This is a genomic window from Pseudobacteroides cellulosolvens ATCC 35603 = DSM 2933, assembly GCF_001262605.1.
In the GTDB taxonomy this organism is placed as follows: domain Bacteria; phylum Bacillota; class Clostridia; order Acetivibrionales; family DSM-2933; genus Pseudobacteroides; species Pseudobacteroides cellulosolvens.
The window spans coordinates 1758530-1816200 of record NZ_LGTC01000001.1; the positions used below are offsets into that span (position 1 = coordinate 1758530).

A 57671-nucleotide genomic window follows, 5' to 3' on the forward strand; every position below is an offset into this window, starting at 1 on the left:
TGAAAATAAGCACCATAATAGAGATTAGAAGAATCGAAAGCATAATCTGTCACCTCAAACTTTTCTGCAGCCTATATATTAAAGAATTACTAATGCCTTATTAGTTTGGTAAAATTAATATATAAACATAATATTCAGAAAAAGTTCAAAATGTCACATAATGTGTTAACCATAATTCATTGCAAAGCCGCTTACGAATTTGTATCCTTGGTTGTTGTCGTATGAAAGAACAAAATCAAGACATAATTTTGTCAACCTTGATGGTTGTCGTGAATAATTATGGTGTAGAAGCATCATTACTATTCACATAAAAAAAGACTGCCTGCCGGACAGTCTTTTTAAATAGCAATTTATATTTCACACGAGCTGTTCTTAACCAGCTCCGATATATTTGAGAATATGGAAGGCTTACAGTCTTTGCAAACAGAAACCTCTTTAACATCATACAACTTCTGTACCTGTTTAATAATCTGCTCAAGCCTTTCATCGTTTTTTACCAGAAGGTACATACGGCTGTCTTCACTGTTTCCTATCTGTCCGCAAAGAATACCTTCAAGGTTGAAAGCCCTTCTTGCAAAAAGCCCGGTAATATGGGACATAACTCCAGGGTGATTTTTAACTATTAACTCAATAACACAGTATTGGCTATTCATTACAATTCTCCTCCTATCATTTCATAATTGGCTTTTCCAGGAGGAACGATAGGAACAACATTCTCCTCCGGTCTTACAGGGACATCAATAACACATGGCCCTGGTTCACTTATACACTTTCTTATTATTTCAATAGGATTTTCATCCTTGTCAACACGAACACCTTTAATACCAAAACCTTTTGCTATTGCTGCAAAGTCAGGGCTTGAATCAAATTTGGAAGCAATATAATGCTTATTGTATATCATTTCCTGCTGCTGCCTTACAAGACCCAAGTGTCCGTTATTCATAATGATTACCTTTAAATCAGACTGCAGGTCTGCTAAAGTAGCAAATTCCTGAATGTTCATCAGTATTGAACCATCACCGCTGATACAAACAACCTTTTTATCCGGATTTGCCATAGCCGCTCCAATAGCAGTAGGTAACCCAAACCCCATAGTACCAAGTCCGCCGGATGTAAGAAATGTTCTTGGCTTTCTCACAGGATAGCCCTGTGCGGTCCACATCTGGTGCTGACCAACATCAGTAGCAACAATATCATCATCAGAAAGAATATTTCCCAATTCCTTTATTATAGTAAGCGGGTGGAAAAGGTCTGTTTCAGGCGGCATAACAAAAGGATGCTTTTTCTTCAAATCATTGAATTTACCAATCCATTCAATACGGTCATTTTTATTTATGGAAGGAGCAAGCTTATGGAGTATGGGCTTAAGCCCTCCAACAATATTAATATCAGCTCTCTTCACTTTGTTTATTTCAGCATTGTCTATATCAAAATGTATTATTGTTGCATTAGGACAAAACGTATCTACTTTACCGGTCGCCCTGTCATCAAACCTTACACCAAGAGCTATGATTAGATCCGCTTCATGCAACAGATAATTTGTATACCTTGCACCATGCATCCCCAACATACCTAAATATAGTGGGTTTTCAGGCGAAATCGCCCCAAGTCCCATTAATGTACATGCAACAGGAATGCTGTTTTTTTCTGCAATCTCAGTAATAATACCGGATGCATCAGCATTTATTACGCCTCCTCCAATATACAAAACAGGTCTCTTTGACTCATTGATCATCTGTGCTGCATCTTCAATTGTCTTTAATGTTTCAATATCTTCAATCTCTTCCTCTTTAGGTTTAAAAATATCAGGAAGCTCGTATATACCTACAGCTTGCAGCTGCACATCCTTTGGTATATCAACAACCACAGGCCCTGGTCTGCCGCTTACAGCGATCCTGAAGGCTTCGGGAATAACCTCAAAAAGCTCCATAACATCCCTCACAAGAAAGTTATGCTTTGTTATCGGAAGTGTCAATCCATAAGTATCTACCTCCTGAAAAGCATCTGTTCCAACAAGGCTGTATGAAACCTGCCCCGTAATACATACAATGGGTATGGAATCCAGCTTGGCATCCGCTATAGCCGTAAGGGCATTGGTTGCACCAGGCCCGGATGTAGCAAAACATACGGCAGCTTTTCCGGTTGTTCTTGAAATACCTTGTGCAAAGAACCCCGCTGCTTGTTCATGTCTTACCAGGATATGCCTGATGGAGCTTTCATATAATGCATCATACATTGGAAGATTTGCACCACCCGGTATTCCCGCGATTACGTCTATGCCCTGATGCTCTAAAAGTTTAATCAGGAGCTGAGCCCCGTTGATTGTTTCAGTAAATTTTTTGGTATCAGCCATCTTATCCTCCAATCATTATAGATCAATTAATCGAGTATAATAATATTTATTCAATCATAGCAGCCTGCCGCTTGTACTGATCAGCAAGTACTATGTACGCCATAGCTTCCACCACTGGCACTATTCTAGGGCATATACAAGGGTCATGTCTTCCCTTTGTGACGATCTCAGTCTCATCACCTTTTTTATCAACAGTTTTTTGTGGAACAGATATGGAAGAAGTGGGTTTAACCGCAATTCTGAAAATAATTTCCTGGCCCGTGCTAATTCCACCTAATATGCCTCCTGCGTTATTGCTGGTAAATCCATCCTTATCCATCCAGTCATTATGCTCACTGCCTAGCATAGAGACACATTCAAATCCCTTACCGAACTCAATGCCTTTTACTGCTCCCAATGAGAGCATTGCCTTTGCCAGCTCTGCATCAAGCTTATCAAATACCGGTTCACCAAGACCTGCTTTAACACCTGTTATCCGGCACTCAATTATACCGCCGCAGCTGTCACCCATCTCAGCCAATTCTTCTATCCTTTTGGTCATAAGTGCAGCTGCTTCAGAGTCACAAGCCCTCACAACATTATTCTCTATTACACTTTCATCAAAAGTCTTACATTTATAGCCTGCTGCTTCAAGGGTATATGCTACAACCTTAACACCCTTTTCTTTCATCATCTTTTTAGCTACAGCACCAGCAGCAACCCTTGCTGCTGTTTCCCTTCCTGAGGCTCTGCCGCTCCCACGGTAATCCCTGATGCCATACTTTTTGTCATATGTGACATCCGCATGACCAGGCCTGTAGAGATTCTTAATACTGTCATACGCCTCAGGCCTTGCATCCTTATTGTATAGCACTATAAATAAAGGTGTGCCTGTTGCCTTTCCTTCAAAAATACCTGCCATTATGGAAACCTTATCTTCCTCTTGCCTTGGAGTAGTTACAGAGGATTGTCCCGGCTTCCTTCTATCCATGTCCTGCTGAATTTCCAATTCAGAAATCTCAAGCCCCGGTGTGACACCGTCTATGACCACCCCTACAGCTCCACCATGTGATTCTCCAAAGGTAGTAATCCTGAATGCTTGCCCAAAGCTATTTCCAGCCATAATCAATCTCCTATCTCTTTATATTTATCTCTGTGTAGGTTTAAAGAACAACTAAAATTTTTAGTTGTTCTTTAAACCTATTACTACATAAAATATTATCAGCTTACATTTTTATATTACTTTATAATAACATAAAAATTAGCTGTTGCGAATCATCTTTTTCACAAAATCAATGCTGCATGATTTTCTCATCGAATAATCTTCCAATTGATCCTCCCCTAATTTTCCAAGGTCAAAATACTTTGAATCCGGGTGTGCAAAATATAAACCGCATACGCTGGCTACAGGATCCATCATAAAGCTTTCAGTCAATTCGACATTTATATTTTTCTTTACATCCAATAATTCAAATAACTGCCCCTTTTCAGAATGATCCTTCAATGAAGGGTAACCGAAGGCAGGTCTTATCCCCCTATACTTACCCTTAAAAAGTTCTGTATAACCAAATTTTTCTGAAGGTGAATATCCCCATAATTCTTTTCTTACCTTTTCATGGATCATTTCTGTCAAAGCCTCAGCCAGTCTGTCTGCCAATACTTTGAGCATTATGGCATTATACTCGTCACCCTGCTTTTTAAGCTCATCATGCTTTTTAGCAACTCCAAGACCCGAGGTTACTGCAAATGCACCTATATAGTCCTTTATGCCTGATTCCTTTGAAGCGATAAAGTCACTCAATGAAAGATACACACCTGATTTACTTTCCTGCTGCCTCATAAAATTAAACTTAGCTGCCTTCTTAGTCCTTGACTCATCCTCATAGACCTCTACATCATCTCCTACTGTGTTTGCAGGATAAAGACCTATTACTGCCTTAGCCTCAAGCCAGCTTTCCTTTTCTATTCTTTCTAAAAGAATATTAGCATCGTTATAAAGCTTTTTAGCCTCTTCTCCATATTTGGGGTGCTCCATAATTTCAGGATAAGTATGATTCATATCCCAGGCCACAAAGAAATATGTCCAGTCAATATACTTTCTTATATCCGACACCTTAATTTCATCAAAAACCTTGGTCCCTAAAAATTCCGGTTTCTTAATATCATCCGGATTTACAGCCGGTTTATAAGCCTTTTCCCTAGCTTCGCCAATAGAAACCAGCTTCCTTGGTATTGCACCGTAGTTATTGCGTATCTCTTCATACTCTGACTTAATGCTCTTTAAGTAGTCTTCCCTCTCATTTTGATTCATAAGCTTCTTACAAATCTCAACACCTTTTGCAGCATCAAGGGAATGTATTACCCCATGAGAATAATTCGGGTCTAACTTTACTGCTGTGTGGATTTTGGAAGTAGTTGCCCCGCCTACTACAAGAGGTATTGTAAAGCCATGCTTTTCCATTTCAGCTGCTATATGGCACATTTCTTCGAGAGAAGGTGTTATAAGGCCGCTTAAGCCAATAATGTCCACATTCTCTTCCTTTGCTTTTTTCAGGATGTCTTCAGCCTGAACCATAACACCCATATCTATAACCTCAAAATTATTGCAGGCTAAAACCACTCCAACAATGTTCTTACCTATATCATGTACATCTCCCTTAACTGTGGCCAAAAGAATCTTTCCGGCATTTTTCTGCTTGCTGCTGCTTTTTTCATTTTCTATATATGGAAGCAAGTAACCAACCGCCTTTTTCATAACCCTGGCACTCTTTACTACTTGAGGAAGGAACATTTTTCCCTCCCCAAATAGCTCTCCAACAGTTTTCATTCCATCCATCAGAGGGCCTTCTATAACATCGATAGGTTTTTCAAGCTTATTTCTAGCTTCTTCAACATCCTCTTCAATATAGTCTGTAATCCCCTTTATTAATGAATATGAGAGTCTTTCTCCAAATGGCTTTTCTCTCCACAGCACCTTTTTAATTGAGGTATTGTCTTCTTTTTCCTTAATGTTTGTCGCATAGTTAAGCAGTATTTCAGCTGCATCCTCTTTTCTGTTTAAGACAACATCCTCTACCTTTTCTAAAAGCTCAGGATCAATGTTGTCATATACCTGTATCATACCGGGGTTTAAGATACCCATATCAAGACCTGCCTTAATGGCATGGTAGAGAAATACTGAATGCATAGCCTCTCTTATTATGTTATTTCCCCTGAATGAGAAGGATATATTGCTTATTCCCCCGCTGACCTTTGCATATGGAAGGTTTTCCTTTATCCATCCTGTTGCATTTATAAAATCCACCGCATAATTATTGTGCTCCTGTATACCTGTACCGATGGCAAGAACATTTGGATCGAAAATTATATCCTCGGGAGAGAATTTCACTTTATTTACCAAAATGTCATATGCCCTTTTACATATATTGATCCTTCTTTCAAAAGTATCTGCCTGGCCTTCTTCATCGAAAGCCATAACTACTACTGCTGCGTTATATTTTTTTATAAGGCCTGCCTGTCTTTTAAATTCCTCTTCCCCAGCCTTTAAGCTTATGGAATTGACAATTGGCTTACCCTGGATAGCCTTTAATCCTGTTTCAAGAACCTCCCACTTTGATGAGTCGATCATAACAGGAACCCTGGCTATCTGAGGTTCACTTGAAAGAAGCTTTAAAAAGAAGTCCATTTCCTTCTTTGCGTCAAGCATTCCATCATCCAGGTTAACATCAATAACCTGTGCACCGTTTTCAACCTGCTCCCTTGCAATCGACAATGCTTCCTCATACTTTTTCTCACGGATTAGCCTTGCAAACTTGAGAGAACCCGCAACATTTGTTCTCTCCCCTATATTTATAAAATTGTTTTCCCTATTTACCTTAACTATCTCAAGCCCGCTGAAGATTGTTTCCTTGACAAGCTCAGGTGCAGGCTTGGGTTTTATATCCTTTACCGCCTTATATATAGCACCTATATGTGCAGGAGTAGTACCGCAGCAGCCTCCGATTATATTCACCCTGCAATCTTGGAGCATTTCCTTTACAAATTCAGCCATATGCTGGGGAAGCTCATCGTATCCTCCCAGGCTGTTAGGTAAGCCAGCGTTTGGATGCACACTTACATAGAGGTCCTGCAATTTGGAAAGCTGTTTCACAAAAGGGACAAGCTCCCTAGCACCAAAGGAACAGTTAAGCCCGAAACTTATGACATCCTGACCCTTTAATGAACTTAAAAACCCTTCCAAAGTCATACCCGAAAGAATTCTCCCGCTTTTATCAGCGATTGTTCCCGATATCATAATGGGAGTCCTCTTTCCTATGATGTTTGCAACATTATCTGCCGCAAATAAAGCTGCTTTAGCATTTAGTGCATCAAAAATCGTTTCAAAAAGAAGAAGGTCTACTCCTCCTTCTATTAGTCCTCTTATTTGTTCTTCATAAGCCTCAACCAGCTCATCAAAGGTTATGTTTCTTAATCCCGGATTTTCCACATCAGGAGATAATGAAGCCGTTTTGTTTGTAGGCCCTATGGAACCTGCCACAAATCTTGGCTTTGATGAGTCTTTTAAAGTATATTCATCAGCGGCTTCTCTAGCAAGCCTTGCCCCGATCACGTTTTGCTCATAAACAAGTCCTTCCATATCGTAATCGGCTTGTGAGATCCTGTTTGCATTAAATGTATTTGTCTCAATAATATCCGCACCAGCTTCAAGATAATCCAAGTGTATTTTTTTAATTATTTCGGGTCTGACCAAAGTCAACATTTCATTGTTACCCTTTTGTGGTTTTGATATGCCTGCAAAGCGTTCACCTGTATAGTCAGAGGCTTCAAGCTTCAATGTCTGAATGCAGGTTCCCATCGCCCCATCCAAAACTAAAATTTTTTCTTTTAGCAACTCTTTTATATCCTTCTTCATTTATCCGCCTCCTAAGTTCAATGATAATATACTTATTTTAACATTAAATTAAGTTAGAATCAATGGGTGTACGTGTAAAATCACGAAGTGATTATGCAACCTTGGCTATTGTCAGTAGAAATTGTAGTGTAGAATACAGCACGTTTTCCTAGACATAAAAAAACACCGGCAATTACCAGTGTTTTTTATAATTTTTGTTAATAAATATGATCTAGTAGTAAAGGATAAGAATAACATCCGATTATCATCCTCCAAAACCCCGTTAATACGTTAGGATTTTGCACTTGAGAATACGAAGTTATTTCTAAGTCATTACTTAGCATTAAGCAGTTCCATAATTTTGGGAGAACATCTTTTTCCTCCACAGGGACCTGAACCTGCACCAGTGGCTTTCTTGACTTTTTCAAGGGTATCGGCACCCTCTGTTATAACTTTCTTTATAGTAGCCCTAGAAATTACCTTACACAAACAAACCTTTGTCAATTTATCCATTACTTCCTGGTTAATATCTGCCATTGCCAATTCCTCCGTTAGTTTATATGAATATTCACATTTTTGTATAATCAAGCTTCTTCATATCTCTTTGCAACTATCTGCCAATTTACCACACTCCACCAAGCATCAACATAATCTGCACGTCTGTTATTGTATTTAAGATAGTATGCATGTTCCCATACATCAAGTCCTAAGAGAGGCTTAAGACCGTCAGACAATGGAGTGTCCTGGTTTGCGGTCGATACCACTGAGAGTTTTCCATTATTGTCCTTAACAAGCCATGCCCAACCACTACCAAACCTTTGCATAGCCGCTTTTGCAAAAAGCTCTTTAAAGCTGTCCAAGCTTCCGAAAGCTTCATCAAGTTTTTCCCGAAGTTCTCCTTCCGGATCGCTTCCATGACTTTGGCCCATTGTATTCCAAAACAGAGTATGATTGTAATGTCCTCCGCCATTATTCCTTACCGCCCAATACACATCCTGCGGAAGTGAGTCGAGAGATGTAAGCAGTTCATGGAGTGTTTTTTCCTGAAGTTCAGGATAATTTTCCAAAGCCGCATTGAGGTTATTAACATATGCAGCGTGGTGTTTTGTATGATGTATTGTCATAGTTTCCTTGTCAACATATGGCTCTAAGGCATCGTATGAATATGGTAATTCCGGTAATGTATGTTTCATAATTATCTCCTCCTTCTGATCAAGGATATATATTAAAGAATTCCTATCTCTTTAGTAGAATTTTTATTTTAATACTATATATATAACCTTTATATTTACTTCTAATCATTTTTTTTGCACAACAGATTATTTTTTTATTAGGAATGGCTAAGAAATAATATCCATTCTCTTATAATATACATTTGCAAATGTTAGTTCTTTACAACATATAGACTAATATTTTTTAGTAAATTACAAACAATATCTATATGTTTTGCAATAATCATTTTATATTTTTAATTATTACAAAACATTTTCCTAGACATAAAAAAAATAGACCGGGTGGTTATAATTTTGAAAAAGTATATTAAATTATTTATTAAAATTTTTAGCATCTTAGCTATAGTAGGATTTTTATTTCTAAGCTTAGGGAAATCATTAAATATATCAAATACAAATGATCAAAATGCTAAAACAGATGATACTGATGTCTCCCAGAACATTAACACAACCTTGGTATCTGGACCAGAAAACAATCTTCCCTGGGACTTTGAGATGGAATTCATCAAATCCAAAGAGTTGAATAATACACCTGTTTTAATGGGTGCATACAGGACAGTACTCCGTGATCCCTTACCTGGTGAAGAATTCAATGTTCATCTGGCAGCGAGAATGCTTTGCGGCATTGTTTTGGAGCCTGGACAGATATTTTCTCAAAATGGCACCGTAGGCCCCTATACTGAAGAAAGAGGCTTTCAAAAGGGACCCACATATATCGGTTCAAAACTTACAACAACAATAGGCGGTGGAGTGTGTAAAATCGCATCAACCCTTTATAATGTTAGTGTATTGAGTAATCTTAAGATTGTTGAAAGGCATAACCACAGCATGCCTGTACCTTATGTTCCATACGGGCAGGATGCCACAGTTTCTTATGGTGCAAAAGATTTTAAATTTAAGAATGATACCGAAGGTAATGTAATGATTTGGGCACAGGGAGTCGATAATATACTATATATGGGATTCTACGGAACCAAAGAGCCTCCTTCTATCAGATGGAATCACGAGGTTCTGAAAAAAACTGCAGCTCAAAAAGTATACAAGGTAAATCCTACATTACCTAAAGGATATGAAAAAGTTCTTATTGATGGTATGGATGGTGCTATGATAAAGTCGTCCCTTACCATTGAACATGTTGATGGCACAACGATAAATAAGGAAATGGGTATAAGCAACTATTCACCTTTTCCAACACTAATTGAAAAAGGTCCGTGATATGATTTTTATCATAAATCAACCTCTCAATAGGACATTTCAAAAAACTGAACTTATTGATATTCCTCATGAATATTAAATTGTGTATTTTTTGAAATGTCCTTAATCGCAGACCTTTATTCTTTCACCCTTCACTAAATATTTCATTAGTTGTGAACCTGTATCATTTTCCAGTTTTCTTATAACGGATTCTAAAATCCTTACATTTTCGTCGTTCATATATTTAATTTTGACACCAACCTCATGTGACAGTTCTTTATCCATTATTCTGACTATTTCTGCGTCAAAACTTATAATAGAGTTAGGACCTGCATTTAAAGAAAAGTTCAATCCATAACTGTTATTAATATCCTCAAGATTTTTCTTTGGAATAATTCCATAGAGTCCTCCAAGGCTCAAATCCTTAACATAAAGCTTAATGTCTTTTTTAACAGTAAAATTATACTCATTATAAACTGATATTTTCGAACACATATCAACATTAAACCTTTTGGTTTCTCTTTTGTTGTCATGTTTTGCAAATTTATCCACATATATTCTTATATAAGTTGGATAAACAAGGCTAATATTGTTTATATTGCTCTCAATTATATACTCACAATCTATACTTTTAATTTTGCAGCATATAGGATCTCCCAATTGAACATTATAGTTTTTAAATTCTTTTGGATAAGCAATATAAAGATATTTCCCTTCTGTCTCCTGCACAAGGCTTAAAACCGAATCTGGAAATATTTCATGTTTTATACTCACTATCGCACCAGTCTTAAAAGGTAAATCATCTTCCTTTTTCTTAAACAGCCTACTCATTTTAACATTAAAACTACTATACATAAAGCCCCCCATTGACCAAACAAAGTCAATATCAAGTTCCACCCAAAAAAATATTCCTTGATTTTTATATATATGATAAAGTGTTTTTTCATTCACTACTCAATTATAATTTTAGCAAAGAGTAATGTTATGGTCAATAAGCTTTCTTTGTTCAGTTTTGTCCAAATTGTACAGTTTTTTAAGTTAATATATCATACTTGCCGTAAATTTTATACATTGTCCAAAGCCATATATTAAGCCTTTTTCACAACCTATCTACTTTCCAAAAATCCCTTCGAGGAAAAAAATACTTTAAAAACCAATTAATTTGTACTATAATATATAATACATTCATACAAAAGAAAACATATCCACAAATTAAGTTTCATATGGATATTAGTTAAAAGTGTTACTAACCTTACATTTGGCAGTGGAATTGCCATAACTTTTGTGTTATTCCCAATATACAAATGTAAAGGATTTTCACTTTTAAATAAGTTAAAATCAATGTGTATTGATTTTAATATAATAATCTTCATATTGCTCATCGCTGAATTTAGATGCTTCTTTTTAGTGATCAATCTGGGATTATTACCAATACTTAGTATTATGGAGGTTTTCGAGTGAATAACGATATTAACAGTACCAGCAGCAATAGCTCCAATCCATTAGATACAAAAGGCACTAACTATTTATCCAGATTTATAAGCAATGAAAACATGTCAAATTTAAGTTGTCCCGATATCCTTGAAGATATCCTAAAAAATGCAGAAGAAGAAATAGCATTTACAAATAAAAACACAAAAGATTGGGACAATTATTTAAGTGCTTTGAATGATTTTACATCTTCAATTTTTAATAACATTCACAAGTTAAAAGCTACCGGTATCAGTGCCTTAAAAAAGTGGCTCGATCCGATGTTCAAAGCAGCTCCTCATATAAATGTAATAAACTATAAAGGCATGCTGCAAGAGAAAGTTGATAAGCTTTCGGACTTTTCCCGAAAAATTTACAGGGAAGATATTGATCCGGCAGTTTTATTTGTATTTGTAAAAAAGCACAAATTCATTGTACCTATACCTGCTTTTATTATTATCGGTACAATAGCGGCATTCAATATGGTACCAAATGAAGAAACAATCGCTATAAATACTTCTTCAGAGTGTAAATCTGTTGTATATAATTCAGAAAACGAGGTAGGCCCTCTAAGTGAAAACAAAAAAGCATCACTAGATAGCCAAATTTTGTCAAACTATAATTTTTATAGTTATTATGACATATATTCTACAAACAATACAAAAAATAAGGTTAAAGATAAAAATATTTTAAACAACATATTGTCTGCTTCAGGAAGCAGTAAAAACTCCAAGGTCTCAAGTACTGTCACAAACAAACAAGCTTCGTCAAAAACAGCAGGCAAAAGCATCCTTTCAAGGTCAGCAGTACATAGAGAAAATATGGATGATATTATAAAAAACAGTAAAGCCAAAAGGCAAATGGTGGCAACAGCTTATGACCTGTCTGTAAAAAGCTGCGGAAAAAGCCCATCCCATCCTGCTTACGGCATTACAAAAACCGGCACCAGGGTTACAATAGGCAGAACTATTGCCGTTGATCCCACTGTTATTCCTTTAAGAAGCAAGTTATACATAGAATTTCCTGATGCATATAAAAATTTAAACGGTGTTTATATTGCCGAAGATACAGGAAGCAAAATAAAAGGAAATAAAATAGACATATTCTTTGGAGAGGACGTTCCAGGAGACCGTACAATCAACAGCCTTGCAAGAAAATTTGGGATTCAGGTTGTTAATGTTTACATTTTAAACAATGATTAAAGACTATTCAAAATAATTAGACATAATTTAAATATTATATAAAAAGTTATCTTTTTCTATTTCTTATTATCATTTTATCGTTTATAATGTATTTATGTTAAATCAAATTAATCTATTGCAAAGGTAATAGATTAATTTATTTTAATGTGTATAGATAAAGATATCTATAGATATAAATTTAAAAATGGGGGTAATTTATGAAGTTATCAAGAGTTTTTTTAATTTTAATGAGCCTTTTAGTCGTTTTTAATCTGGCAGCATGTTCTTCCTCAAAGTTTTCCGATTCTGTTGCCAATATAGGAGAGGAAAAGGTTACATCAATTGAGTACAAGTTCTTTCTAGGATTGGTAAAGATGGATATGGAAGCTACAGGCGGAATTACTGAAAAGAGTACCGACGCTGATAAGAAAAAATTCTGGGATGGTAAGGAAGGTAACGAACCACGCAAAACAGTAGCAATAAACAAGGCAATTGAAAAGCTTCAAGAGCTCAAGATACTTTTAATGAATGCAAAGAAAGAAAAGTATAAATTGGAAAAAGCCAATCTCGATGAAATAAAAGCAACCATTGACAAGCTTATTGAGTCAGAAGGCAAAGGTAAAAGAGAAGATGCAGACAAGGTTGTAAAGGAAAAGTTCGGTATAACAATCGACCAGTACGAAGCAATCTATAAGGATTACTTCCTTGCTTATAACAGATATGCTACAGATATCGTAAAGGGTATAACCATTAAGGAAGAAGACATCAAAGCTCGTTACGAAAAGAATATACCTATCTATAATACTGAAAAAAGAACAGTTAAGCATATTCTTGTTTTAACAATAGACCAGGCTACACAAAAAGAGTTCGAAGGTGACAAACTTAAAGAAAAGGAAAAGCTTGCTAACGATATATTAAGCAAGGCTAAAGCAGGAGAAGACTTTGAAGCTTTGGTAAAGCAGTATTCGGAAGATCCCGGTTCAAAGGATAAAGGCGGACAATATTCCTTTGGAAAAGGTGACATGGTTGAGGAATTCGAAAACTTTGCTTTTAAAGAAGGCATAAAAGAAGGCGAAATTGGAATGGTTAAAAGTTCTTATGGGTATCACATAATAAAGTTCATTAGAAACGGTTCCGAATTTGAAGTAGAAAAGGATAAGATTAAATCAGAACTTCAATCCGAAGCTATGAAAGCCAAGCTTGATAAGTGGAAAACTGAAAAGGAATTCACTCTCACAAAAGATCAAGCAGCTATGGATAAAGTTGAATTTTAAATGATATAATAAAAAAATGGAACTACACACAGGTAGTTCCATTTTTTTAATACTTTGTACTGCAAAAAGAAAGGATATGTATTTATGAAAATGTTTGATTCACATGTTCACAGTTTATTTTCCGGTGACAGCGAAATGGATTTAAATATTGCCTGTAATACCTCAATTGAAAAAGGTTTAGCCGGAATTGCATTTACAGATCACCTTGATATAGACTATCCAAATTTTGATGTCAATTTCCTGATTGATTTTGAAAAGTACTCAAATATGATGGATGAATTAAAATCCCAATTCTTTTCCCGTCTACAGGTATTAAAAGGTATTGAGGTAGGCATACAACCCCATGTAACTGAAAAAACCGATGAGGTGATAAAAAAATATGACTTTGATTTTGTAATTGCATCAATTCATGTCATAGGAGGTATTGATCCATATTATGGAGAGTATTTCAAGGGCAATCCCGATAAAAAGACTGCATTTTCAAGGTACCTGTCAGAGATTCTTTATAGTGTTGAAAACTTCGATAATTTTGATGTAATAGGCCATATAGGATACATACGAAGATATTGTAATTATGATGATAAATCCTTAAAATATGACGATTATTGCGATGTATTGGACAGTATACTTAAGGGTGTCATTAAAAAAGGAAAAGGAATCGAAGTAAACACTTCAGGTTATCGTACTTTAGGAACACCAATACCTGACCTGGATATAATTAAAAGATACAGGGAGCTTGGCGGTGAAATAATCACAACCGGCTCTGATGCCCATGCCCCAGAGCATATTGCCTATAATTTCAGCACAATAAAAAAAGCCTTATCTGATATAGGCTTTAATTATATTGCTCATTTTGAAAACAGAAAACCATTATTCGAAAAAATCACATAGTGTTCTTTTATAATTTTTTATTTTATAATTCTTCTATTCTATAACCCCTCCACCTACAACTATATCTCCATCATAAAATACTACCGATTGTCCAGGGGTTATAGCTCTTTGGGGAGTGTCAAACAAAACCTTGACTCTTCCTTCTCCAATAGGGCTGATTACTGCAGGAGCTTCCTTTGCAGAATACCGTATCTTTGCATTTACTCTCATTTCCCCATCAAGACCTTCTATGGAAATAAAGTTTAAATCAAATGCAGTAAGTGTATCTCTAAATACCTGGTTTTCATCGCCTAATATAACCTGGTTTTTGGAAACATCAATACCAACAACAAACATGGGTTTTCCAAATGCTATTCCCAGGCCCTTCCTTTGGCCTACAGTATAATGTACTATACCCTTGTGTTTTCCTAAGACATTACCGTCCAAATCAACAAAGTTACCGGGCTTTATTTTAGTCCCATTCTTTTCCTCAATAAACCTGCCGTAATCATTGTCCTCTACAAAGCATATCTCCTGGCTGTCAGGCTTTGACGCTACAGCTAACCCAATATCCTTTGCCATTTCCCTAACCTGATCCTTGGTATATTCACCTATAGGCATCAGTGTATGGGCAAGCTGATCCTGTGTCATTGTGTAGAGAGCATAGGTTTGGTCCTTTGCTGCTGTTGCCGATTTTTTAAGAAGATATCTTTTTCTATCGGCATCATATTCTATTTTGGCATAGTGGCCTGTTGCTATATAGTCTATTCCCATTGATTTGGCTTTATCAAGCATCTCTTCAAATTTTACATATCTATTACAGGCTATACATGGATTAGGAGTACGACCGCTTATGTATTCACTTACAAAATAATCAATAACCTTTTTTTCAAAAACACTTTTGAAGTTCATAACATAGTACGGTATTCCAAGCTTATTTGCAACCCACCTTGCATCATCAACTGCAGACAAGGAGCAACAGCCACCCTCACTCTTTTGCCTGTCTTCATCCATATCAGGCCAAATCTGCATGGTAACTCCTATTACGTCATAACCCTTTTCCAAAAGGCAAGCGGCTGCTACAGAACTGTCAACACCGCCGCTCATACCCAACATTACCTTTTTCTTATCCATTTTAACTTAAGCTGCCTTTCTCACTTTTTCAACACTGAGTATTTATTCATCATCGTCTTCGTCATACCCATGATCATGGTGAACATCATCACAACGCCTTCCGCAGGCAGCAGCACAATCACATTCACCAAGGAGCCCATTTTTTCTCTTGTAGTCTTCAATAGCTGCCCTTATAGCTTCCTCCGCAAGGTTCGAACAGTGCATCTTTGCTGACGGAAGTCCGTCCAATGCCTCTGCAACAGCCTTATTCGTAATCTTGAGTGCCTCTTCAACAGTTTTTCCAACTACAAGCTCAGTAGACATACTGCTGGTTGCAACAGCTGCTCCACAGCCAAAGGTCTTGAATTTGGCGTCCACAATGATGTCGTTCTCTATCTTAAGATACATTTTCATTATGTCTCCGCATTTAGCATTACCAACTTCTCCAACTCCATCAGCATTTTCAATTTCCCCTACATTTCTAGGGTTCATAAAATGATCCATAACTTTTTCACTATACATTTTTATTACCTCTCTTCACATTTTCATATAACGGTGACATTTCTCTGAGTCTTTCTACAATAACAGGAAGTACTTCCAAAAGCTTATTAACATCCTCATCTGTATTTTCATCACCGAATGTAAGTCTTAATGATCCATGAGCTATTTCATGGGGTAAGCCGATTGCCAAGAGAACATGTGACGGATCTAATGACCCTGATGTACAAGCCGATCCGCTTGAAGCTGCAATTCCTTTCATATCAAGCATCAATAATAGGGATTCACCCTCAATAAATTGGAATGATAAATTCACATTACCCGGAAGTCTCTTTTCTCTATGCCCATTCAACTTTACAAACGGTATTTTTTTCGTTATCTCATCAATAGTTCTATCCCTTAACGCCATAATTTTTTTGTTGTACTCGTCCAAATTGGCAGTTGCCAACTCTATCGCTTTCCCAAATCCCACTATAGCAGGAATGTTTTCAGTACTTGCTCTCCTGCCTCTTTCCTGTGCACCTCCATGTATAAAGGAAACGAGTTTTACTCCCTTTCTTACGTATAGTGCACCTACTCCCTTAGGTCCATAGAATTTATGGGCTGACATTGACATAAGATCAATATTCATATCTTTAACATTTATAGCAATATTGCCTATGGCTTGAACAGCATCAGTATGAAAGTATATGCCCTTTTCCTTTGCAATAGCTCCAATTTCTGCAATAGGCTGAATAGTTCCTATCTCGTTATTTGCAAACATAATTGTTATTAGTATTGTATTAGGCTTAATTGCATCTGCAACTTGCTGAGGTGTTACAAGGCCATTCTCATCAACAGGCAGGTAAGTTACTTCAAAGCCGTCATTTTCAAGATACTGGCATGTATGAAGAACAGCATGGTGTTCTATGTTAGTTGTAATAATATGATTGCCCTTTGATTTGTTTGCATAAGCTACGCCTTTAATGGCCCAGTTGTCGGCCTCAGTCCCCGAACCTGTAAAGAATATTTCTCTTGCCTGAGCTCCTATGGCATCTGAAACCTTTTCCCTTGACTCTTCTATAGCCTTCTTACTCTCTCTTCCAATTGTATATATGGAAGAAGCGTTACCGAATTTTTCTGTAAAAAACGGAAGCATCGCTTCAACCACCTGAGGTTTAACATAAGTAGTCGCTGCATGATCCATATATATTAGTTTTTCTCCCATAGCACTTTCTCCTTAACTGTTATTGTTTATCTTTTCCCAAAATAAATGTTTATTAAACATATTGTAATCTTGATTTGCAATTTTTCACTTTATCAAATAAAGTACATTATATCGTCATTCTTGTTCAATCTGTGGTATTCATTAATGAGGTCCTGAAGTGAAATGGAATCAACTACCTGATTTACTCCATTCATCATCTTTTCCCATATCATTTTTGTAACACAGAAACCATACCTGTCACATGAAGAATCATTATCCTCACTTACACAGCTTACGGGTGCAAGAGAACCTTCTAATGCCCTTAAAACCGACCCCACCGATATTTTATCGGGAGAATCCGAAAGTATGTATCCCCCCTGTGCTCCCCTGACACTTTTTACAAGGCCAGCTTTCCGAAGGGATGCAAACAACTGCTCAAGATAATTTTCTGATAATTCCTGTCTCTCAGCTATACTTTTAAGAGAAATGTTACCTTCAGAGCTATGGAGTGCTAAATCAAGCATAGCCTTAACCCCATATCTTCCCTTTGTTGATAGCTTCATATTTCGCCCTCCAATTCCAAGTAAATTACTTGGATTTCTTGTAATTAGATTAGCACTTTGGATATAATTAGTCAATATATTTTTCAAATAATTTTTATACCTTAACTCCCTATTCTTCGCTATTCTTTTTTATACTGTTAAAATCTTTTCTTAGAATGAACCAATATAACAGAGCAACAACAGCATATATTGTAAGACTTTGAACCATATAAAGATGTATAAAAATTATGTTTATAAATAATAATACAAATCCAGCTAACAAAACCCAGGCAACAACTCTTTTCATCTTATATTCTCCTCCTTTTAAATTTTTTATTTATATAATAATGTAATCAATATTTAAGTACGACCCAAATCATTCCTTTTTTCTGTTTTTCCATCTGTCTAGCCATTCCTTGATCCTGGCTTCATATCCATTAGTTGTAGGCTCATAGTATACTGTGCCCTTCATTTCCTTAGGCAGATATTGCTGGTCTACAATATTGCCCTGATAGTCATGTGCATACTTGTACCCCTGCCCATATCCCAAATCCTTCATACCACCAGCCGGAGCATTTCTTAGATGCATGGGAACCTCACCTGTACGTTTGGTTGAAACATCACTTAATGCTTTCCCAATAGCTTTGTAGCTGGAATTTGACTTGGGGCTTGTGGCTACCATTACTGCAGCATGTGCCAGAATAATTCGTGCTTCAGGCATACCTATCATCCTTACTGCCTCTGCAGCCGCTACAGCCACCTGCAGAGCAGTAGGATTAGCCATTCCAACATCCTCTGATGCACATATTATTATTCTTCTTGCTAAAAAAACAGGGTCCTCTCCTGCATATATGGCCCTTGCAAGATAAAATACGGTAGCATCAGCGTCACTGCCTCTCATTGACTTGATAAACGCACTAATATTATCATAATGGCTTTCACCCGATTTATCGAATGTAATATGCTTTTTTTGCACACACTCTTCAATTGTAGCCAAACTGATATGAATTATTCCATTTTCGTCGAGTTCAGAAGTAAGAACAGCCAATTCTATGGCATTTAAAGCGGTTCTTGCATCACCGTTGCTTATTTGTGCCAAGTAATTAAGTGCATCTTCGTCCAATGTCACATCTAAGTTACCCAAGCCCCTCTCTTTATCCTTTAATGCATTTTGTATAATATTCTTAAGGTTTTCTTCCCCGAGAGGCTTTAGCATAAAAACCGAGGATCTGGAAATAAGAGCCTTATTAACCTCAAAAAAGGGGTTTTCAGTAGTTGCACCGATAAGAACGATGGTACCGTTTTCCACATATGGAAGTAAAGCGTCCTGCTGTGATTTATTAAATCTATGTATCTCGTCTACAAATAAAACAGTCTTTCCGGAAGGGTTTATTATGGGATTTTGTGTATCCTGGGCAATTCTCTTAATATCTGCAACGCCTGAAGTTACAGCATTTAGCTTCTCAAACCTGGACTTAGTTGTAGAAGCGATAATTCTCGCAAGAGAAGTTTTCCCAGTACCCGGAGGTCCGTACAGTATGATTGAAGATATTCTGTCCGCCTTAATCATCCTATAAAGAAGCTTTCCCTGTCCAACTATTTCCTCCTGCCCAAAAAACTCGTCAATTGTTCTTGGACACATCCTGTATGCAAGGGGTTCCTTTTTATCTCTTGAATTTTCTTTAGTATCTGCTTTTGAATTTTCCATTGACATATTTCCCCTCTCATTAAGGAAGTAATATTGAGTATTCCTTAATTCTTCTTAAAAATCCCCATATACGTTAACAAGACTCAGGACACTCCTCCCTGAGTCTTGAAATTTACTTTTATGGATATATTTTAATATAATGGATATTTGCCGCAAAGAGTATTAACTCTATTAACAACCTTCTCCTTTGAATTTTCAAAGTCTGTCAGAGTCATATGAATAAGTTCTGCAATCTCTTTCATATCCTCTTCCTTCATGCCCCTTGAAGTAACAGCAGGAGTACCTATTCTTATACCGCTTGTTATGAAAGGACTTTGTGTATCAAATGGTATACCGTTTTTATTTACTGTTATAAATACCTCATCAAGCATAAACTGTGCTTCCTTACCTGTAACATTTATATTCCTTAAATCTAAGAGCATAAGGTGATTGTCTGTTCCGCCTGAAACGATGTTAAGTCCTTTATTCATAAGGCTTTCTGCAAGAACCTTTGCATTTTTAACAACCTGATTCTGATAAGTCTTGAATTCCTCTGTCATTGCCTCTTTAAAGCTAACAGCCTTAGCAGCTATAACATGCATTAAAGGACCACCCTGAAGGCCTGGGAAAACTGCCTTGTCAATCATTTTTGCATATTCTTCCTTACAAAGGATCATACCTCCGCGAGGTCCCCTTAAAGTTTTATGAGTAGTAGTTGTAACAAAGTGTGCATATGGAACTGGATTCGGATGTATACCTGCAGCTATAAGCCCTGCTATATGAGCCATATCCACCATGAGGTATGCTCCAACTTCATCGGCGATTTCCCTGAATGCCTTAAAATCCAATTCTCTTGGATATGCACTAGCTCCTGAAACAATCAATTTAGGTTTGTTTTCCTTAGCAAGTTTTCTTAATTCTTCATAATCTATTCTAAAGTTGTCGTTTCTTACTCCATAAGGTACTATTTTGTAGTATTTACCTGATATATTAACAGGGCTTCCATGGCTCAAATGTCCTCCATGTGCAAGATTCATACCCAGCACAGTATCACCGGGCTCTAAAACTGCAAAGAAAACTGCCATGTTTGCTTGTGCTCCTGAATGAGGCTGCACGTTTGCGTGCTCTGCTCCGAATATTTCTTTAGCCCTATTGATTGCCAGCTTCTCAACTTCATCAACAAATTCACAGCCGCCGTAATATCTTTTTCCTGGATATCCTTCTGCATATTTATTGGTAAGCGGTGTTCCCATAGCCTGCATAACCGCACTGCTAACAAAATTCTCAGATGCAATAAGCTCTATCTTGTTCCTTTGGCGACCAACCTCGTCATTAATTGCCTTTGCAACTTCAGAGTCAATTTTTAAAACTTCATCAATATTGTACATAAAAATCCTCCTAAACATTTATAAGAACATATTTTATTTTCAAAAGATGCTATGATTTTAAAGCATTAAAAAAAGCCAAACCAGCATGATTTGACCTCTGAAATCAAGTATTTATTATACTTTTAACTCTGTCCTTTTGCCTGAGAGATTATATTCCCACATTATCTGTGGCGAACTTGCCCCTTCGGCGCCTTGACGGTCTCTCCAGAGGTGCGTCCTGTTATAGTCTTTTTACCTGAAAGTGCAGCTTCTTCGGTGTACCTCACTTATAACACTTTATATTAAAGTGCTCATCCTGTGGTGGTATCTCTCCCATAACACTCATCCGCTAATATTTAGTTAATTATTGCATTAAACCCCATAAAATGATTTTTTATTTGTTTAATGATCTTTAAACACTAACCACCATTAATTATAATAACAATTATAAAGCATGTCAATTAAATGACAAAATTTTTTTATCAGGCAAAAGCAAACAAGTTGCTATTAATAATTTAACCCATTTAGGAACTCTTTTATTTTTCAAAATAATTTCAATTACCAAATACTTCTAATATATATACTCTCCATATGGTAAATATTTCCGGCATATACTTTTTGAAAGTAAAAAGCTGCTACACTAATTTATTAGTGCAACAGCCCATGAAATATTAAGTTTTAAATAAAGCTCGCCGAAAATACATCTTTTACAATTAATTATTCATTATCCTTTACAGTTGAGAAATAGGTATCAAAATCCTTTACCATTCCACCGAATTGCAATAATACTTGCCTCAACTGGGTATATTCCCATTTTGAAATCTTATGGGCATATTTTTCTATATACCCCCTTATTGCAGGCAGTGCTCTTCTATCTCCATAAACGCCTAAAGCATTTGCTTCAATAAACTTATATTCGCTTTCTTTAAAGTATTTTTTTAAAATATTGTAATAATAATCAGATTTGTTATTTGCTCCGATCCTTGCGAGACTAACCAGCAGGAACCTGTAAATCTGTCCTTTTTTATCACTGCTGTCTATAGTACTAATAATCCTTTCAACAGCCGGCTCACCAATTGCTTGTACCGCATTCATAACTGTAGTCAATGTGTTTGCATCAGTCTTTTGGTTTTCCATTTGTGATATTATCTTAAATAAAGGATCTATTAATTTTTCGTTTGCAATTATCTCTGCTGCATGAATTATAGCTTTTTGCCCATATTTAATACATTTTTGCTCATCGAGTTCAATAGCATTCAGCATTGAAACCAAGTCATCCAAAAACTTGTCCCCATTATCCTTTAAATGCTTTGCAAGACCATTAGGTATAATGCTGGAGTTTTCTACTTCAAAAGCGGTAATTAAATCTATTATATCGGATATGGCATTTAATGAAGCAAAATATTCAAGAGGTGTCATTCCACCTATTTCATCACAACTGATATTCTCCCAGGCATTCATAACATCATAGGATTGAATAACAGCATCAGACACTAATTTTGTATATGCTTCATCATAAGTATTATTTTTTATTGAAGCTTGAAGATACTCCTGATTTTCCTCCTGAAATTTTTTCGCGTGTTTCTTTAATTCACCGGACAAACTCTCAGATACAAATTTATGTTTCTTGTTAGTAACTATCATTCCTACACCCCATTAATAAAGTTTAGTAATTCCAAATTAATTTTTATTATAACATATATGTACTAAAAGTGCTATTAGTCTATAAATAGAATGGAGAATAAGAATAACCGATTTTAGTTATCTTTAATTTATCACTGAGGAAATGGCTTAATATTTTTAAATTCTACCATATCAAGATTTACTTCCAATTTATCTGAATCAAACATAGCAATTAAAGTTTTAAATTCTTTTTTGTCCCAGTTACCATTTAATGAGATATTTCCATTCACTATCTGTGCAACAACCATAGGTGATATGATAATCTTATTGTCCATATATACCGCTATTGGTTTTCCAATAAGCCTGCCTGTTGCATCACTAAACCTTCTGGCTCCTTCATCCTTTAAACTAATGCTAATAGTCTTACTCCCACTTACCTGGTCATATCCTTCTACAGCATCTTTAATATCATTATTGCTGATAACTATTTTACCAGTAGGAAGAAATCCGCCATTTTTATCTCTTTTGCTTTCATCAACCTCCTGAAATGTTAATTCACCTGTTTTTATAATTTCTCTTATGCTGTTTTCCAGATTGTTATCCTTCTCAATACCTGTGCAGAGTGCTTTTATGCTTAAAATTTCCTTATCCTTGTCATAATTCATTTCATTCTCTGCTAATCCTATGCTCTCAAACCTCTCTTTGAGAATGCTTATTGTCTGGTTAATTAGGTCCTCTTTTGGTATTACTTGATCCTTCCCCTTTATTAAAAGCTTAAATTCAATTCCGCCTTTTGCTTTTATGTTTTCTAATATTTCTGCATTTGTCATATATTCCTGCGATAAAGGAGCAGACATATTGTCATTATTATTGAAAAAATCTCCTATTTGTACTCTATAGTTAAACGACAATATCGTAATTAGACAAATCACAATAACGGCAACTGCAGGTCTTAGTATTTTAGTATGTCCGTTTATTTTACCTGAGATTTTATAAAACCATTTTTTCTTACTTATGTATTTATTTTTATCTAATTTATCTTCAATTTTTTTATATACATCAACTTTAACTTTTTCATCTCTGGTCAAGCACCTACCTGTCAGTACCTGTGAGCTATAATAAGCCCTACATTCCTCACATGACTCTAAATGTTTTTCTATTGCAGTATAACTATCTGTAGAGATATTTCCTTCAAGAAAATTATTTAAGTCCTCAAATGAATATTGGCATTTCATACTAGCCACCCCTCTTTCTTAGCTCTTCATAAATTTTCTGGCGGGCTCTGTTTACCCTTATTTTTGCATTTACTGATGAAATTCCTAATATATTACCTATCTCTTCATATGTAAAGCCCTGAACGCATTTGAGAACTAGGGACACTCTATAATCCTGCTTTAAACCGCATATTATTTTATTCACTTCTTCATAAAGCTCTTTTGATTCATAATTTAGTTCAAGTGAACTGTCATGTTTAGCATAGCAAATATTAAAATCACCACAATACTCTATGAAACTACTTTTTTTCTTCCTTTTGTAAAAATCTTTAAAAGAATTAACAGCAATTTTATGCATCCACGTTGATAAACTCCATTTAACATTGTATCTATTAATATAGTTGTATACCCTAATAAACACATCCTGTAAGATTTCTTCAGCATCTTCCCTGCAGAATGTCAAACCTAAAAGAAACCTATATAGCCTGTCTTGATACTTGTTAACAATAATAGAAAAGGAATCCATATCCCCATCCATCACATTTTTTACAAGCAGCTTTTCTTCTTCCAAATAGCAATCACACCCTTCTATAACTAATTATACTTTAATTTTATTCCGGAATAATTGTAACTCATATGTTAATACATATTCAAAAACAAAATGGTTACAGTAAAATTTCATTTATTTTTAATATTTTAACTAATCCTTATGATATTATAGAAAAATTACCTGAATAATGTATTTTTTGAAATGCCCTTAATAAAATACTAGAGGATACTTTTTAATAAGGAAACACTATGACAACAATTATATTCATTATAACGGTTCTTTTATTTATATTATTGCTTTTTTACAAACCAATCAGAATAAAATACACAAAGCCTCTTGCATTGCCACTGTTTTGCATCATATTTATATTGGCTATTGTGATTTACCCAAAAACTTCTGTCTCATCAGCTTTAAAAGGTATAAACATATGCTTAAACATAGTATTTCCTTCACTATTTCCTTTTTTAGCAGCATCGGAACTTTTGAACAGAACAAGCTTTATCAAGGCAGCAGGAATTCTTTTAGAACCAATCATGCGACCGCTTTTTAATGTGCCTGGCTGCGGTTCTTTCGCCGTTGCTATGGGCATAACAAGCGGCTATCCTGTAGGTGCAAAGATAACTGTAGACCTTAGAAATTCAGGTCAAATCTCAAAACTAGAAGGTGAAAGACTTTTAGCATTTACAAATAATTCAGGCCCACTGTTTATCGTGGGTGCAGTTGCTACAGGCATGTATGCCATGCCGCGACTGGGCTTTTTTCTACTTTTATGCCACATCCTGTCGGGGATAACCGTCGGGCTTTTATTCAAGTATTACTCTTTTGGGGAAATAAAATCAGCAAAATATTATCAAAAAAGCACAAACAAAAAGTCCATGAATTTAAAAAATAATCTGGACCGTTTTAAAACCGAACTATTTAAAAATAAGAATTCCCATGGATCTTTAGGAATATTATTTGGAGATGCAATAAGAAACTCTGTTATGATTTTATTATCAATTGGCGGGTTTATAACATTTTTCTCTGTTCTTATCAATTTACTTATAGAAACAGGTATTATAAATATAGTTTCAATCCCTCTAACTTATATACTATCTTTTGTAGGATTGACCAAAGAAGCAGTGTATTCTTTGGTATGCGGCTTTTTTGAGATAACCACGGGATCAAATATGATGGCCAATACAGAAAACATCCCTTTTTCTTTAAAGCTTGCCTTATCCAGTATGATAATAGGATGGGCAGGCCTGTCTGTTCACTCACAGGTATTAGGAATAGTATCCCAATCCGATCTAAGCATAAAACCTTATCTTGCAGGAAAATCGCTTCACGGCCTTATTGCCGCCATATATACTTTTATAATATATAAATTGGCCGGAAGCTTTTTGAATTTTGAAAACGAAGTTATTGCTTCATTTGAAAGAATACTGCAATTAAACTGGCTTGACTCATTTCTGTATTCCTTCAGGACTATGATTTGTGTAATTATTTGTATTATTTTTATATCCAGCCTGTTGAAACTCCTGCATTTCATTTATACATTACGAAAAGAAACCTAAATACCCTTAGTATATTTTAGTCATTACTTATCATATATTTTTTTTAACTCGTCTCCAAGTCTTTCGAGCTCTTTAAAGGAGCCATCGATTAAATTTAATATTCCATTCTGATTCTCTATTGAAGCTAATACTTCCTGTGTTGATGCGGCACTCTGCTCGGATATGCTGGCAACAGACTCGATCCTGTTATACATCATTCCGAACCCGCTTCTTACGCTGTCAAAACTCATCCCCGCATTAAAAATTTCCTTCTGTGAATTTTCTGCATCTTTTCTATAGGACTCAAAATACCCTTTTATATCTTCAATTATCTTATTACCTTCACCAACTGCTTGAAATCCCTTTTCAGCTTCGGTATAAGCAGTTGAAATCTTTCCGCTCATATTTTCAAGTTTAGAGGCTATCTCTTTTGCTGCATTATCACTCTGTATGGCTAGTTTCCTTATCTCATCGGCTACAACAGCAAAGCCCCGACCGCTTTCACCTGCCCTTGCAGCCTCAATAGCAGCATTTAACGCAAGAAGATTTGTTTGATCCGCTATACCGCTTATCAATTCCAAAAATCCAGTAATATCCTTCATACTGTCCCTTAGTATACTTACTGCTGATAAAGATTCTGATACGGCAGAATTCAAAGTATGCATTTTTGAATACATCATCTCTATTTTAGAAATTCCGCTTTCAACTCTTGCAAGCATACCGTCTGAGATGCTGTTTATGTTTTGGGATGCTGCACCTGCTTGATTTACATTTTCAGAAACATCCACCGCTTTATACATTATTTTGCTTATATCATCTGCTTGCTGCTGTATTCCTTTTGCCATTTCATGCATAGCTCTCTCAATATTATTACCGGCTTCTATCAAGCTATGTATACCATCCTTTGAGTTATTTATTTTGCCGAATAGTTCCTTAATGCTGCTTTCCATAATGACTGGAGTGTCTCTCATTTCATTTACAGAAGCTTTTGATTCATCTTCTTTTACCGCTGCATTTCTCCCCATTCTGGACAGAAGGTATAGTACTGCAGCGATAAGATTAAAAAACAGTAATACAGCTAGAAATTTACCAAAGTTACTGCCAGTCAGGTTTTTGGAAACAAAAATATACTCCAACACCAAAAACATATTAGCAGCTACTATATTAATTAGGACGTTTTTATTTGCAAAAAATGCAAATTTATCTGCCTTTTTTTCCCTTTTTCTGCTTTCTATCATGACAGCACCTCCATGGTATTAACCATCTAAAACATTATCGTCAAATTTTTTAAAAGTATTAATAAAATATATATATTTTGAAAAATTCCTCAGACATAAATAAAAGCAGGCCATATTTGTAACCTGCTTATATCTTCTTACTCAAAGCTAGATTAAAAGTTATTAATCACACATTTATTTTAAACTTTGAAATAGCTTGCACAAGGCTGTCACTGCCTTCTTTAACACTTTCAGCGGCTTCAGCCACTGTATTTGATTTCATAAGCACAGTACCAATATTTCTAGCTATGTTTGTTGTTCCTTCTGCCCCCTGGTTTGTGGCTGCGGTAACTTCATCAATAGCCTTCATCATGCTCTGAACTGAGGATAAAAGCTCTTCTGAGGTGGCACTAAAATCCGTAAGCATATCGCTAACACTGAAGGCATCGTTGTTATATTGAACAGCAGCCTCCATCATTGAATCATAGTCTTCCTTGACATTTTCAGATACAAAGGCCAATAACCTTCCGGAACTTGCAGATAAGTTTAAAACCGATTTTTTAACCACATCAATCATTGCTTGTATTTCAACCACTGTATTTTTAGAGTCTTCAGCCAACTTTCTGATCTCTTCTGCCACCACTGCAAAGCCTTTTCCCGTCTCTCCTGCTCTCGCTGCTTCAATTGCGGCGTTAAGAGCTAAAAGATTTGTTTGAGCAGATATTTCCAGAATTGCATCGGATAATACGGTGATTTTTTCAACAGAGTTGGATTCATCAATTGCTCGTTTAAGCAAATCCTTTTCCTTTTGTAAAATCTCTATTGCATTTTCCTGAGATGCAGAAAAATTAACTTTGAGTTTTTCTGCTCTTTTTCTAATTTCATTAGATATTAATGTGCCGTCTTGAGCTTTATTTGTTATCTGACTAATAGAGTTTTCAATCTCCTGTGAAGTTGCATTCATTTCCTGTGTAGAAGCTGCTGTTTGCTCCATTCCTGCCGATATTTCCTGTGTTGTTCCTGCTACTTCTTCTATTCTTTCCTTAAGTAAATTAATTTCATCGTTAACCTTCATAACAGTCTCAGCTGAATTCTTTGACTTAGTCACCACCTCAGCCAACATGCTTCCTAGTTCACGAACCATATTATCCAGAGATTTTAGTATCATACCGCTCTCATCCTTCAAGGACAAGTATTTTTTGGGTATTTGCACAGTAAAATCTCCCTTTGATACTACATCAATCAATTGTGCAGAAACCTCTATGGGCTTTGAAATCCTTTTTCCTATAAAATACGACATTATGAAAATCAACAAACCAGTTAGAATTCCCATAAATGCTATTATCATGATTCTTGATTTCACCTGCTTTTTTAGCAAGGCAGATTCATTATTGATTAATGTATTAATATCATCAATGTAATTGCCAGTACCAAGGACCCATCCAAATGGCTTAAATTCCATGGAATAAGCTCTTTTAGGCAACGGAACATTCTCACCTTTTTTAGGAAAGTAATAGTCTGTAAAGCCTCCTCCATCCTTTTGAGCTTTCTCTATTATTTCCTTTATAAAATACTTACCTTTTGAATCCTGAAGATTCATTCTGTTTTTCCCTTCAGATTCGCTGCCATATAATACAACATTTGTTCCTTCAACAGTATCCACCCAGAAATAGCCATCGTTACCATACCTTATTTCCCTAACAATTTGTTCAGCTGATTTCTTTGCTTCGTTAATACTTTTTCCCTCTTTTTGAGCAACATCAAGGTGTTTGTCAAGCATACTTATAACATTCTGGACCTGGGTCTTAACAATTTGATCATAATCCTTCTTCATATTTTTTTCCAGTTGTCCCAAAAAGGCTTTTTGACCCATATACATTGATATAGCAGATATGGTTCCAAATATCAATATTATGGTCAGTGTAGTAAAAACACTAAATATAATAATCCTGCTGCTTATCTTTTTCAAATTAACACCCTCTTATCACATATTAGGAATGGCTAGTAAATAACTTACGATTCTCATCGTCCACCCCCCGTTAAATCGTCGGAATTTTGTCCTCTAAAATTAGGAAGTTATTTCTAAAGCATTCCTTAGTCGCTGACGGAAAAGAATAGTGAATGGCTTTTTATGTAATATTTTTGTCACCTAGCAATATGTTATGGATGTATAAAGAATTGTCTTCGTCGTTAGATGATTTTTCAAATCTCACACCATATTCACAAACACCCTCATCTAATTGAGAATACATGCTCCACATAATGTCGCATTTTACAAAATAGCTCCCTATAACTTTAACAAATGGTCTTGGCAGTTCTAAATACAAGCTGTCACAAGGATAGTAATTATTACACTTAATCATAGCACCGCTTCCTGAAATGTTCACAAGACTCGCTTTTTCCCAATCAGATTCATTATCAGATATTAAAATTGGATAATCAAACATACTATACCTTATATTCTTTCGTCTTTCACCCATATTTTATCACCCACAATTCATATTTTTTACCAATTGTTTAGTCTGTTATTATTTTCGTATAATTCATTAAATTACTTAACGATTTATATAAATTTTTATGGATTAATTTTATGAAATGTCAAAATAAGATTAAAGCTTTAAAAAAAGACATTAAAAAAGTATAAAAATTTAACCTGTTAATTAATTGGTAAAATAATTAACAGGTCATTATCAATCGTTTTTATAGATAACGCAATGTCCATTTTAACATTGATAACATTACGGTATGTTTTCAAATTGTTTCTCCTGATGGTTCTTGCCTGCACCTTCAGCTAAAAATTGGTTGTACTTAAAAAAATTGTCGTAACCACTTATCTTTTCTGTACCCTTTTTCAATCTTAAGAGAACGTCTTTGTCATTTTGGGTTAGCCTTACATACTTACTTTTTTTAGGTTTAATCATTTTCACACCTGCTTTTAATTATACTTTTATTCATTTCTTAATTGCCGTGTCTCACAAATTAAGTTATTTTTTGATCAGTACTAAAAGGAATTAATATCAAATCTCACCTCCAATCAGTAATTAATGCACATGTATTTAATATTATATAAAATTGAATACATATGTATTACTTTATAAAAGCAAAAAACTAACTGCTTTTATAGTATGTGAAGTTAAGAAAATTTCTATTATTATTTTGTTATATCTATATTAAAAGTGTTATTAAGATTACATTTTTTAAAGGAAAGTTTTATGAAGCGTAATATATTTTTTGAAGTGCCCTTAATGAAATGCATGGTATTAGCAATATTTTAATTATCCCTTATTTACTTTCCTGAAAATTCTTCAGAACACTTTCAATTACACTGGAACTATAGCCCCTATGTCTTAAAAAATAATACACCTTTTTGACAATCTTGTCGTCATTAAGATCATATTTGCCGAATTTTTTTCTAACCAGACCTTCTGCAACAGCACTTTCATCTATATCCATTTTATCTAAAACTTCACAAATGATAGAGTCTGATATACCTTTATTCTTGAGCTCAAACTTTAGCATTTTTAAAGATTTAGGCTTTAGTTTACACCTGTCATGTATAAACTTACTGGCATACAGCAAATCATTGATATACCCCATTGCTTTCATTTCTTCTATGGCTTTTAAAACCGTGTCCTCATCAAAGCCTTCATCATTAAGACGATTTAATATTTCCTTCTCGCTTCTTAATTTCAGTGATACAAACCTAATTGCAACGGACTTGGCATTTCTATAATTTATTTGATGATTTATATAATCAAATTCTTCTTTTGTTATCTCAGTCTTCTCATAAAGGTTTGACCTCAAATATTCCTCTTCAGAAATCACCAAAGAATATTTTCCGTCAATATTCAATACAACATTGTCTTTATTTTTTTTAACATCAGTTATAATCATCAGCTTACCTGTATAGGAATGATTAAAAAACTATAAAATTAATATTTAATCATTCTCTACTTCTCCTTAGACGTCTTTATAAACTATTAATATGTAAAAATGGGACTTACGTTAGGGTAAGCCCCATTAATCACTTTTCATGAAATTCAGTTTAAATTCCATAATAATGTAAAGATTTATACATCATCTTCAAACATTTCATCATCAGTTTCTATATGATTTTCTACATTTTTGCTCACTGTTATGCTTAAGCTTTCTCTTATCTTTGCTTCTATTTCATTTAAAAGTTCCTTGTTTTCCTTCAGGAACTGCTTAGCATTTTCCCTGCCCTGTCCTATTCTTTGTCCATTGTAAGAAAACCAGGCTCCGCTCTTGTTAACAATATCCAAGTTAACTCCAACATCAAGAATATTACCTTCTTTTGATATACCTTCTCCATAAACTATGTCAAACTCAGCTTCCTTAAATGGCGGTGCAACCTTATTCTTAACAACCTTTACCCTGGTTCTGTTTCCTACCATCTCACTGCCTTGTTTTATAGTTTCAATTTTCCTTACATCCAATCTGACCGACGCATAGAATTTTAAAGCTCTACCGCCAGGGGTTGTTTCCGGGTTTCCAAACATTATACCAACTTTTTCTCTCAACTGGTTTATAAAAATCGCCGTAGTCTTGGACTTGCTTATAACACCAGCAAGCTTTCTAAGTGCCTGAGACATAAGTCTTGCCTGCAATCCTACATGGGCATCTCCCATCTCACCGTCAATTTCGGCTTTTGGAACCAACGCAGCAACAGAGTCAATAACTATAACATCAATAGCTCCGCTTCTTACAAGTGCTTCAGCTATTTCCAAAGCTTGTTCACCTGTATCTGGCTGGGATACAATAAGATTATCTATATCAACACCTAATTTTTTTGCATAAACCGGGTCCAGGGCATGTTCAGCGTCTATAAAAGCAGCTTCTCCGCCAGCTTTTTGTGCCTCTGCAACAATATGAAGTGCAACAGTTGTTTTACCAGATGACTCAGGTCCATATACCTCAACAATTCTTCCACGTGGAACTCCACCAACACCTAAAGCTATATCGAGTCCCAATGCACCCGTCGGTATAACTTCCACACTCAAATGGGAATTCTCACCCAATTTCATAACAGCACCCTTGCCGAACTGCTTTTCTATCTGACCCAATGCCATCTCCAAAGCTTTTTTCTTATCCATTAATTATTCCTCCTTGCAGAACATGTCGAACATCCGTTCTGATTTTATTATATACCATTATTTAAAATGAGTCAACAAATATTGTTTTTTATGTCTAGAAAATTATGGTGTATGCTGGACAACATTTTCTCTCAACAACTTCTTTGATATCTTTCAAGCTAGTATTTAAAAACCTTCTTAGCCTTTATTTTGATAGAATTTACAGCATTCTGTGCCTCATCAATCTTCAACATTAATGCTGCTGTAAAATAAATTATTGCTCCAATAATTACATAAATAGCCAGGATTACGAACTGAATAATCTTGGAATAGTTAGAAAACTCTATAACGCTATTAACTGCATAAAGAACTGCACCCATTAGAAGTGCTGAAGGAATAACCTTTAATATAAAGAGTATTATTTTATCAATGTATATTCCTTTCATCTTTCTGTTTAAAGTCAGCATCAACAAAATTGCATTTACGGTACTTGCAACTGAATAAGCAAGTGCCATTCCCGCAACCCCCATTGATGTGTGCCTTAAAACATAGCTTAACACGATGTTTAACAAAATAGTTGAAATTCCTATAAAAAGAGGTGTCTTGGCATCATTATCCGCATAAAAAGCCCTGTTTAAAATGGTTACCACAGATTGTGTTATTAGTGCTATGGAAAAAAACATCAGAATATTACCCGCATTCATTGCTGCAAAATCGCTGAACTTTTTGGACAGCTTAAATATAGAAATAACAGGGTCCTTCAACACCACAAAGGCGATTGCAGATGGTACCGTCAGAAACAGAACCGTTTTTAACCCCTTTAATAGTGTGTTCTTGTACTGAGCTATTTCTCCTATTGCCAAATTTGCCGATAACATAGGCAGCATGGCTATTCCCATACCCTGAGCAAAAACGCCATATGGCATCTGCCATATCCTATCTGCTGTCTGAAATGCAGTAACATTACCTGTACCAAAAAAGGGAACAAAGAAAGTTGTTATTATGATATTAATCTGAACAATTGAAGATGAAGCCAAAGATGGTACTGCCAAAGCAAACATCTTTTTAAAGCCGACATGCTTCCAGAAAAATGACAACTTGTAAAATTTAAAATTTTTGAATCCAAAGGCAAACTGGTATAAAAAGTATATTATAGAACTTGCCATCACTCCAACTGCCACAGCTTCTACGCCAAACCTTGAAAGCAAAAGTATGCTTAGTGCACTGCCTATATTATAAATTGAAGGTCCATATGCAGCGGCTGCAAACTTGTTGTATGAGTTTAAAATTCCATTTGTAATGCCTGCAAGCATCAAAAATGCTACTGAAGGAAAAAGTATTCTTGTAAGCCTTACTGCTAACCCTAATGACTTTAAGTTCATATTGAAAACATCATTGGAAAAACTTACGATCTGTGGGGCAAATATAACACCTAAAGCACAGGTAAAAATCATGGCTATAAATACTATATTTAAGAAAGTGCTTACCGCCTTCCAGCCTTCCTCTTCTTCATCCCTCGCAAGGTAGCCAGATAAAACCGGAATCAATGCTGCGGCTATTGCACCTCCCACCAGCAGATCGTACATCAGCCCTGTAATTCTGAAGGCTATAACATATGCATCTCCAACCTCATTGGTTCCAAGAATATTAGGAATAAGAATCTCCCTTAAGAACCCGGTTATCCTGCTTAATACAATAGACATCATAACTATGAGGGCAGTTTTGGTTAATTTTTTCTTTTGTACAGGACTCAACTCAATATCCTCCCAAACTGTATAAAAAGTAATAATAATAATTATTCATTATTTCACTTATAGTTTTTCAAAATGTACCGCCTTATCATATCAAGTGCATTTAAAACAGTGTTATTCCTGATTCTGTTCCTATCTCCCCAAAGATTTAACTCGGTGCATGCAACATCATTCTCATCAGCCAATGCGACATAAACAAGCCCAATCGGCTTATTTTCTGTAGCACCACCCGGTCCTGCTATACCGGTTACAGACACCCCAAGCTTGGTATTCATTTGTTTTCTTATATTTACCGCCATTTCTTTTGCAGTTGAACTACTCACAGCACCGTGGGTATTAAGGGTATCCTCACTAACACCAAGGCACCCTGCCTTAATCTCATTACTGTATGTAACCATACTACCTGAAAAAACAGCTGATATTCCAGGAATCTCGGTAATTCTAGAAGACAAAAGGCCTCCTGTACATGATTCCGCAAAAGAAATTGATATGTTGTTTTTTATAAGGAGCTTACCTGTAACCTCTTCCAAATTTTCATTATCAATTGAATAAACAGCATCCCCAAGCCTGTTTCTTATTTCATCAATTACAGGCTTTATAAGCTCCTCCCCTTCCCTGCCATTATTGCATCTTGCCGTAATCCTCAATGTGACCTCTCCATCCTTGGCATACGGTGCGATTGTAGGATTGCTCTGTCCATCTATAAGGTCGATGATCTTCTCCTCCATAGCCGATTCACCTATTCCGAATATCCTTAGGAATCTTGATACTATTTTAAAGCTTGCTTTTTTTGAGAAATAACCAATAACCGTTTCATCAAACATGGGCTTCATTTCCTTTGGTGGACCAGGCAACATTATAACCACCTTTTTTCCATCCTCAATAATACATCCGGGTGCTGTGCCGTTATTATTTTCAATAATCAGTGAACCTTCAGGCAAAAATGCTTGTTTTTTGTTATTTTCCGTCATAGTCCTGTTTAGTTTATTAAAGAATGCCTCAATCTTTTGGAGGCTCTCCTGGTGCAATACCAGCTTTCTTCCAAAAAACTCGGCTATTGTCTCCTTGGTAAGGTCATCCTTTGTTGGTCCGAGTCCACCTGTCATAATAACAACATCCGCACGTTTCAAGGCCAATTCCAGACAATCTTTAAGCCTTGAGGGATTATCTCCCACCACTGTATGATAATAAACCCCAATTCCCACTTCCGGAAGCCTTGCAGATATATGCTGTGCATTGGTATTGGCAATCTGGCCCATAAGCAGCTCTGTTCCGACTGCAAGTATTTCAGCTTTTATAAATTCATCCATTGTTTAGTCCTCGCATTATCATAATATTTACTCTATGCTAATTATAGCCAAAACGATTTAAAAACTCAAACCCTGTTTAAAAACATTATGGGGAGGTATACTATCAGTGATGGAGGTGATGTTTATGAATAAAGAAAGAATTGTGAAAGTGGCTGTCGTAGGGGCCGGCTTTGTAGGATCAACCACAGCATATACCTTGATGGTAAGCGGACTTGTTTCCGAGATTGTTTTAATCGATATAAACAAAGAAAAAGCTTTGGGAGAAGTTATGGATATGAATCACGGTATGCCCTTTGTAAGGCCTGTCGACATGTATAATGGGGATTACAAGGATTGTACAGGAGCTGATATTGTTATCCTCACTGCAGGTGCAAATCAGAAACCAGGTGAAACAAGGATTGATCTTGTTAAGAAGAACACTGAAATATTCAAGGGCATAATAGAACAGATATTAAAATATAATACCGATTGTATAATACTTGTTGTCACAAATCCTGTTGATATCCTTACTTATGTAACCTATAAGCTTTCCGGTTTTCCCAAAAACAGAATTATCGGCTCGGGAACAGTGCTTGATACCTCCAGATTCAGATATCTTATCGGACAAAAGGTAGACATTGATCCTAGAAACGTTCACGCTTACATAATAGGAGAACATGGAGATACCGAAGTTCCTACATGGAGCCTTGCAAACATTGCAGGGATCCCAATAGATAAATATTGTCAAAGCCTCGAAAGGTGCCTAGATGAGGCTGCAAGAGAAGAAATTTTCCAAAATGTTAAAAATGCTGCATATCATATAATAGATAAAAAAGGTGCCACCTATTATGCAGTAGCATTAGCAGTAAGGCGTATTGTAGAAGCTATAGTGAGGAATGAAAACTCAATTCTTACTGTATCAAGCCTGATCGAGGGACACTATGGAATTAACAATATAGCCCTAAGTCTACCGTCGTTGGTAAACAGGCAGGGAATCATTAATGTTCTTGATGTACCGATTAGTGATAAAGAATTGATGCTGCTCTCAAAATCTGCCGGTGCTTTAAAGGAAGCCGCCGCTACATTGGGGTTTTGATAGTGGAAGTTATTTTTGATCACAACTTTATATGTTGCTTAAGAAATTTTTATAGAGTAAATACAGTTGAGTTGTCTGTATTTACTTTATAAAAATAAATTTTTCGCAACATAAGTGCCAAATAGAATGTTACGCAATATTTAAAAATTTAAATGATTTTTTCAAATCATAAAGGAAATTGCGATATCTTGCACACAATTTTCCAAAACAATTATACTTTTACTACATTTGTGTAAATCTTTGTCACATTTTTTAATTCTGGCCGTTTTATTATTTTTTCTCTTCAATATCTCATTATTTTATAATATAATATTTTTATTAAAAGTTATTAATCTTTTACGTTTTTTCTTATAATAACGAGATTAATAATATTTTAATAAATATTTAGATTGATATAAATTCGACTATAGTGCTTTTAAGTAACTCTGCTTTAATGGCTAATCTAATCATACCGAAAAGCCGTTAAGGAATGAAAACTCATCATTAGACAGAAAAAGGAGAAAATAATGGAGAATTCAGTTAAAGTACTAAACAGTATTGTTGAAAACGTGGAAAAAGTAATTGTAGGCAAAAGAAAATCTGTAGAATTGGCACTTATATCTCTCATATGTAACGGACATGTACTCATTGAAGATGTTCCCGGAGTAGGAAAAACAAGTCTTATATCGTCTCTCTCAAGGTCAATAAGTGCATCTTTCAAAAGAATTCAATTTACCCCTGATATATTGCCATCGGACATTACAGGCTTTTCCATGTACAATCAAAAAACAGGCGACTTCGAGTATCGCCCTGGAGCCGTTATGAGCCAGATTATACTGGCAGACGAGATCAACAGAACTTCACCCAAAACCCAGGCAAGTCTTCTTGAAGTCATGGAAGAAAATCAGGTAACAGTCGACGGAGTAACACATAAAGTTCCAAAACCCTTTATGGTGCTGGCAACTCAAAATCCCATTGAATATCTAGGTACCTTTCCCCTTCCTGAAGCTCAATTAGACAGATTCTTTATGAAAATATCCATAGGTTATCCAACTCCAGGTGAAGAAAGCTACATATTAAACAGATTCAGGCAGTCAAATCCCATAGAGACACTAGAAAGCGTAGCCACCGGTGAGCAAATAATCAAAATACAGGAAGAAATAAAAGAAGTACATGTAGATAAAACCCTTAATGATTACATAGTTGATATCGTTTCAAGTACTAGAAAACACAATGATATAATACTTGGATCAAGCCCAAGAGGATCAATTGCACTTTTTAAGGCAGCTCAGGCATGGGCCTTCTATAACAAGCGGAATTTTGTAATGCCTGAAGATATTAAATATATGGTTGTTCCTGTTCTTTCACATAGAATTGTACTCAAACAGGAAGCCAAACTTAAGAAAATAAATGCAGCGGATATTTTAGACTCAATTCTGGATAAAATAAAGGTTCCTGTGGTGGATTCCAATGTTTAAGAATAGGGTTTTATACGCCTGCTTTTTTTTATCTGCCTTAATATTTACTTATTTTTACGGCGGCAAGGTTCCTTACGGTTTTCTTTACATAGTCATTTTGATGCCCATTATATCATTCTTGTACACACTTGTTATACTTATAAGGTTCAAGTACACTCAAAGCATTGATAGAAACTTTATAACAAAGGGTGACATAGTAAATTTCAATTTGAGTATTCATAACGAGGATTTTTTCCTTTATCCTTACATAAAAATTAACTTTTGCGGTGATGATACAATATTTAAGAACCAGTTTCAGTCAAAAAGCCTTTCTCTATTACCCTTTAAGGGTAAAAAGTATTCTTTCCAATTAGAATGCAATTATAGAGGCAATTATGAGATTGGCATAAAGTCTGTCCAGTTTGAAGACTTTTTTGGACTCTTCAGGTTGACATATAAAAACTTAGAGACCAAACATATTACCGTCTACCCTAAAATCGTGTTTTTAGAAAGATTCAAGCTGAAAACAAATTATATGAGTGAAACCAAAAGTGTTTTAAACAACAGGTTTGAGGATATGACCACAGTATCGGACATTAGAAAATATGCTTATGGTGACAGCTTAAAAAAAATTCATTGGAAGCTTACAGCCAAAACGCGGAACATGATGGTTAAGAATTTTCAAAGCACCACTCAGACAAGCAGCGTAATTTTCCTTGACCTTCAGAAAAACCCTTACTCCCACGAAATAAATACCATTATCGAAGACAAGGTACTGGAGTCTGCAATTTCAGTAATTTATTATTGCCTTAATAGCTGGATACCCTTAAATCTTGTTTATTACAAGGATGAAATAATAGATACTTATGCCAGTTCACCACTTGATTTCGATGAAATTTACAAAACTCTGACAACAATAAGTTTCCTTGAAAAAGTAGGACTGAGAGACCTCTTGAAAGTCCATCTTATGAATAACATAAACAACTCAAACGTGGTTTTATGTACATCAAATTTAAGCTATGAACTTTATAACGAAATCTATAATGCAAATTACTCCGGATATGACATTAGCATAATCTATGTGTCTCCTTCTGAACTTACAGGAAATTCCGACAGTGATGCAGATACTATTTTATCCAACCTTACTGAAATAGGTGTGGATGTTTATAAACTAGATATATCCGATGACATAAAACATATATTGGAGAGATAGCTATGTCAATAAAAAAAATATTACCAAACTACCTTATGAATTTTATATTGACTGTTTTTATGAGTTTTAGCTTTACATATGCTCTTACTACTACACTGAATTTAAAATACCACCCTTTTATAATTATATTTGCAATATCCATTGTAACTTTGTTTTACTCTGCAATCACCATAAATAAAACAGTCTTGAAAATATCTCTTTGGTCAATACTTGTACTTTTCTTAGGGACTATAGGTCTTCTTTGGTACAAGTTCGGCTTTAATGAGATATACATAAATATTGATTACTTTTGTAATTGGCTTTATGATTATGTCTTAAGCTTCAAGGTAGGACTTATAAGTATTTATGGTATATTAATTGCAACATTTTTTATATTTGCAGTTACTCTATTTATATTTATTTTTACTATTAAAAGGTTTAACTTTGTTGTTATACTTATTAGCGGATCACTTCTGTTTACGGTGCAGTTCGTAAATAAATTCCTGGTGTCACCAGGTACATTCTATTTGTTTTTGTTCCTTATGGTAATATACTACATGCGGCATATTTATATAAAAAACTCTTCCGTGGGTGCAAATGAATATATCAACCCATCTTCATTTATGCTGTTTATTGTGCCTTTATGTGGTATCATACTTTTTGTTACATATATAATTCCTGCCCGTCCAAAGCCAATTGAATGGAAGTGGTTGGATGGGAAACTCAAGACATTTTACCTTAGTTACTTTAATACAGGAATGCCCAGCAAATTTGATTATTTTTCACTGTCAGAAACAGGTTTTGGTAACAGAGACGGCTCTCTTGGCGGTAAAATATCAAAAAATAAAAACCTGGTCTTAAAAGTAAAGTCACCCAGATCCATTTACCTTAAAGGTGCAGTACAAGACACTTATACAGGTAAATCCTGGATAAATTCCAATCCCATCACCAATAAAATTGCCAGTAAAGGTGATAATTTGCAGATAAATTATCACGATTTGATAAAAAAATTAACAGACAACTACTATACATACGGTACAAATTTGGACAATAATAGTCTTTTATTAAACTATATTGAGCTTTTAAGCGGTATGAGCCTTATTACTCGGGATGATAATGTTATTAAAAACTACTTCACAAGGGACAACATTGAAATAACATATCATAATCTATCCACCAAGACTATTTTCCTTACTGAAAACGCATATCAAATCAATGCTCCAAAAATGGATTTGATGGTGAATTCAAACGGTGATGTGACCACATCAAAACAAATGTCAAAAAAACTCCAAGTATGGTTTTTATTCCTTAAACATGATTATGAATGAAAAAATGGAGAATTTGCTTCGCAAAAGTGATAGAGACTTTTTCCAACATTACCTTGACGATTATAATTTCATTACAACACAGATAGGTGAGAAATTAAATCTTGTCTGCAATTCATACAATGAATTTATTGATACTCCTATCGAAGTAATTGACGAAAAAGACTATAAATTTGTCATATTTGCAGCTGATCAAAACCTGGTCTCTTCTTCAATGTCATTTGATCCAGCTCTGAATACTGTTGTTGAAGGTCTTCCCAAAATTGATATAAACAACATCCCTCAAAGAGTATTGAATGTAATAGAGCAACACAAAGGCGGGGAAAAAATAACTTTATCCAGCGACAATGTAATATTCGCTGGCAGAACGGAAAATGCATATGCATTTATGATTCCTCTTAATGATATGAGTTATAAGACTATTTCCAACTATTTCAACTGTCTCTTAAAAGATATAAATGTGTCAATAAATCCTCTAACACCCTATATTATGAACATCTTCAACATCAACTCGCAAGAGGCTTATACAAAATACCTTCAATTGCCTGAAAATCTTCCAAACAGGATAAAAGAGCTTGCTGAGAAAATAACCTCCACACAAAACAACAGATACGACAAGGTTAAAGCAATTGAAACATATCTTTCGGACAATTACAAATACACTCTGACTCCGGATGATACACCTTCCGGCAGGGATTTTGTGGATTATTTCCTATTTGACCTTAAGAAAGGATATTGTACATATTACGCAACATCAATGGTAGTTATGCTAAGATCCCTTGGAATACCGGCAAGATATGTTGAAGGATATATTGTAACATCCGGATCAAAAAAGGGAAATGAATATCATGTTACCAACGAAAAAGCACATGCATGGGTTGAAGCATACTTTGAAGGCTTTGGCTGGATTAAATTCGAGCCGACCGCTGCATATGCCAGTACTGTAAACAATGAAAACAAGAACGACGACAGGTCAGAGGATACAAAAGGAGGTAAACCCTCCTGGATTGACGGTAAAAACAGCCCAAGTAATAATTATGAGCTACAGGTTAAACAGCTTCCCGCTGACAATAAAAAACTCATTACCCTTGTTATAGTAATAGTACTTGTAAGCCTATGTATTTTAGCCTTTGCAGCATTAGTATTGTTCAATCACATCAAAGGAAGAAGGAAGCTTAATAAGCTTACCAAAATGTCTCCTCGTGACAGCATAATATCTTCCTATAAACTTATTTTGTTTTATATGTCCCTCCTCGGTTATGGCAAAGAGGATGGCGAAACACCTAAGGACTATGCAAATCGAATGGGAAAATCAATTGTGGCAAACCATGCCAACCTTAATACAGTTACCGATGTATTTATATTGGCACGGTACAGTAATAATGCTATTACAGATAAGGATAAAGCTCACGTATTGGATAGCTTTAACAACCTAAGCTTGTACACAAAACAAAATTTAGGAAAGTTTAAGCACTTTACATTAAAGTATTTGCAAGGAAAAATATAAACACTGTTATACCTTGTCTACTCGTTAAATTTTAGTTAAAATAGTTATAATAAACTTAAGAAAGAGAGTGTTTGTGATGAAAAAAAATCTTGTTATTATTTTACTTGCAGCATTAGCTGTGGTACTTGCTATCCTGGGTATCTTTAGTTTTAAGGGGAGCAACAAATCGAACAACGATATTCCATCAAATACTACATCCAATGTTACTTCTCTTCCAAGTAACAGCAGTGCCTCAGATTCCAACAGCGAATCCTTAAAAATGGCATCAGATTTTACATTAACCGATCTTAATGGCAAGCAAGTAACACTTAGTGAGCTTAAGGGTAAAAATGTATTTTTAAACTTCTTTACAACATGGTGTGCTCCATGTAAAAAAGAATTACCTGAAATTCAAAAAATCGAAAAAGAATACAAAGACAAAGACTTATTGGTATATTTAATAGATTTAGGTGAAGATGAAAATACTGTTAAGGAATTTATGAAAAAGAACAACTATACCTTTAATGTTCTTATGGATACCAATAGTGACGTAGGAAATCTTTATAGAACTACCGAGATCCCTACCTCCCTATTCATAAATAAAGAAGGTAAAATAGTACAAAGACACTCAGGTCTAATGACTTATGAAATGGTTAAAGGGTTTGTAGAGAAACTTTACAAGTAATTATTGCAAAGTATATATAAGCAGCCAAATGTTAAATGTACAATTGGCTGCTTTAAATTTGTTAACAATATTTTTAAATTCCATTCACAAAATATTTACAAAATCGCATTTATAAAAATTGACTATAATATAATCATAGTATATACTAATTCTGCAGTAAGTGTTTATTGGCAAAATAATAATCAAGTATTATGTAAACTCAGTTTAGAACCGATATATTATACATTCTGGATAAATTATTTTCTGATATGCATTTGCAATAAATCTCAGAAAATAATTATAGGGGCAAGGAAATGAATATTCGTAAATTTTATTTAATAATGACTACAACAGTTACAATTTTTTTATTTTCATCCGGTGTCTGGCTGCTCTTTTTGATTAATACAACAGCAGCAGCACCTAAAGACGGCAAGGCAAACACTCAAAACAACCTTATCAATCACATCATACAGCCTTTTGTAGCAGATAAAAATCCGGTTAATATATTAGTGCTTGGCGGTGATAAAGTAGCTGGAAACACCGATACAATGATGCTGGTAAATTTCACACCAGGTACAGGTAAAATCAGTATCATATCAACGCCACGTGACTCGAGGGTTAAGGTAAAAGGACTTGGTTTTACCAAAATCAATGCAGCATACCCAAGAGGCGGAGCAGATCTGGCAGTTGATACCCTTTCCAATTTTCTTGGTGTAAGAATCAAATACTATGTTTATGTTGATACTTCCGCATTCAGAAAAATAATAGACAAATTAGATGGTGTGGATTACTATGTGCCGGTGGATCTCTATTATAATGACCCTTATCAGAACCTTCACATAAACCTGAAAAAGGGTCAGCAGCATTTAGACGGAAAAAAAGCAGAGCAGTTTATGAGATTTAGAAAACCCCAGGGTGGATACTCTAAAGAAATGATGAAATATTATGACGGCAGTGATTTAAAGAGGATAGAGGCACAGCAAAACTTTATTCGTGAATTAATCAAGCAAAAAAAGAATATTAAATATATATCCAAAGCAAGTGATATAATTGATGTTATACTAAAAAGCGTTGAAACCAACATAACAGCAAGTGATGCACTTAAACTTGCCCAAAATATAAGCAACATAGATATTTCAGGTATGGAGACTTTCATGGTTCCAGGTGATACAGCTTCTGTCAATGGAATCTGGTATTATGTGCCTGACCGCAAAGCTACAGCAAAAATAGTTGAGGAGAATTTTCAATCTGATTTGGGTGCAGCACCATCATATTATGCAGATGAGGATGATAGGGAGCTAACAAGGAGCAAAAACAAGCCAAAAGCTACAAAAAACCCATCTAACTCCGATACGTCAATAAAGGGATCAAAAACCCCAAAACCATAAAAAGGAGACAATTATAAATGGATTTGATAATGCAGTTAATCGACTTTGTACTACACATTGATAAACATCTTGCAGAGATAATAAAGGATTATGGTGCATGGACCTATATGATTCTATTTCTGATTATCTTTTGTGAGACAGGGTTGGTAGTTACACCTTTTCTACCCGGGGATTCGTTCCTCTTTGCATTAGGTGCACTTCATACCAGCCTGGATATAAAACTGGCATACATCCTTTTGGTTATTGCTGCTATACTTGGAAATACGACAAACTACCTTATAGGTAAATTTATAGGAACCAAGATGCTTGAATTTAAAAAAATCAGGCTCGTAAAGCAGGAACATTTGGATAGAACCCATGCCTTCTTCGATAAGCATGGCGGTAAAGCAATCATATTATCAAGGTTCTTCCCAATTATACGTACATTTGCACCATTTGTCGCCGGCCTGGGCAAAATGAGCTTTGGACGTTATACTTTATACAACGCCGTAGGAGGCGTTTCCTGGATTACGACATTCATTCTGTTAGGATACTTCTTCGGTAACATTCCTGCTGTTAAGGAGAATTTTACATTTGTTATTATAGGTATCGTTGTTGTAACGTTTTTACCTGCTGCAATAACATTTATTAAAGGCCGCAAATCATCCAAAAAATAATAATTTAAATAGTAGATTTAAAATAAAAATAACGATCTAAAGTTAAACTTCAGCTCGTTATTTTTTATTTTAGGCATTTATTATATTAAAAGTATTAGTAACCTATCTCTTCATGATATCCTCTAAAGCATCTATAAATTCCTGCGGATTCTTAAAACAATAATCCGGATTATGTTTATTGAGCCTTTCGTCGCCCGATGAAGCCCAAAGTGCCAATACGGAGTTTACTCCGGCTGCTCTGCTTGCGTATATATCCACATCAAAGTCACCTACATAGTAACTTGATTGTTTGTCTGCAGACAGCAGATCAAGTGCCTTTAATATGCCTTCCGGGTCTGGCTTGTGCTTTCTCGTATCATCACCTGTTATCAATATATTAAACATTTCATTTAAGCCTAACTTTTCAACTATTATCCCTGTAGCCCTTCTGCCTCTTCCTGTAAATAGCCCAAGTTTTATATCATTTGAGCTTATAAACTTCAGCAGACGTTCTATTCCCTCTATAGGTTTTACAAAATCGTTAAAGCTGCTTTCAAAATGCTTTATATAAACATCTGGTGCTATATCATCATGTTTATAATCCAGAAGCTTTTTTATTATCTCTGTATCAACAGGTCCAAATTCATTAAGTATTTCCTCATCCTTGTATTCCTTGCCTGAAAGCTCCAAAACAGCCTTTTTAAGTGCGTATATGGTTAATGGAATAGTATCTGCAAGGGTACCGTCAAGATCAAATATTATGGCATCAATTTTCATAAGACCACCTATATTTCCTTATAAAAAACCTTATATGCCTTATTCATTATATAAATATCAATTTTACTTGTAATTTCAAAAGGAGAGTGCATTGATAATACAGCTATTCCGCAGTCTATAACCTCTACTCCCAGATTGGCTAAAAATTGAGCGATGGTACCTCCCCCACCCTGGTCAACCTTACCAATTTCTCCTGTTTGCCAAGCTACCTGATTTTCGTTAAATATTTTCCTTAGCTTTGCAATAAATTCAGGGTTTGCTTCACTACCTCCGACTTTCCCTCTTGCTCCGGTGTACTTCTGGAGTACTAGCCCTTTCCCCATAAATGATGCATTTCTTTTATCCTGCACCCCCTCATAATTGGGATCGACACCTGAATTTACATCAGCTGAGAGCATCATAGAATTTGATAGGCATAATCTTAAAATCATGTCATTATAGTTATCTGTGCTAAGAAAGCAGAGTTTTGCCAGAAAATTTTCAAAAAACACCGATTGAGCTCCTGTGTTACCCATGCTACCTATTTCTTCCTTGTCGGTTAGAAGGCATACAGCTGTTTTATCCACATCATGCATGTTCAATATTGCATCTAATGCAGCATATGAACAAACCCTGTCATCCTGCCCATAACTGCCCACAAAGCTTCTGTCCAGGCCAACATCACTTGCCTTAAAAGCAGGCACAATCTCCAACTCTGCCGATACAAAATCCTCTTCAGTAATGCTGTACTTATCGTTTAAAAGCTTTAATATGTTTAGTTTTACCTTGTCTTTAACCTTATCATCATCATAGGGAATTGATCCGAAAAGAACATTAAGGCCTTCGCCAGTAATAGCTTCACTCATTTTCTTCTGCATTTGATCCTGAGCTAAATGCGGCAGTAAATCTGTTATTGTAAAAACAGGATCGGAATCATCTTCCCCAATATTAACATCAATAACCTCTCCACTTATTTTTACGACAACACCGTGTAATGCCAATGGAATTGTAACCCATTGATATTTTTTAATTCCGCCATAATAATGGGTTTTAAGAAGCACCATATCTGTATCTTCATATACAGGATTCTGTTTAAGATCAATTCTTGGAGAATCAATATGGGCCCCTACTATATTTACTCCATTCTCAAAGCAGTTTTTGCCTATAACAGCCAGTGCAACTGCTTTATTTCTATTAACTTGGTACACCTTCATCCCTGGACTTAGCTTTCCATCCTTCCCAAGGCTGTCTACAGATATAAATCCATTTTCTTCGGCCTTCTTAACAGCTAATGCTGCAAACTCCCTTTCTGTTTTAGCACTGTTTAAGAACTGCTTATACTCTTCTGAAAACTTAAATGCAAGTTCCTTTTCCTTCTCATCAGTTTTTTCCCATATATTTTTACTGCTATGAGTAAGTTTTTCATTTAATAACTGTCCGCTTGTCTTGTTATCTTCCATAAGTGCCTCCAAAATTATTGTAAATATTGATTTTATCATTGTTATTATATACCCATTTTCTATTAAAATAAATAAAGTTTTACTATTAGTCTTCCCGCAATGCTATGGCGGCAATATATTCCATGTGTAATATTAAAAAAAATTTTAAAAAAATGTTGACACAAACACTATATGCTAGTATAATAAATTTGCTGCTTGAGACAGCGACCACTTGCGGGAGTGGCGGAACTGGCAGACGCGCACGTTTGAGGGCGTGTGGGCGACCGTACGGGTTCAAGTCCCGTCTTCCGCACCAAAACAAAGAGCCTTACTTTAAAAGTAAGGCTCTTTGTTTATTTTACTTTCAGACTTAGCAAATTATGATCCTTTTAATTTTGACATATGTTAATTTACTTTTTTACCATTACCCTCTCGAAAATAGGCTGAAAACTTTTCTCATCAGGTTTTGCAACTACATTTCCAAAGGGCATTTGTGCAATGAGTTTCCAATTTTCCGGAACATTCCACTCTTTTCTGATATCTTCATCAATTAGCGGATTATAGTGCTGCAACGATACACCAAGTCCTTCAACCTCAAGAGAAGTCCAGACTATAAACTGTAGCATCCCTGACGCTTGCTGTGACCATACCGGAAAGTTATCCTTGTATAAAGCAAACTGCTCCTGAAGATACTTCACAACATTTTGATCCTCAAAGAACAATACAGTTCCATAACCGCTTTTAAATCCGTTAATCCTATCTTCCGTCTGTGGAAAGTTTTCCTTAGGTACAATTTTTCTCAAAGCCTCTTTTGTCATATCCCAAAGCTTATCATGATGTTGGTTCAAAAGAACAATTGCCCTTCCGCTCTGTGAATTAAATGCCGTGGGGGCAAACTTCACTGAGTTTTCTACTATTTCAACAATTCTGTCTTCAGGAACAACTTTTTCCTTGCCAATTCCATAGTATGTCCTTCTATTCTCAACGGCTTTATAAAAATCCATGCTCATATTACCACCTCAAAGTTTATTTGTAATTTTTATTTTGTGTCTTACATTTATATACCCTATGAATTAGAGATGGTAACAGGAGCTTTTCATAAATAGTCTTGATTAATACTTGCTCTAGTTGCCAATGGGCAAGTAAATAGTAAAACAGCTACCTTCTCCCTCTTTACTTTCAACTTCTATGCTGCCCCCGAGCAGCTCAACCAGTTGCTTAACATTGTAAATATCTAATTCCTTACTCATTGCTCTCTTGCTAACATAGCATTTATCAGTGATCATAAAGAACTCATCAAATACAAAATCCATCTCATCCTTAGTAAAACCTTTACCCTCATCCTGCAGCATTATACAATAGGTTGAATCCTTAATATCTATTTTTAGCCTTATTGTTCCTCTTAAAGTATCCTTTATAGAATGAGATAACAGATCCGTTAATATTCTCCTAAACTTCAAACGGTCACTATATATTGGAATACTCTCTTCAGAATATAAAATCCGTTCAAATTTTAAATCCTTATTGGTAGTTGTATTCATAAAGTGATTTATTACTTCATCAACCACCTCAATAATATTAAATAAGTCCTTTTTTGGTTCTACTTGAAAATTTTCAGCTTTTACAATTAAGTTTGCATTACCTATAGCATCAAGTAGTTCCTTTGATTCAATCCTTATTTTTAATAACCTATTTATTTCTTCATTTGACAATGCACTTCTGTTTTCTTTTAACAAATTAGAGGTAAACCGAATGATTGAATTTAGGTAAATTCCAATATCTTCAGTAACAAATTTAGAAATGTCATTCTTGAGTTGGTTTACCTTCTTTATCCTATCGTTATAATCTTGAATTTTTTCAATATCACTATGCAGTATTGATTCTCTTTTGCATAATATATCTTTTGTTTTTTTAATCTTAATCCCTAATGCATCTATCTCAGAATATGGCTTTATATCTTTTGCAGCCCTATAATCTTTTCCTTTAGTTTTTTTACATCTACTTAAGTTTAATATGCACATAATTATCCTCACATTCCGTTCCCAAAAAAGCACAGTTATTGGTATACCACAATTTAGAATTAAATCAATCCCAACTCCTGAAGTGCATTTATCAGTTTAACCTTTTCAACAGGCTTAACAAGATATGCCTCACATTGCTCCCTGAATGCCTTTCTAATATTTTCAGCATCACCTAAAGCTGTAGTCATTATAATTTTCACTCCATCCAACCCCCCAATTCCTTCATTTCTCTCATATTCCCTTACTTTACATAATACTTCCTGACCACTCATCTCCGGCATCATAATATCTAAACACAAAAGATCATACTGTTTTCCTTCATCCCACGCCGCTTTAAATGCCTCAAATGCCTTACGCCCGTTTATCGCGACATCGCATACGCCGTAAGGTGTGAGAAAAGCCTCTAAAATACTCTGACTGACAATGTCATCTTCAGCAATTAGAATTCTCATGGATAATTCCTCCTGAAAATTTATTTTTAAATAATACCTTTAAACTATTTGTTTTTCAAAGCTAACACAATAATCCTTTAAGATATCTACTTCTTTTATAAATCTGCTTAGTGTTGTCTCAACACTATCAAATTTTGATAAACTACCTGCTCTTTCCAGTTCATATGCTAAATCATATACTTTCACAGCATGGAAATTTGCCACCATTCCCTTAATTTCATGAGCAAGCTCTTCAATTCGTACGGAATTTCTATTTTTTATATTCTCCGATAAAGTAGTTATTTTTTCATCTATTCCACTTAAGAAAAAATTAATTAATTTTGAAACTAATTCCCTATCTCCATCAAGCTTTGCTACCAGTCTATCAAGATCAGCAGGCATTTTTTCTTCAATAACGTTCCCGGACTTTTTAATTCTGTTAATAACAATATGTTGAATCTGCTTATACAATTCGTCGGGATTTATAGGTTTTGATAAATATCCATCCATCCCGGCCTTCAAACATTGTTCTTTATCCCCCATAACTGCATTTGCAGTTAATGCAATTATGGGAGTATAGATGCCGCTTATCCTTTCTTCTTCTCTGATTATTCTCGTGGCTTCAAAGCCATCCATACCAGGCATTCTGATATCCATAAGAATCACATCAAAATTATCCGAGCGGATAAGCCCGATTGCATCTTGACCGTTACCAATAACAACAACTTCCCAACCCTTTCGTTTTAGTAACTCAACTGCTATCCTTTGGTTTACCAGATTATCCTCTACAAGAAGAATTTTTAGCTCAGTATGGCTTGAAATTTCATTGAAAACCATTCCTTCTGTTATCGTTTCACCATTTAATACTAGACTTGAATCTAAGTTATCACCCGGTAAAGGATTATTTTCTACGGTAGTTACCAATAATTCCAACAGTTGTGATTGCTTTAAGGGTTTCATGATACAGGCAACAGCACCATAAACGTCTGATTCATAACAATAATCTTCCATATCTAAAGAGGAGTGCATCATTATTATGGTATTGAAAAAATGCAGCCCAATTCTTACTTTTTCGATAAAAGATATCCCGTCCATGTCAGTCAATTGTGCATCAAAAAGTACCACATCAATAAGTTTTCCACGTGCAGCACTGTTTTCCAGAATGTGCAGTCCATCTTGAGCATTGGATGCCGATAATGGTACCATGCCCCACTGTTCAATCAAATCCCTTATAAACATACTGTTAGTAGCATTATCGTCTATTATAAGCACTTGTAAGCCCCGTAGTCTTTTATAGATATCAATTGGGTTGTTGTTTTCAGCTGTATATTCATCAATATGGAATCTTGCTGTAAAGCAAAATTCACTCCCCTTCTCATTAGTACTATCAATCCAAATCGAGCCCTCCATCATCTCTGTAAGCTGCTTTGAAATAGCCAGTCCAAGTCCTGTACCATTATGTCTCTTTGCGTGGGCTGAATCAATCTGACTAAAGCTCTTGAATAATAAGTTTTGCTTATCTGACGGAATTCCAGGGCCGCTATCTTTTACAGAAAATTTAATTACAATACTGCCGCCGTCTATTTCCAACTTTTTTACATTAACTACAATTTCACCTCTTTCAGTAAACTTCACAGCATTGCTTACAAGGTTTGACACAATTTGCCCCAACCTGCCCGGATCCCCTGTAACATACGCAGGAACATCCTTTTCAATATTACAGACAAGTTCTATGGACTTTTCATATGCATGTACAGCAAAACTGCTGACCGACTCCTCAACCACATCAATCAAATTGAATTTTACATTTTCAAGTTCCATCTTCCTTGCTTCTATTTTCGAAAAGTCTAAAATATCGTTAATTATATTAAGAAGTGAATGTGCTGAGGTCTTAAGCATTCTCATATATTGACTCTGCTGCTTTGTCATTTCAGTAAAATTTAATAAATCTATTATCCCGATTACGCCATTTAAAGGTGTTCTTATCTCATGACTCATATTTGCAAGAAATTCACTTTTTGCAAGGTTTGCCGTCTCAGCAGCTTCCATAGCCTTTCTTAATTCGTTCTCAGACCGTTTACGTTCTGTTATATCTTCAAAAAGTGTTGCAAAATAATATTTTTCAGTACAATATGCCGATACATCAAACCACCTTTTAAGATGTTCAACATACCTTTCAAATCTTATAACTGCTCCTTCAAGAGCAACCATTCCATAGTCATCAATCCAGCTAAAGTTCTCAAAATTCATTTCCGTTATCAACTCAGACATTTTTTTCCATAAATCTCCTCACTTTTTATACCAGTGTATTCTTCAAATGCCCTATTTACTTCTAAAAACTCATAATCAACAGGTTTATTATCTTCATTTACAATTATCCTGTGGTGTGCAAAACAATTATGCATATTTTCAAACAGAGACCTATATTTTGCTTCATTCTTCTTAAGTTTTTGTTCCATACTCTTGTGAGACGTTATATCACGCACTATTGATACAACCTGACAGTTATCTATAGCAGCAAAGTTAGCTTCAAAACAGCGTGTTTCCCCATTTACATTATGACTGTATTCAAGAAACCTTGTTTTTCCTGTTGTTAATACCTCTTTAATTATATTTAGTATATTAGCCGGGACTTGCTCCGTAATTATCTCATATACTTTTTTCCCGATCATTTCCATTGACTTTTGGGTTGGATATTCCTTTGGAAGGCTGCATTCCATTACAACCCCTTTATCATCCAGCACAAATACCATATCCGGCATTGCACTTATAATCGCTTTCATCTTTGACTGGCTTTCTGCAAGTTTTTTCTGTTGTTTGACCATATGCCTTAAATATAAGTAAAGAAATACTGAAATACCTATTAAAAAGCTTAAGTAATATATCCTATTTGTATGAGGACTTTTGACAAGAAAAGCTGCTGCAATTGCTAGTACATTTATTATAATTTCATAAATTAAAACATAATTTATGTTATTAAGTAATAAACTGACACAACAAACAACTATAGGTAACGTAATACAATATATCGGTGCAAGACTGCTCAGATAATTCAGATATACAATGTATAAGCTAGTAATGGCCAATAATCCCTGAACCCAAACCACCATTCGATTTTTCATATATTTATTAATGTATGATAGAATTGTCAAAATCACTGCAATTACTGAGAATATATACTTTCCTATCCAGGGATCGACCATGGATGGATCGGTTAACTTGATAATCTGCACCAGTGAGGGCTGAAGAACAGCCACAAGTAAACATATTGCACGATATAGGTTAATATTTCCATGCAATTCCAATCCTTGATTAAACAAGTTTTGATTGCGTATCAAGTTTTCTCTCCCTGAATTAGTAAAAATGTCTATCAGTCCTTCCTTTTAAATATCAAATTTAATGCTATATGAAAAGTGATTGATTTTTTACATCCATTTTTTGCAATCTAAAGGTTATATCAAACATTAAGATTGTACCAGTCCCAACCTCACTCTTGATACAAATTGTTCCTCCTAATGCCCCAACAAGCCTTTTGGCCATAGCAAGTCCCAGGCCCACTCCTCCATGTTTTCGTGTATATGAGCCATCCACCTGGCTAAAGCTATCAAATTTGCTGTCAATTTTGCTCTCCGGAATACCAATACCTGTGTCTTTTAAAGAGAATCTAATCATTACCTTTTCTTCATTGACAGGATTATAATCAATAGATAGAGTAATATCACCTTTTTCTGTGAACTTGATTGCATTATCAACAAGGCACATAAGCAAACGTCTCAGTAATTCCGGATCACCAACTAGTAATGTTGGAACATTTGGACTGATTAAATAAAAGATTTCAACGCATTTTTTACTTGAATGACATCTAAAGAACTCAAAAATTTTATCTATGGTTTTTATAAGATTAAAATTGATTTCCTGAACCTCCAGTCTGTTAGATTCTATTTCAGAAAAAAATAGAATCTGGTTAACAATTTGAGCCAGTGAATTTGCTGAAGCCTTGACTATGCTCAAATACTCTCTTTGCTTTACCCCCAGCTCTGTAGATAGTAAAACATCTGTCATGCCCACTATTCCATTTAATGGTGTTCTTATTTCATGACTCATATTTGCCAAAAACTCACTTTTTGCTGCATTAGCCGCTTCAACAGCTTCTTTTGCTTTTTTCCATTCTGTTATATCACGGGATATTGACATGACGACCATTTGGTCTTTTAGTTCAAAGATATATGCACTTATTTGAACCGGTATAATCCGTCCATCACATGTAATATTAATCATTTCAAATGTATGGCTGCCTTTCTCCAAAAGAATCTTCATGTTTTCAGCTAACTTGCTTTTATATTCGTCATTTATCAAATCTGTAGGTGATAGCTGCAAAAGCTCCTCCCTTGCATAGCCTAATCTATTTATAGCTGCATCATTTACTTCAATAATTTTGCCAAGTTTATTATCATTTGTTATTTGTGTTACAAAAATTGCATCCTTCGCACCGTTGAATAATTCTCTGAATTTTTTTTCGCTTTCTATAAGGGCTTCATCCATAAGTTTTTTTTGAGTGATATCATAGCATGACCCAATATAGCCCGAAAAGTTTCCGTTTAAATCAACAAATGGCTTGCCTATACTATATATCCACCTGTATTCTCCATCATACCGTCTTAAACGACATTCCATTTCAAAAGGCTTTTTCAAATTAAATGAAGTAATATAAGTCTCATAACAGTTGTTTAAATCATCCGGATGCACAGCTTCAGTCCAACCACTCCCCTGTTCCTGTTCAAATGTACGCCCGGTAAAATTGAGCCAATTTGTATTTACATAATCACATTTTGAGTCAGTACCCGCCCTCCAAATAAGGGCAGGAAAATCCTCCAGGATATTCAAATAAAAATCCCTTGATTTTTCTAATTCTTCTTTTGTTTTAACCAGCTCAGCATTTTTCTCTTCCAGAGTTATACGCTGAAATCGCAAGTTGTCAATCGCCTTACCTAAAAAAATACCAATAACTATATAGATAAAAATTCCTGAAAACACTGCATGCTTATTAGTCCTTAAAATTGGATCTACCAGTATGTCAGCTGCCAAAATAAGGATTCCCCATAATGTAGATATTACTCCGCCTCGAAATCCCCATAATGCTGTAGCACATATGACCAGAAAGACTCCAAATATACCTTTTAACGGCTTGACACATAGTAGGTTAATAGCGGCAATATAAGTGAATACAAAATTACTACAACAAAAGCCAATTTTTTTTTCATTGAAGTCTCCCCCCTTGACTACTGTTTTAATATAAATCATGAAATATATAATGTCATTAGCAATATTTTCTTCTATCTTAATAAGCAACTGCTAATCAGCCTGTCAATGCTTGCTTTCAGTCTTTCTTCATTTATAGGTTTTACCAGAAAATCCTTGGCACCAAGCTTCATAGCCTCTATGACAAATGGTTCCTGCCCTAGAGCAGTAACCATTATTATCCTGGCTCCCTTATCTATTTCAAGAATTCTTTTTACGGCTTCTATCCCATCCATCTTAGGCATGGTAATATCCATTGTAATGATATCAGGCATTTCAGTCTTATACTTTTGAATTGCTTCTTCTCCGTCTTGAGCTTCACAGGTTTCAAAGCAATATTTATGTAAATATGTTTTAATCTTTTCTCTCATGAACAAGGCATCATCTACAATCATAATTTTCAAGAAAATCACCTCTCTCTTTTAAATACTTTTATCAGCCATTCTAATAATATCCGTTGGATTTAAAATGAGAACTACCTGACCATTTCCCAAAAGTGTGGAACCTGATATGCCGGGAATTGATGCCAGACAATCGCTGAGTGTCTTTACAACAAACTCCTGCTCATTCTTTAATTTATCTACAATAACCGCAACCTTTTCCACTCCATTTGATATAACCACGGAATTTACTTCGTCTTCTAAACTACCTTTTCTATTACAATCATTATCAAGCATAAATATCCTGCTTAACCATTCAACTCCAACTACTTCACCCCTAAGGTGCGTAAAGTATTTCTTGTTATATTCATGAATATTGCTGATGTTTATCTTTACAGTTTCTACGATATTTTCTATTGGAATAATGTAGTTTTCCTTCATAACTTCTACCAAAAGTCCTCTTGAAACAGCAAGAGTAAGAGGAAGTTGAATTATCATTTTTGTGCCTTTATCAACTTCACTTTCAATATGTATTAAACCGTTTATTTTTGAAATGTTGCTCTTAACAATATCCATTCCAACTCCGCGTCCAGAAACTTCAGTTACTTTTTTTGCCGTACTGAAGCCTGGAAGGAATATCAAATTCAACAATTGGCTTCTGCTCATATTTTCCGCTTCTGCACTTTTTATAAATCCCTTATCTATAGCTTTTTGCTTCAATTCCGTAGAATCAATACCTTTTCCATCATCCTCCACCTCAATGAACACATGTTTATTCCTGTTATATGCCCTTAAGTTTATCGTTCCAATGTCGCTTTTGCCTTTAATCCTCCTTGTTTCCGTATCCTCTATACCATGGTCAGCAGCATTCCTTATAATATGAACCAAAGGGTCGCTTATTTGCTCAATAATGGTTTTATCTATCTCAGTATCTTCACCTTCCATTATCAAGTTAATCTTTTTTCCGGTTGATTGAGAAATATCCCTAATTATACGGGGCATCTTCTGAAACACGTTTCTTACCTCAACCATTCTTACCGACATTATTGTGTTTTGAAGCTCATCGGATATCCTGTTTATCGCAAAACCAATCTCCTTTACTTCCTTCGCCAGTTCCGGAATGTTATATTCAATATTCAATCTCTTTGATACATGCATAAAGGAGTTTTTGGTAGTAATGAGCTCGGCTATTGTATTCATCATCTTATCAAGCTTATCCTGGCCAACCCTTATGCTCTGTAACACTGTGCTTTTTTGTCCTAAATCCTTAGGTTTCACCTCTTCTATATATGTATTTTCACGTACCACGTTATTTTCCGGACCTTGATCTATATCAAGTGATCTGTTTATTCTTCCAATCAGATCCTGGATGGGTATATCCACATACTGATTGTTGTTTACTGCATCAACACATGCTTTAAGATAATCTACAACCTCGTAGCCAAGTGATACCATATGCTTATTGAAAACTAATTTCTTATCCCTGAATGCGGCTAATATGTTTTCAAAGGAATGGGTAACAATTGATACATTTTTAACTACAGGGGAAATAGGGCTTGTACTTTGCAAGGTACTGTTTATAATTCCTGTACCTCCTTTAATGCTGTGTATACATCTGAATAAGTCGTTTATTGTGTCATAATCATCTCCTGATTTATCAAGCTTTACAAGTAAATCTCCTTCTATCCTTTCAATATGTTCTGTGGCCTCTACAACAAATTGCTCTTTAAACCCCGATGCTAATTTTTTCTTAAACTCTTCTGAATTGAGAATATCAACATCAGGCTGATTATCTCCACTTTCTTCGCTGCTTGTTTCTCCTCCTTGTTGACCACTTTGTTCTTGTTTATTATTAGTCTCGCTATCTTCTGCCATACTTATATGCTGATTAAAGGATGTATGAGAGCTATCATCATCCTTCTTATCTAAAATGTTTTGTATATTATTTATTACGTTCTCCAGCTTATCCTCGTTTGCAAGGATTATCTCAATTTCATTATGCCCATTCATACTGTCAGTATCTTTTAATTGTTCATTTATTGAATAAATAAAGCTCCCAAGAAGGTCTATGCTTTCCAACAGACAGTCAATTAACTCAGACCTTACGGCAGTCTTCTTTTTCCTTATGCTGTCTAAAGCAAATTCAATGTGGTGGCTTAGCTTGGTAATACAAACAAAGCTTAGAAATGAAGATAACCCTTTTATGCTGTGAACCCTTCTGAAAATATCATTAACTAATTCACTGTTTTCATCATTTGACTCAAGTTTTAAGAGCTCTTTTTCCAAACCTTCAATGTATTCTGTCGCCTCTTCAATAAAAGATTTTAATAACTCAAGATCATCACCCGCAAAAGTATATCCCATAAATTTCACCCTTCATTTTTTAGAAGTAAATTTATTGTAGTAACCAGCTTTTCAGGTTCGGTAGGCTTTACCATACATGTATTGGCCCCATACCTTAATCCCTTCACCCTGTCTTTCATTTCATCCTCTGTAGATATAACAATTATGGGCACAGTTATATCGTTTTCCCTTAATCTTTTTATAAACTCATATCCATCCATTTTGGGCATGTTTATATCGGTAACAATAAGGTCAAAATTTTCGCTCAACACCTTTTCCAGTGCGATCATACCGTTTTCAGCAGTAAAAACTTGATATTTGAACATCCCAAGAATAAAACTATGGTAATTTCTAACCATTTCAGAATCATCTACTACTAAAATTCTTTTAGCCATAAGGATTCCCTCCGTTTAAGGTTTTGAATATACGATTGTTTTTCCAATCCTCTGTACATTAAAGGCAGAGGAAATTCTACCTATGGATTCAGAGTGGCCCAAGAAAATATAGCCGCATGAATTTAAGCTGTTATACATGCTTTCTATAACCTTCTTCCTGGAATCATCATCAAAATAAATGAGGCAGTTTCTGCAGAATATAAAATCACAGCCTGTTATATTCCTCATTTCTTGTGATTCCATGAGGTTTAACTGCTTAAACGCTATAGACTTTCTT

General features: G+C 35.2%; 50 protein-coding genes, 1 tRNA gene and 2 riboswitches (1 of these 53 cut by a window edge). Of the genes, 14 read left to right on the forward strand and 37 right to left on the reverse strand.

What is annotated here, in order from left to right:
* Positions 1–350 precede the first annotated feature (350 nt).
* The 6 genes from ilvN to Bccel_RS07155 all read right to left on the reverse strand — a co-directional run bounded on the left by ilvN (position 351) and on the right by Bccel_RS07155 (position 8416).
* Complete coding sequence (gene ilvN / locus Bccel_RS07130) at positions 351–653, reverse strand: acetolactate synthase small subunit (protein WP_036942242.1); 303 nt, start codon at positions 651–653, stop codon at positions 351–353.
* Positions 653–2353: a biosynthetic-type acetolactate synthase large subunit gene (ilvB, locus tag Bccel_RS07135; RefSeq protein WP_036942245.1), complete on the reverse strand. Its 1701-nt coding sequence runs from the start codon at positions 2351–2353 to the stop codon at positions 653–655. Before ilvB ends, ilvN begins: the two co-directional genes overlap by 1 nt.
* Positions 2354–2399: 46 nt before the next feature.
* Positions 2400–3455 carry a chorismate synthase gene (gene aroC / locus Bccel_RS07140; RefSeq protein WP_036942248.1) on the reverse strand — a complete coding sequence of 352 codons (1056 nt, stop codon included), beginning with the start codon at positions 3453–3455 and terminating at the stop codon, positions 2400–2402.
* Between the two features lie 138 nt (positions 3456–3593).
* On the reverse strand, positions 3594–7244 hold the full coding sequence (gene metH / locus Bccel_RS07145) for a methionine synthase (protein WP_036942250.1): 3651 nt from the start codon (positions 7242–7244) through the stop codon (positions 3594–3596).
* 312 nt (positions 7245–7556) lie between these two features.
* Complete coding sequence (locus tag Bccel_RS07150; RefSeq protein ID WP_036942254.1) at positions 7557–7760, reverse strand: (2Fe-2S)-binding protein; 204 nt, start codon at positions 7758–7760, stop codon at positions 7557–7559.
* A 47-nt stretch (positions 7761–7807) separates the two neighbouring features.
* Positions 7808–8416 carry a superoxide dismutase gene (locus Bccel_RS07155; protein WP_036942256.1) on the reverse strand — a complete coding sequence of 203 codons (609 nt, stop codon included), beginning with the start codon at positions 8414–8416 and terminating at the stop codon, positions 7808–7810.
* Positions 8417–8749: 333 nt separating this feature from the next.
* On the opposite strand from Bccel_RS07155, the gene Bccel_RS07160 reads away from it, so the two are divergent.
* Entirely contained in the window at positions 8750–9670 is a 921-nt protein-coding gene (locus tag Bccel_RS07160; protein WP_050753237.1) for a VanW family protein, read from the forward strand.
* A gap of 102 nt (positions 9671–9772) precedes the next feature.
* Here Bccel_RS07160 and Bccel_RS07165 read toward each other — a convergent pair whose 3' ends face one another.
* Entirely contained in the window at positions 9773–10504 is a 732-nt protein-coding gene (locus tag Bccel_RS07165; RefSeq protein ID WP_036942259.1) for a PilZ domain-containing protein, read from the reverse strand.
* Positions 10505–11106: 602 nt separating this feature from the next.
* Between Bccel_RS07165 and Bccel_RS07170 the strand changes: the two genes are divergently transcribed.
* From Bccel_RS07170 to Bccel_RS07180, 3 genes are all read left to right on the forward strand, one after another.
* A complete protein-coding gene (locus tag Bccel_RS07170; protein WP_050753238.1) occupies positions 11107–12321 on the forward strand; it encodes a 3D domain-containing protein in 1215 nt (404 codons plus the stop codon).
* A gap of 197 nt (positions 12322–12518) precedes the next feature.
* Entirely contained in the window at positions 12519–13574 is a 1056-nt protein-coding gene (locus Bccel_RS07175; protein WP_036942262.1) for a peptidylprolyl isomerase, read from the forward strand.
* An 84-nt stretch (positions 13575–13658) separates the two neighbouring features.
* On the forward strand, positions 13659–14465 hold the full coding sequence (locus Bccel_RS07180) for a histidinol-phosphatase HisJ family protein (protein WP_322787004.1): 807 nt from the start codon (positions 13659–13661) through the stop codon (positions 14463–14465).
* Between the two features lie 33 nt (positions 14466–14498).
* Here the strand turns inward: Bccel_RS07180 and mnmA are convergent, their stop codons facing one another.
* From mnmA to Bccel_RS07225, 10 genes are all read right to left on the reverse strand, one after another.
* Positions 14499–15578 (reverse strand): tRNA 2-thiouridine(34) synthase MnmA, encoded by a 1080-nt coding sequence (mnmA, locus tag Bccel_RS07185; protein WP_036942265.1) that lies wholly within the window; start codon positions 15576–15578, stop codon positions 14499–14501.
* A gap of 42 nt (positions 15579–15620) precedes the next feature.
* Positions 15621–16079: a Fe-S cluster assembly scaffold protein NifU gene (gene nifU, locus Bccel_RS07190; protein ID WP_036942268.1), complete on the reverse strand. Its 459-nt coding sequence runs from the start codon at positions 16077–16079 to the stop codon at positions 15621–15623.
* A complete protein-coding gene (nifS, locus tag Bccel_RS07195) occupies positions 16072–17262 on the reverse strand; it encodes a cysteine desulfurase NifS (protein ID WP_036942271.1) in 1191 nt (396 codons plus the stop codon). The genes nifU and nifS overlap by 8 nt, the downstream gene beginning before the upstream one ends.
* 92 nt (positions 17263–17354) lie before the next feature.
* Positions 17355–17804, reverse strand: coding sequence for an RrF2 family transcriptional regulator (locus Bccel_RS07200; protein WP_036942274.1), 450 nt, complete (start codon positions 17802–17804; stop codon positions 17355–17357).
* A 109-nt stretch (positions 17805–17913) separates the two neighbouring features.
* A complete protein-coding gene (locus Bccel_RS30155; protein ID WP_154673469.1) occupies positions 17914–18090 on the reverse strand; it encodes a hypothetical protein in 177 nt (58 codons plus the stop codon).
* Positions 18091–18159: 69 nt separating this feature from the next.
* Complete coding sequence (locus Bccel_RS07205) at positions 18160–19491, reverse strand: replication-associated recombination protein A (RefSeq protein WP_050754032.1); 1332 nt, start codon at positions 19489–19491, stop codon at positions 18160–18162.
* A gap of 131 nt (positions 19492–19622) precedes the next feature.
* Positions 19623–20858: a serine hydroxymethyltransferase gene (locus Bccel_RS07210; protein ID WP_036942278.1), complete on the reverse strand. Its 1236-nt coding sequence runs from the start codon at positions 20856–20858 to the stop codon at positions 19623–19625.
* A 126-nt stretch (positions 20859–20984) separates the two neighbouring features.
* Positions 20985–21068, reverse strand: a riboswitch (glycine riboswitch).
* A 3-nt stretch (positions 21069–21071) separates the two neighbouring features.
* A riboswitch (glycine riboswitch) is annotated at positions 21072–21183 on the reverse strand.
* A 371-nt stretch (positions 21184–21554) separates the two neighbouring features.
* Positions 21555–22481: a hypothetical protein gene (locus Bccel_RS07215; RefSeq protein WP_036942281.1), complete on the reverse strand. Its 927-nt coding sequence runs from the start codon at positions 22479–22481 to the stop codon at positions 21555–21557.
* A gap of 131 nt (positions 22482–22612) precedes the next feature.
* Positions 22613–23695, reverse strand: coding sequence for a SecDF P1 head subdomain-containing protein (locus tag Bccel_RS07220; RefSeq protein WP_036942285.1), 1083 nt, complete (start codon positions 23693–23695; stop codon positions 22613–22615).
* 1 nt (position 23696) lies between these two features.
* On the reverse strand, positions 23697–24245 hold the full coding sequence (locus Bccel_RS07225) for an RNA polymerase sigma factor (protein ID WP_036942288.1): 549 nt from the start codon (positions 24243–24245) through the stop codon (positions 23697–23699).
* 227 nt (positions 24246–24472) lie between these two features.
* On the opposite strand from Bccel_RS07225, the gene ylbJ reads away from it, so the two are divergent.
* A complete protein-coding gene (ylbJ, locus tag Bccel_RS07230; RefSeq protein WP_036942290.1) occupies positions 24473–25780 on the forward strand; it encodes a sporulation integral membrane protein YlbJ in 1308 nt (435 codons plus the stop codon).
* A 23-nt stretch (positions 25781–25803) separates the two neighbouring features.
* On the opposite strand, the gene Bccel_RS07235 is transcribed toward ylbJ, so the two are convergent.
* From Bccel_RS07235 to Bccel_RS07270, 8 genes are all read right to left on the reverse strand, one after another.
* Complete coding sequence (locus Bccel_RS07235) at positions 25804–26997, reverse strand: methyl-accepting chemotaxis protein (RefSeq protein ID WP_036942293.1); 1194 nt, start codon at positions 26995–26997, stop codon at positions 25804–25806.
* 166 nt (positions 26998–27163) lie between these two features.
* Complete coding sequence (locus Bccel_RS07240; RefSeq protein ID WP_050753239.1) at positions 27164–28945, reverse strand: methyl-accepting chemotaxis protein; 1782 nt, start codon at positions 28943–28945, stop codon at positions 27164–27166.
* 160 nt (positions 28946–29105) lie between these two features.
* Positions 29106–29456, reverse strand: a complete 351-nt coding sequence (locus Bccel_RS07245; RefSeq protein WP_036942296.1) for a PilZ domain-containing protein — start codon at positions 29454–29456, stop codon at positions 29106–29108.
* A gap of 258 nt (positions 29457–29714) precedes the next feature.
* Positions 29715–29897, reverse strand: a complete 183-nt coding sequence (locus Bccel_RS07250; RefSeq protein WP_036942300.1) for a hypothetical protein — start codon at positions 29895–29897, stop codon at positions 29715–29717.
* A gap of 361 nt (positions 29898–30258) precedes the next feature.
* Entirely contained in the window at positions 30259–30870 is a 612-nt protein-coding gene (locus tag Bccel_RS07255) for a regulatory protein RecX (protein ID WP_036942302.1), read from the reverse strand.
* A 176-nt stretch (positions 30871–31046) separates the two neighbouring features.
* Complete coding sequence (recA, locus tag Bccel_RS07260; RefSeq protein ID WP_036942304.1) at positions 31047–32090, reverse strand: recombinase RecA; 1044 nt, start codon at positions 32088–32090, stop codon at positions 31047–31049.
* A 158-nt stretch (positions 32091–32248) separates the two neighbouring features.
* Positions 32249–33823: a murein biosynthesis integral membrane protein MurJ gene (gene murJ / locus Bccel_RS07265; protein ID WP_036942306.1), complete on the reverse strand. Its 1575-nt coding sequence runs from the start codon at positions 33821–33823 to the stop codon at positions 32249–32251.
* Between the two features lie 53 nt (positions 33824–33876).
* Positions 33877–35118 (reverse strand): competence/damage-inducible protein A, encoded by a 1242-nt coding sequence (locus Bccel_RS07270; RefSeq protein ID WP_036942478.1) that lies wholly within the window; start codon positions 35116–35118, stop codon positions 33877–33879.
* A 136-nt stretch (positions 35119–35254) separates the two neighbouring features.
* Between Bccel_RS07270 and Bccel_RS07275 the strand changes: the two genes are divergently transcribed.
* From Bccel_RS07275 to Bccel_RS07315, 8 genes are all read left to right on the forward strand, one after another.
* A complete protein-coding gene (locus tag Bccel_RS07275) occupies positions 35255–36205 on the forward strand; it encodes an L-lactate dehydrogenase (RefSeq protein WP_036942308.1) in 951 nt (316 codons plus the stop codon).
* Positions 36206–36711: 506 nt separating this feature from the next.
* A complete protein-coding gene (locus tag Bccel_RS07280; protein ID WP_036942311.1) occupies positions 36712–37662 on the forward strand; it encodes an AAA family ATPase in 951 nt (316 codons plus the stop codon).
* Entirely contained in the window at positions 37655–38854 is a 1200-nt protein-coding gene (locus tag Bccel_RS07285) for a DUF58 domain-containing protein (RefSeq protein WP_036942312.1), read from the forward strand. Before Bccel_RS07280 ends, Bccel_RS07285 begins: the two co-directional genes overlap by 8 nt.
* A 2-nt stretch (positions 38855–38856) precedes the next feature.
* Entirely contained in the window at positions 38857–40161 is a 1305-nt protein-coding gene (locus Bccel_RS07290) for an MFS transporter (RefSeq protein ID WP_036942315.1), read from the forward strand.
* Between the two features lie 4 nt (positions 40162–40165).
* Positions 40166–41665 (forward strand): transglutaminase-like domain-containing protein, encoded by a 1500-nt coding sequence (locus Bccel_RS07295; RefSeq protein ID WP_160317702.1) that lies wholly within the window; start codon positions 40166–40168, stop codon positions 41663–41665.
* Between the two features lie 76 nt (positions 41666–41741).
* Positions 41742–42329, forward strand: a complete 588-nt coding sequence (locus tag Bccel_RS07300) for a TlpA family protein disulfide reductase (protein ID WP_036942317.1) — start codon at positions 41742–41744, stop codon at positions 42327–42329.
* Positions 42330–42622: 293 nt separating this feature from the next.
* Entirely contained in the window at positions 42623–43696 is a 1074-nt protein-coding gene (locus Bccel_RS07310) for an LCP family protein (RefSeq protein ID WP_036942319.1), read from the forward strand.
* 17 nt (positions 43697–43713) lie between these two features.
* On the forward strand, positions 43714–44352 hold the full coding sequence (locus tag Bccel_RS07315; RefSeq protein ID WP_036942322.1) for a DedA family protein: 639 nt from the start codon (positions 43714–43716) through the stop codon (positions 44350–44352).
* 102 nt (positions 44353–44454) lie between these two features.
* Here the strand turns inward: Bccel_RS07315 and Bccel_RS07320 are convergent, their stop codons facing one another.
* Both Bccel_RS07320 and Bccel_RS07325 read right to left on the reverse strand, forming a co-directional pair.
* Positions 44455–45108: an HAD family hydrolase gene (locus Bccel_RS07320; RefSeq protein ID WP_036942325.1), complete on the reverse strand. Its 654-nt coding sequence runs from the start codon at positions 45106–45108 to the stop codon at positions 44455–44457.
* 8 nt (positions 45109–45116) lie between these two features.
* A complete protein-coding gene (locus Bccel_RS07325; RefSeq protein WP_036942328.1) occupies positions 45117–46547 on the reverse strand; it encodes an aminopeptidase in 1431 nt (476 codons plus the stop codon).
* Between the two features lie 213 nt (positions 46548–46760).
* Between Bccel_RS07325 and Bccel_RS07330 the strand changes: the two genes are divergently transcribed.
* A tRNA-OTHER gene (locus Bccel_RS07330) sits at positions 46761–46842 on the forward strand.
* A 94-nt stretch (positions 46843–46936) separates the two neighbouring features.
* On the opposite strand, the gene Bccel_RS07335 is transcribed toward Bccel_RS07330, so the two are convergent.
* The 10 genes from Bccel_RS07335 to Bccel_RS07380 form a co-directional block, all read right to left on the reverse strand.
* Positions 46937–47536: a nitroreductase family protein gene (locus Bccel_RS07335; protein ID WP_036942331.1), complete on the reverse strand. Its 600-nt coding sequence runs from the start codon at positions 47534–47536 to the stop codon at positions 46937–46939.
* A gap of 114 nt (positions 47537–47650) precedes the next feature.
* Positions 47651–48547, reverse strand: coding sequence for a sensor histidine kinase (locus Bccel_RS07340; RefSeq protein WP_036942334.1), 897 nt, complete (start codon positions 48545–48547; stop codon positions 47651–47653).
* A gap of 59 nt (positions 48548–48606) precedes the next feature.
* On the reverse strand, positions 48607–48999 hold the full coding sequence (locus Bccel_RS07345; protein WP_036942336.1) for a response regulator: 393 nt from the start codon (positions 48997–48999) through the stop codon (positions 48607–48609).
* A gap of 39 nt (positions 49000–49038) precedes the next feature.
* Complete coding sequence (locus Bccel_RS07350) at positions 49039–51249, reverse strand: hybrid sensor histidine kinase/response regulator (RefSeq protein WP_050753242.1); 2211 nt, start codon at positions 51247–51249, stop codon at positions 49039–49041.
* Positions 51237–52316, reverse strand: coding sequence for a PAS domain-containing protein (locus Bccel_RS07355; RefSeq protein ID WP_036942341.1), 1080 nt, complete (start codon positions 52314–52316; stop codon positions 51237–51239). The genes Bccel_RS07350 and Bccel_RS07355 overlap by 13 nt, the downstream gene beginning before the upstream one ends.
* Positions 52317–52380: 64 nt before the next feature.
* Positions 52381–54327 carry a PAS domain-containing hybrid sensor histidine kinase/response regulator gene (locus tag Bccel_RS07360; protein WP_050753243.1) on the reverse strand — a complete coding sequence of 649 codons (1947 nt, stop codon included), beginning with the start codon at positions 54325–54327 and terminating at the stop codon, positions 52381–52383.
* The gene (locus Bccel_RS07365) at positions 54312–54671 is read right to left on the reverse strand and encodes a response regulator (protein WP_036942497.1); all 360 of its coding nucleotides are present in this window, start codon (positions 54669–54671) and stop codon (positions 54312–54314) included. Before Bccel_RS07365 ends, Bccel_RS07360 begins: the two co-directional genes overlap by 16 nt.
* Positions 54672–54698: 27 nt before the next feature.
* Entirely contained in the window at positions 54699–57020 is a 2322-nt protein-coding gene (locus tag Bccel_RS07370) for a chemotaxis protein CheA (protein ID WP_050753244.1), read from the reverse strand.
* Positions 57021–57025: 5 nt separating this feature from the next.
* Entirely contained in the window at positions 57026–57394 is a 369-nt protein-coding gene (locus tag Bccel_RS07375; RefSeq protein ID WP_036942347.1) for a response regulator transcription factor, read from the reverse strand.
* 15 nt (positions 57395–57409) lie between these two features.
* Positions 57410–57671 carry the 3' portion of a CheR family methyltransferase gene (locus Bccel_RS07380; protein ID WP_036942349.1) on the reverse strand. Its footprint extends 566 nt past the window's final position, so only the last 262 of its 828 coding nucleotides appear in the window; the start codon falls outside the window, past its right edge; its stop codon occupies positions 57410–57412.

Coding starts and splice junctions, on each gene's coding strand:
- ilvN (WP_036942242.1), bottom strand. CDS start 653: ATGAATAGCCAATACTGTGTTATTGAGTTAATAGTTAAAAATCACCCT.
- ilvB (WP_036942245.1), bottom strand. CDS start 2,353: ATGGCTGATACCAAAAAATTTACTGAAACAATCAACGGGGCTCAGCTC.
- aroC (WP_036942248.1), bottom strand. CDS start 3,455: ATGGCTGGAAATAGCTTTGGGCAAGCATTCAGGATTACTACCTTTGGA.
- metH (WP_036942250.1), bottom strand. CDS start 7,244: ATGAAGAAGGATATAAAAGAGTTGCTAAAAGAAAAAATTTTAGTTTTG.
- Bccel_RS07150 (WP_036942254.1), bottom strand. CDS start 7,760: ATGGCAGATATTAACCAGGAAGTAATGGATAAATTGACAAAGGTTTGT.
- Bccel_RS07155 (WP_036942256.1), bottom strand. CDS start 8,416: ATGAAACATACATTACCGGAATTACCATATTCATACGATGCCTTAGAG.
- Bccel_RS07165 (WP_036942259.1), bottom strand. CDS start 10,504: ATGTATAGTAGTTTTAATGTTAAAATGAGTAGGCTGTTTAAGAAAAAG.
- Bccel_RS07175 (WP_036942262.1), top strand. CDS start 12,519: ATGAAGTTATCAAGAGTTTTTTTAATTTTAATGAGCCTTTTAGTCGTT.
- Bccel_RS07180 (WP_322787004.1), top strand. CDS start 13,659: ATGAAAATGTTTGATTCACATGTTCACAGTTTATTTTCCGGTGACAGC.
- mnmA (WP_036942265.1), bottom strand. CDS start 15,578: ATGGATAAGAAAAAGGTAATGTTGGGTATGAGCGGCGGTGTTGACAGT.
- nifU (WP_036942268.1), bottom strand. CDS start 16,079: ATGTATAGTGAAAAAGTTATGGATCATTTTATGAACCCTAGAAATGTA.
- nifS (WP_036942271.1), bottom strand. CDS start 17,262: ATGGGAGAAAAACTAATATATATGGATCATGCAGCGACTACTTATGTT.
- Bccel_RS07200 (WP_036942274.1), bottom strand. CDS start 17,804: ATGAAGCTATCAACAAAGGGAAGATATGGGGTTAAGGCTATGCTTGAT.
- Bccel_RS30155 (WP_154673469.1), bottom strand. CDS start 18,090: ATGAAAAGAGTTGTTGCCTGGGTTTTGTTAGCTGGATTTGTATTATTA.
- Bccel_RS07205 (WP_050754032.1), bottom strand. CDS start 19,491: ATGGAAAATTCAAAAGCAGATACTAAAGAAAATTCAAGAGATAAAAAG.
- Bccel_RS07210 (WP_036942278.1), bottom strand. CDS start 20,858: ATGTACAATATTGATGAAGTTTTAAAAATTGACTCTGAAGTTGCAAAG.
- Bccel_RS07215 (WP_036942281.1), bottom strand. CDS start 22,481: ATGATAGTTACTAACAAGAAACATAAATTTGTATCTGAGAGTTTGTCC.
- Bccel_RS07220 (WP_036942285.1), bottom strand. CDS start 23,695: ATGAAATGCCAATATTCATTTGAGGACTTAAATAATTTTCTTGAAGGA.
- ylbJ (WP_036942290.1), top strand. CDS start 24,473: ATGACAACAATTATATTCATTATAACGGTTCTTTTATTTATATTATTG.
- Bccel_RS07235 (WP_036942293.1), bottom strand. CDS start 26,997: ATGATAGAAAGCAGAAAAAGGGAAAAAAAGGCAGATAAATTTGCATTT.
- Bccel_RS07245 (WP_036942296.1), bottom strand. CDS start 29,456: ATGGGTGAAAGACGAAAGAATATAAGGTATAGTATGTTTGATTATCCA.
- Bccel_RS07250 (WP_036942300.1), bottom strand. CDS start 29,897: ATGATTAAACCTAAAAAAAGTAAGTATGTAAGGCTAACCCAAAATGAC.
- Bccel_RS07255 (WP_036942302.1), bottom strand. CDS start 30,870: ATGATTATAACTGATGTTAAAAAAAATAAAGACAATGTTGTATTGAAT.
- recA (WP_036942304.1), bottom strand. CDS start 32,090: ATGGATAAGAAAAAAGCTTTGGAGATGGCATTGGGTCAGATAGAAAAG.
- Bccel_RS07275 (WP_036942308.1), top strand. CDS start 35,255: ATGAATAAAGAAAGAATTGTGAAAGTGGCTGTCGTAGGGGCCGGCTTT.
- Bccel_RS07280 (WP_036942311.1), top strand. CDS start 36,712: ATGGAGAATTCAGTTAAAGTACTAAACAGTATTGTTGAAAACGTGGAA.
- Bccel_RS07285 (WP_036942312.1), top strand. CDS start 37,655: ATGTTTAAGAATAGGGTTTTATACGCCTGCTTTTTTTTATCTGCCTTA.
- Bccel_RS07290 (WP_036942315.1), top strand. CDS start 38,857: ATGTCAATAAAAAAAATATTACCAAACTACCTTATGAATTTTATATTG.
- Bccel_RS07295 (WP_160317702.1), top strand. CDS start 40,166: ATGGAGAATTTGCTTCGCAAAAGTGATAGAGACTTTTTCCAACATTAC.
- Bccel_RS07300 (WP_036942317.1), top strand. CDS start 41,742: ATGAAAAAAAATCTTGTTATTATTTTACTTGCAGCATTAGCTGTGGTA.
- Bccel_RS07310 (WP_036942319.1), top strand. CDS start 42,623: ATGAATATTCGTAAATTTTATTTAATAATGACTACAACAGTTACAATT.
- Bccel_RS07315 (WP_036942322.1), top strand. CDS start 43,714: ATGGATTTGATAATGCAGTTAATCGACTTTGTACTACACATTGATAAA.
- Bccel_RS07320 (WP_036942325.1), bottom strand. CDS start 45,108: ATGAAAATTGATGCCATAATATTTGATCTTGACGGTACCCTTGCAGAT.
- Bccel_RS07325 (WP_036942328.1), bottom strand. CDS start 46,547: ATGGAAGATAACAAGACAAGCGGACAGTTATTAAATGAAAAACTTACT.
- Bccel_RS07335 (WP_036942331.1), bottom strand. CDS start 47,536: ATGAGCATGGATTTTTATAAAGCCGTTGAGAATAGAAGGACATACTAT.
- Bccel_RS07340 (WP_036942334.1), bottom strand. CDS start 48,547: ATGTGCATATTAAACTTAAGTAGATGTAAAAAAACTAAAGGAAAAGAT.
- Bccel_RS07345 (WP_036942336.1), bottom strand. CDS start 48,999: ATGAGAATTCTAATTGCTGAAGATGACATTGTCAGTCAGAGTATTTTA.
- Bccel_RS07350 (WP_050753242.1), bottom strand. CDS start 51,249: ATGTCTGAGTTGATAACGGAAATGAATTTTGAGAACTTTAGCTGGATT.
- Bccel_RS07365 (WP_036942497.1), bottom strand. CDS start 54,671: ATGATTGTAGATGATGCCTTGTTCATGAGAGAAAAGATTAAAACATAT.
- Bccel_RS07370 (WP_050753244.1), bottom strand. CDS start 57,020: ATGGGATATACTTTTGCGGGTGATGATCTTGAGTTATTAAAATCTTTT.
- Bccel_RS07375 (WP_036942347.1), bottom strand. CDS start 57,394: ATGGCTAAAAGAATTTTAGTAGTAGATGATTCTGAAATGGTTAGAAAT.